The sequence below is a fragment of the Chryseobacterium culicis genome, assembly GCF_900108365.1.
GTDB classification, from domain to species: Bacteria; Bacteroidota; Bacteroidia; order Flavobacteriales; family Weeksellaceae; genus Chryseobacterium; species Chryseobacterium culicis.
Genome location: NZ_FNWQ01000001.1, coordinates 519,043 through 576,713 on the forward strand (window position 1 = coordinate 519,043; position 57,671 = coordinate 576,713).

Annotated in this window: 52 protein-coding genes and 1 tRNA gene (2 of these 53 only partly in view); 35 read left to right on the forward strand and 18 right to left on the reverse strand. The window is 37.4% G+C overall.

Annotated features, from left to right (window positions below; all coding sequences use genetic code 11):
* Together BLW74_RS02280 and BLW74_RS02285 are read right to left on the reverse strand one after the other, a co-directional pair.
* Positions 1–785, reverse strand: the 5' portion of a protein-coding gene (locus tag BLW74_RS02280; RefSeq protein WP_089689838.1) for an ATP-binding protein. The gene continues 577 nt to the left of window position 1, outside the view; 785 of the gene's 1,362 nt are visible here — the first part of the coding sequence; its start codon is at positions 783–785; its stop codon lies beyond the left edge, outside the window.
* A gap of 28 nt (positions 786–813) precedes the next feature.
* Complete coding sequence (locus BLW74_RS02285) at positions 814–1,518, reverse strand: response regulator transcription factor (protein WP_089689839.1); 705 nt, start codon at positions 1,516–1,518, stop codon at positions 814–816.
* 101 nt (positions 1,519–1,619) lie between these two features.
* On the opposite strand from BLW74_RS02285, the gene BLW74_RS02290 reads away from it, so the two are divergent.
* On the forward strand, positions 1,620–2,294 hold the full coding sequence (locus BLW74_RS02290) for a YiiX/YebB-like N1pC/P60 family cysteine hydrolase (RefSeq protein WP_089689840.1): 675 nt from the start codon (positions 1,620–1,622) through the stop codon (positions 2,292–2,294).
* Between the two features lie 158 nt (positions 2,295–2,452).
* The gene (locus BLW74_RS02295; RefSeq protein WP_089690624.1) at positions 2,453–2,764 is read left to right on the forward strand and encodes an NIL domain-containing protein; all 312 of its coding nucleotides are present in this window, start codon (positions 2,453–2,455) and stop codon (positions 2,762–2,764) included.
* 379 nt (positions 2,765–3,143) lie between these two features.
* Here the strand turns inward: BLW74_RS02295 and murA are convergent, their stop codons facing one another.
* Positions 3,144–4,451, reverse strand: a complete 1,308-nt coding sequence (murA, locus tag BLW74_RS02300) for a UDP-N-acetylglucosamine 1-carboxyvinyltransferase (protein WP_089689841.1) — start codon at positions 4,449–4,451, stop codon at positions 3,144–3,146.
* Entirely contained in the window at positions 4,451–5,119 is a 669-nt protein-coding gene (locus tag BLW74_RS02305) for a DUF4290 domain-containing protein (protein WP_089689842.1), read from the reverse strand. The genes murA and BLW74_RS02305 overlap by 1 nt, the downstream gene beginning before the upstream one ends.
* Positions 5,120–5,306: 187 nt before the next feature.
* Here BLW74_RS02305 and BLW74_RS02310 point away from each other — a divergent pair, with 187 nt between their 5' ends.
* On the forward strand, positions 5,307–6,746 hold the full coding sequence (locus BLW74_RS02310) for an alpha-amylase (protein WP_089689843.1): 1,440 nt from the start codon (positions 5,307–5,309) through the stop codon (positions 6,744–6,746).
* Between the two features lie 210 nt (positions 6,747–6,956).
* On the opposite strand, the gene BLW74_RS02315 is transcribed toward BLW74_RS02310, so the two are convergent.
* Positions 6,957–7,367, reverse strand: coding sequence for a thiol-disulfide oxidoreductase DCC family protein (locus BLW74_RS02315; protein WP_089689844.1), 411 nt, complete (start codon positions 7,365–7,367; stop codon positions 6,957–6,959).
* A 4-nt stretch (positions 7,368–7,371) separates the two neighbouring features.
* On the reverse strand, positions 7,372–7,980 hold the full coding sequence (locus tag BLW74_RS02320; protein WP_317041015.1) for a heme-binding domain-containing protein: 609 nt from the start codon (positions 7,978–7,980) through the stop codon (positions 7,372–7,374).
* Positions 7,981–8,283: 303 nt separating this feature from the next.
* Between BLW74_RS02320 and katG the strand changes: the two genes are divergently transcribed.
* The gene (katG, locus tag BLW74_RS02325) at positions 8,284–10,563 is read left to right on the forward strand and encodes a catalase/peroxidase HPI (RefSeq protein ID WP_089689845.1); all 2,280 of its coding nucleotides are present in this window, start codon (positions 8,284–8,286) and stop codon (positions 10,561–10,563) included.
* Between the two features lie 125 nt (positions 10,564–10,688).
* On the opposite strand, the gene BLW74_RS02330 is transcribed toward katG, so the two are convergent.
* Positions 10,689–10,759 (reverse strand) — tRNA-Gln (locus BLW74_RS02330).
* 375 nt (positions 10,760–11,134) lie between these two features.
* Between BLW74_RS02330 and der the strand changes: the two genes are divergently transcribed.
* Positions 11,135–12,445 carry a ribosome biogenesis GTPase Der gene (der, locus tag BLW74_RS02335; RefSeq protein ID WP_089689846.1) on the forward strand — a complete coding sequence of 437 codons (1,311 nt, stop codon included), beginning with the start codon at positions 11,135–11,137 and terminating at the stop codon, positions 12,443–12,445.
* A gap of 161 nt (positions 12,446–12,606) precedes the next feature.
* Positions 12,607–13,257 carry a uracil phosphoribosyltransferase gene (upp, locus tag BLW74_RS02340; RefSeq protein WP_089689847.1) on the forward strand — a complete coding sequence of 217 codons (651 nt, stop codon included), beginning with the start codon at positions 12,607–12,609 and terminating at the stop codon, positions 13,255–13,257.
* Position 13,258: 1 nt separating this feature from the next.
* On the opposite strand, the gene BLW74_RS02345 is transcribed toward upp, so the two are convergent.
* The 3 genes from BLW74_RS02345 to BLW74_RS02355 all read right to left on the reverse strand — a co-directional run bounded on the left by BLW74_RS02345 (position 13,259) and on the right by BLW74_RS02355 (position 16,402).
* A complete protein-coding gene (locus BLW74_RS02345; protein ID WP_089689848.1) occupies positions 13,259–13,945 on the reverse strand; it encodes an alpha/beta fold hydrolase in 687 nt (228 codons plus the stop codon).
* Between the two features lie 150 nt (positions 13,946–14,095).
* The gene (locus BLW74_RS02350; RefSeq protein WP_089689849.1) at positions 14,096–14,749 is read right to left on the reverse strand and encodes a ComF family protein; all 654 of its coding nucleotides are present in this window, start codon (positions 14,747–14,749) and stop codon (positions 14,096–14,098) included.
* Positions 14,750–14,920: 171 nt separating this feature from the next.
* Complete coding sequence (locus BLW74_RS02355) at positions 14,921–16,402, reverse strand: helix-turn-helix domain-containing protein (RefSeq protein WP_089689850.1); 1,482 nt, start codon at positions 16,400–16,402, stop codon at positions 14,921–14,923.
* A 126-nt stretch (positions 16,403–16,528) separates the two neighbouring features.
* On the opposite strand from BLW74_RS02355, the gene aceB reads away from it, so the two are divergent.
* The 9 genes from aceB (at position 16,529) to BLW74_RS02400 (ending at position 26,075) form a co-directional block, all read left to right on the forward strand.
* On the forward strand, positions 16,529–18,106 hold the full coding sequence (gene aceB / locus BLW74_RS02360) for a malate synthase A (RefSeq protein WP_089689851.1): 1,578 nt from the start codon (positions 16,529–16,531) through the stop codon (positions 18,104–18,106).
* Between the two features lie 123 nt (positions 18,107–18,229).
* Positions 18,230–19,510 carry an isocitrate lyase gene (gene aceA, locus BLW74_RS02365; protein WP_089689852.1) on the forward strand — a complete coding sequence of 427 codons (1,281 nt, stop codon included), beginning with the start codon at positions 18,230–18,232 and terminating at the stop codon, positions 19,508–19,510.
* Positions 19,511–19,689: 179 nt separating this feature from the next.
* Positions 19,690–20,262, forward strand: a complete 573-nt coding sequence (locus tag BLW74_RS02370; protein WP_089689853.1) for an OmpH/Skp family outer membrane protein — start codon at positions 19,690–19,692, stop codon at positions 20,260–20,262.
* Positions 20,263–20,397: 135 nt separating this feature from the next.
* The gene (locus BLW74_RS02375; protein ID WP_089689854.1) at positions 20,398–20,787 is read left to right on the forward strand and encodes an acyl-CoA thioesterase; all 390 of its coding nucleotides are present in this window, start codon (positions 20,398–20,400) and stop codon (positions 20,785–20,787) included.
* Between the two features lie 566 nt (positions 20,788–21,353).
* Entirely contained in the window at positions 21,354–22,796 is a 1,443-nt protein-coding gene (locus BLW74_RS02380; RefSeq protein ID WP_089689855.1) for a serine hydrolase, read from the forward strand.
* A 72-nt stretch (positions 22,797–22,868) separates the two neighbouring features.
* Positions 22,869–23,312 (forward strand): 6-pyruvoyl trahydropterin synthase family protein, encoded by a 444-nt coding sequence (locus tag BLW74_RS02385; RefSeq protein ID WP_089689856.1) that lies wholly within the window; start codon positions 22,869–22,871, stop codon positions 23,310–23,312.
* A gap of 26 nt (positions 23,313–23,338) precedes the next feature.
* Positions 23,339–24,109: a UDP-2,3-diacylglucosamine diphosphatase gene (locus tag BLW74_RS02390; RefSeq protein ID WP_089689857.1), complete on the forward strand. Its 771-nt coding sequence runs from the start codon at positions 23,339–23,341 to the stop codon at positions 24,107–24,109.
* A 195-nt stretch (positions 24,110–24,304) separates the two neighbouring features.
* Positions 24,305–25,297: a LuxE/PaaK family acyltransferase gene (locus tag BLW74_RS02395; protein WP_089689858.1), complete on the forward strand. Its 993-nt coding sequence runs from the start codon at positions 24,305–24,307 to the stop codon at positions 25,295–25,297.
* A gap of 232 nt (positions 25,298–25,529) precedes the next feature.
* Positions 25,530–26,075 carry a hypothetical protein gene (locus BLW74_RS02400; protein WP_089689859.1) on the forward strand — a complete coding sequence of 182 codons (546 nt, stop codon included), beginning with the start codon at positions 25,530–25,532 and terminating at the stop codon, positions 26,073–26,075.
* A gap of 267 nt (positions 26,076–26,342) precedes the next feature.
* On the opposite strand, the gene aqpZ is transcribed toward BLW74_RS02400, so the two are convergent.
* The gene (gene aqpZ, locus BLW74_RS02405) at positions 26,343–27,059 is read right to left on the reverse strand and encodes an aquaporin Z (RefSeq protein ID WP_089690627.1); all 717 of its coding nucleotides are present in this window, start codon (positions 27,057–27,059) and stop codon (positions 26,343–26,345) included.
* Positions 27,060–27,279: 220 nt separating this feature from the next.
* Here aqpZ and BLW74_RS02410 point away from each other — a divergent pair, with 220 nt between their 5' ends.
* The 15 genes from BLW74_RS02410 (at position 27,280) to BLW74_RS02480 (ending at position 47,141) form a co-directional block, all read left to right on the forward strand.
* On the forward strand, positions 27,280–27,900 hold the full coding sequence (locus BLW74_RS02410) for a DUF5715 family protein (protein WP_089689860.1): 621 nt from the start codon (positions 27,280–27,282) through the stop codon (positions 27,898–27,900).
* A gap of 64 nt (positions 27,901–27,964) precedes the next feature.
* Positions 27,965–28,744, forward strand: coding sequence for a hypothetical protein (locus BLW74_RS02415; RefSeq protein ID WP_227413157.1), 780 nt, complete (start codon positions 27,965–27,967; stop codon positions 28,742–28,744).
* Between the two features lie 17 nt (positions 28,745–28,761).
* Positions 28,762–29,385 carry a hypothetical protein gene (locus BLW74_RS02420; protein ID WP_089689862.1) on the forward strand — a complete coding sequence of 208 codons (624 nt, stop codon included), beginning with the start codon at positions 28,762–28,764 and terminating at the stop codon, positions 29,383–29,385.
* A gap of 65 nt (positions 29,386–29,450) precedes the next feature.
* A complete protein-coding gene (locus BLW74_RS02425; RefSeq protein WP_228424742.1) occupies positions 29,451–30,167 on the forward strand; it encodes a sensor histidine kinase in 717 nt (238 codons plus the stop codon).
* A complete protein-coding gene (locus BLW74_RS02430) occupies positions 30,136–30,813 on the forward strand; it encodes a response regulator transcription factor (RefSeq protein ID WP_089689863.1) in 678 nt (225 codons plus the stop codon). The genes BLW74_RS02425 and BLW74_RS02430 overlap by 32 nt, the downstream gene beginning before the upstream one ends.
* A gap of 152 nt (positions 30,814–30,965) precedes the next feature.
* Positions 30,966–32,306: a phospholipase effector Tle1 domain-containing protein gene (locus BLW74_RS02435; protein ID WP_089690630.1), complete on the forward strand. Its 1,341-nt coding sequence runs from the start codon at positions 30,966–30,968 to the stop codon at positions 32,304–32,306.
* 286 nt (positions 32,307–32,592) lie between these two features.
* A complete protein-coding gene (locus BLW74_RS02440) occupies positions 32,593–32,841 on the forward strand; it encodes a hypothetical protein (protein ID WP_089689864.1) in 249 nt (82 codons plus the stop codon).
* A gap of 129 nt (positions 32,842–32,970) precedes the next feature.
* The gene (locus BLW74_RS02445; protein ID WP_089689865.1) at positions 32,971–34,896 is read left to right on the forward strand and encodes an ABC-F family ATP-binding cassette domain-containing protein; all 1,926 of its coding nucleotides are present in this window, start codon (positions 32,971–32,973) and stop codon (positions 34,894–34,896) included.
* Positions 34,897–35,044: 148 nt separating this feature from the next.
* On the forward strand, positions 35,045–35,401 hold the full coding sequence (locus tag BLW74_RS02450; protein ID WP_228424744.1) for a hypothetical protein: 357 nt from the start codon (positions 35,045–35,047) through the stop codon (positions 35,399–35,401).
* Between the two features lie 258 nt (positions 35,402–35,659).
* On the forward strand, positions 35,660–38,053 hold the full coding sequence (locus BLW74_RS02455) for a TonB-dependent receptor (RefSeq protein WP_089689866.1): 2,394 nt from the start codon (positions 35,660–35,662) through the stop codon (positions 38,051–38,053).
* An 18-nt stretch (positions 38,054–38,071) separates the two neighbouring features.
* Positions 38,072–38,656 (forward strand): hypothetical protein, encoded by a 585-nt coding sequence (locus BLW74_RS02460; RefSeq protein ID WP_089689867.1) that lies wholly within the window; start codon positions 38,072–38,074, stop codon positions 38,654–38,656.
* 139 nt (positions 38,657–38,795) lie between these two features.
* Positions 38,796–40,130, forward strand: a complete 1,335-nt coding sequence (locus BLW74_RS02465) for a trigger factor (protein ID WP_089689868.1) — start codon at positions 38,796–38,798, stop codon at positions 40,128–40,130.
* A 178-nt stretch (positions 40,131–40,308) separates the two neighbouring features.
* Positions 40,309–40,995: a hypothetical protein gene (locus BLW74_RS02470; RefSeq protein WP_089689869.1), complete on the forward strand. Its 687-nt coding sequence runs from the start codon at positions 40,309–40,311 to the stop codon at positions 40,993–40,995.
* Between the two features lie 152 nt (positions 40,996–41,147).
* A complete protein-coding gene (locus tag BLW74_RS02475) occupies positions 41,148–44,012 on the forward strand; it encodes a M16 family metallopeptidase (RefSeq protein ID WP_089689870.1) in 2,865 nt (954 codons plus the stop codon).
* A 300-nt stretch (positions 44,013–44,312) separates the two neighbouring features.
* Complete coding sequence (locus BLW74_RS02480) at positions 44,313–47,141, forward strand: M16 family metallopeptidase (RefSeq protein ID WP_089689871.1); 2,829 nt, start codon at positions 44,313–44,315, stop codon at positions 47,139–47,141.
* Between the two features lie 82 nt (positions 47,142–47,223).
* On the opposite strand, the gene BLW74_RS02485 is transcribed toward BLW74_RS02480, so the two are convergent.
* Together BLW74_RS02485 and BLW74_RS02490 are read right to left on the reverse strand one after the other, a co-directional pair.
* On the reverse strand, positions 47,224–47,808 hold the full coding sequence (locus BLW74_RS02485; RefSeq protein WP_089689872.1) for a DUF3109 family protein: 585 nt from the start codon (positions 47,806–47,808) through the stop codon (positions 47,224–47,226).
* A 6-nt stretch (positions 47,809–47,814) separates the two neighbouring features.
* Entirely contained in the window at positions 47,815–48,720 is a 906-nt protein-coding gene (locus BLW74_RS02490; protein ID WP_089689873.1) for a DUF6427 family protein, read from the reverse strand.
* A 42-nt stretch (positions 48,721–48,762) separates the two neighbouring features.
* Between BLW74_RS02490 and BLW74_RS02495 the strand changes: the two genes are divergently transcribed.
* Positions 48,763–48,996, forward strand: coding sequence for a DUF6341 family protein (locus BLW74_RS02495; protein ID WP_089689874.1), 234 nt, complete (start codon positions 48,763–48,765; stop codon positions 48,994–48,996).
* A gap of 83 nt (positions 48,997–49,079) precedes the next feature.
* On the opposite strand, the gene BLW74_RS02500 is transcribed toward BLW74_RS02495, so the two are convergent.
* Positions 49,080–49,517, reverse strand: a complete 438-nt coding sequence (locus BLW74_RS02500) for a universal stress protein (protein WP_089689875.1) — start codon at positions 49,515–49,517, stop codon at positions 49,080–49,082.
* A gap of 652 nt (positions 49,518–50,169) precedes the next feature.
* On the opposite strand from BLW74_RS02500, the gene BLW74_RS02505 reads away from it, so the two are divergent.
* On the forward strand, positions 50,170–51,432 hold the full coding sequence (locus BLW74_RS02505) for a hypothetical protein (protein WP_139265682.1): 1,263 nt from the start codon (positions 50,170–50,172) through the stop codon (positions 51,430–51,432).
* 241 nt (positions 51,433–51,673) lie between these two features.
* Here BLW74_RS02505 and BLW74_RS02510 read toward each other — a convergent pair whose 3' ends face one another.
* From BLW74_RS02510 to BLW74_RS02525, 4 genes are all read right to left on the reverse strand, one after another.
* Positions 51,674–52,279: a fumarylacetoacetate hydrolase family protein gene (locus BLW74_RS02510; protein ID WP_089689877.1), complete on the reverse strand. Its 606-nt coding sequence runs from the start codon at positions 52,277–52,279 to the stop codon at positions 51,674–51,676.
* A 56-nt stretch (positions 52,280–52,335) separates the two neighbouring features.
* Positions 52,336–52,758 (reverse strand): putative signal transducing protein, encoded by a 423-nt coding sequence (locus BLW74_RS02515; RefSeq protein WP_227413160.1) that lies wholly within the window; start codon positions 52,756–52,758, stop codon positions 52,336–52,338.
* A 2-nt stretch (positions 52,759–52,760) separates the two neighbouring features.
* Positions 52,761–53,525: a 3'-5' exonuclease gene (locus BLW74_RS02520; protein ID WP_089690634.1), complete on the reverse strand. Its 765-nt coding sequence runs from the start codon at positions 53,523–53,525 to the stop codon at positions 52,761–52,763.
* 70 nt (positions 53,526–53,595) lie between these two features.
* Complete coding sequence (locus BLW74_RS02525; RefSeq protein ID WP_089689878.1) at positions 53,596–54,309, reverse strand: CDP-alcohol phosphatidyltransferase family protein; 714 nt, start codon at positions 54,307–54,309, stop codon at positions 53,596–53,598.
* Between the two features lie 89 nt (positions 54,310–54,398).
* Between BLW74_RS02525 and BLW74_RS02530 the strand changes: the two genes are divergently transcribed.
* From BLW74_RS02530 to BLW74_RS02540, 3 genes are all read left to right on the forward strand, one after another.
* Positions 54,399–56,327: an LTA synthase family protein gene (locus BLW74_RS02530; RefSeq protein WP_089689879.1), complete on the forward strand. Its 1,929-nt coding sequence runs from the start codon at positions 54,399–54,401 to the stop codon at positions 56,325–56,327.
* A gap of 148 nt (positions 56,328–56,475) precedes the next feature.
* The gene (locus tag BLW74_RS02535) at positions 56,476–56,895 is read left to right on the forward strand and encodes a DUF2147 domain-containing protein (protein WP_089690636.1); all 420 of its coding nucleotides are present in this window, start codon (positions 56,476–56,478) and stop codon (positions 56,893–56,895) included.
* A gap of 241 nt (positions 56,896–57,136) precedes the next feature.
* Positions 57,137–57,671, forward strand: partial view of a pyruvate dehydrogenase complex E1 component subunit beta gene (locus BLW74_RS02540; protein WP_089689880.1) — the 5' portion only. Its footprint extends 446 nt past the window's final position; the window shows 535 of its 981 coding nt (coding positions 1–535); its start codon is at positions 57,137–57,139; its stop codon lies beyond the right edge, outside the window.

Below are 57,671 nucleotides of genomic sequence, written 5' to 3' on the forward strand. Positions count from 1 at the left end.
TCTTTTTCCGAAGCCAGCTCCAGCTCAGCGATAATGGCCGCTAAAGGTGTCCTTAGTTCGTGCGAAATATTGGAGACAAAATGTTTTTGCGAATCAAAAGAATTTTCCAGCCGCTCCAGCATTCCGTTGAAATTTCGGGCCAGTTCATTAAGCTCATCTTTTTGCTTCGTTGTCTTCAGGCGCAATTGTAATTTTCCTGCTGTGATTTTTTTAATCTGATCAACCATTTCACTAAGAGGGCTCAATGCTTTTTTAGAGAGAAATATTCCGGCCAGATAAATTAAAATCAGAATAATGAAGAATGAAACAATACTGATGGTAAGAAGATGGGTAAGGTAATCATATCCATACTGATCATAGGCAGCGGCAGTTACTGCGTACATTTTCCCCTCGTAATGATACACCATCCCGATCACCTGCAAATCATTTAAAAAGAAATCAATTTTCTTTCTTTCAAATATCTCAGCAAGCATTTGCGGAGTTTCCTTTACGTAATCTACTTTGGCATCATCGTGATAAATCAGTTGTTTATTGCTGTCATAAATCGCAACCTGAACTTCATTTAAAGTTCGGGTATTGTTTTTATAAAGCTTATGCATTTCCTGTTCAGGAAGTGAGCTGCGAAAGTATAAATCTGCTTTGGCAATTGCTTCGTTCTGAAGTTCGCTGTAAAAAGACTGTACTCTAGCTTCCCTGGACGAATAATAGATCGAAACGCTGTAAATGCCTAGTAACATTGCGGTAATTAGGGTAAAAAGCAGCGTAAGTCGGGTTCTTATTTTCATCCGGGTATTTTTGAGTTCTTCGTAATGATTACTGTATAATGCCTGATTCGTAGTCTTTTTTCAGGATGAATCCCATACCGGCTTTTGTGTGAATCAGTTTGGTATCAAAATCTTTATCAATTTTCTTTCGGAGATAATTGATATAGACATCAATAAAGTTGGTTCCGGTGTCAAAGTGTGTTTCCCATACTTTTTCTGCAATTTCACTTCTGGAAAGTACTCTTTCGGAATTTTCCAGCATGAATTTTAAGAGGTTGAATTCCTTCGGAGTAAGTTTTATGGGAGTAAGGTCACGGCTCACGGTTTTCTGTTCCAGATTCATTTCAATGCCTTCGTATTTAAGAACAAAAACTTTCTGGTGCAGCTGTTGGGAAAAGCGTTTCATAAGAACCTTGACCCTTGCTACCAGCTCCCGCATTTCAAAGGGTTTGGTAAGATAATCATCGGCTCCCGCATCAAAACCTTCCAGTTTATCATCAGTGGTTCCCAATGCAGTAAGCATGATAACCGGGAGATTGGGTTTTAATGATTTAATTTCATTACAGAATTCAAGGCCGTCTTTTTTGGGTAAAATAATATCGGTCACCACAAGATCAAACGGGTTGCGCAGAGCCAGTTTCAAACCTGTGATTCCGTCATAGGCCACGGTTACCTCAAATTCAGCTTCCTGAAACCCCTTTGCAATCAATTTTGAAAGCCTGTCGTCGTCTTCAACTAATAAAATATGTGGCATAAGAATGTTGGAAATGTTTGGTTTGATGTGAAGAATAGATCAATAATCCCACAAATGTAATGATTTCTATTTTGTAATTTTGGCACTGAAAATAGAATAGGATGTCCGAATGTAAAATATTTTTTAGCAGAAGAATCAAAGAAATTATTGTGGTAGGCATTTTGTCCACATTAATCATTTTATTGGTTCAGTGTAACCGTGCTGTCTCAGGTAATGTACAGCTTAAAAACGGAGATCTCCTTTTTGTTACCGCAAAAGAATCCGGACTTTCCGGAGCCATCAACAATGTAACTCAAAAACAAAAAGCAGCATCATTTGATCACATCGGAATTCTTGAAAAAGAAGGTAACCGGATGTTTGTGCTGCATGCTGCACCTAAGGGCGGTTCCCAGAGACAGAATTTGAATGATTTTGTAAAAGATCAAAAGAAAGAAGGGCAGGAGGTAATTGTTTACCGTTTAAAGCCGGAATATCAGAAAGCGATTCCCGGAGCAGTCCGAAAGGCAAACTCTATGCTCGGTCAGCCTTACAATTTCAATTATATTCTGGATGAGCATTCTTATTATTGTTCAGATTTTGTAGAAAGGGCTTTTCGGGCAGAAAATATTTTTAAACTGGAACCAATGACATTTATTGATCCGAAAACAGGAAAGCCGAATGTATTCTGGGAAGAATTTTACAGGAAGAAAAATCTTAAGATCCCTGAAGGAGAGCTGGGTTGTAACCCTAATGGACTGGCCGGCTCTGACAAACTGGAAAGAGTAGGGAATTTTTAAAAATGAGAGAGAAGCTGAACAGGCTTCTTTTTTTTATGTTAAATTTTTAAAAATATTAGTCTACTAATTTGGTGGACTAATATTTTTTTATATTTTTGTCACAGATTTACATGCAGAGTGCAATATAATCTACCATGTTTAACCAAAAATGTTTAGCAATGATTACACCTAATCCCGGCCTGCAGGTTGTGCAAAATAAAATAAGCCTGCCTAAAAAAGAGTTGTTACTGGAAATAGAGTTGAATGGCAAAATGAAATTTGAACATTTAATGAATACCATCTATAACCAACTAGGTATCTGTCATAGAGTGTTATCTGCTAATGTAGAGTATGTGAACGGATACAGTTTTGGTTCAGTACAGTTATATATTAATGTCAGTTCAGAAGATTTCCACCAGCTTGAAATCTATCTGAATAAAAATAAACTTATCAATACAACGGTAGAATATACCTGCAGAACATATTTTTAAGTGAGATTCATATAGTTTTAATTACTCAAAGTGTCCGGTCCTTGTGCCGGGCACTTTTTATTTTTGTACTACAACAGATTATAAACAAATTAAAAATACCAATCATTAACCGGGACAAAATTCCCCTCCTCTGAAAGGGTGGCAAAAAATCAAAGAATTTTTGAAGGGGTGGTTAAAAGAAATGGGTAAACAAAAAAGCGTTCAGATTATTCTGAACGCTTTTTAATAAAATTACTGACTTATTCCTTTTATTAATCCTAAGAATCATTAATAAAGGTTTTCTTATTGGTAACAGCTCGAATGCCAACTGAAATTTTCAGGTGTTGTCAGGCTGAGCCTGTCGAAGCCATTACTAAGAGAATAAGGTCAATAAGCAATTTTAAATTCTTTCAATGTCAGCACCAATTGCTCTTAGCCTTCCATCAATATTTTCATATCCTCTGTCGATCTGTTCAATGTTGTGGATAATAGATTTTCCTTCAGCAGAAAGTGCTGCAATAAGAAGTGCATTTCCGGCTCTGATATCCGGAGAAACCATGGTTGTTCCTCGTAACGGCGCTTCCTGGTTCAAACCGATTACCGTAGCTCTGTGTGGATCGCACAAAATGATCTGAGCACCCATGTCAATTAATTTATCCACAAAGAATAATCTGGATTCAAACATTTTCTGATGAACCAGAATACTTCCTTTTGCCTGAGTAGCCACTACTAAAATGATAGACAATAAATCCGGCGTAAATCCTGGCCATGGCGCATCCGAAATCGTAAGGATAGAACCGTCAATAAATTTCTGAATTTTATAATGTTCCTGAGCAGGAATATAGATATCATCACCGCTTTGCTCAAGCTGAATTCCTAATTTTCTGAATGTATTCGGGATTACGCCAAGCTGATTCCAGTTTACATTTTTGATGGTAATTTCGGATTTTGTCATGGCTGCAAGACCAATCCATGATCCGATTTCTACCATATCCGGCAGCATGGTGTGCTCCGTTCCTCTAAGGTAATCAACTCCTTCAATCGTAAGAAGGTTAGATCCGATACCTGAAATGTTTGCTCCCATTCTGTTCAGCATTTTACATAATTGCTGAAGATATGGCTCGCAGGCGGCATTGTAAATTCTTGTTTTTCCTTTTGCTAAAGCTGCAGCCATTACAATATTGGCCGTTCCTGTTACAGAAGCTTCTTCCAGTAAAATGAATTTTCCTCTTAATTCTTTAGCTTTTAAAGAATAGAAATATTCTTCTTCATCATAATTGAATTCTGCGCCTAATTCAACAAGTCCCTGAAAGTGGGTGTCTAATCTTCTTCTTCCGATTTTGTCACCTCCCGGAGTTGGCATGTAAGCCTCACCGTAACGGGCAAGCATTGGCCCCATCAGCATAATGGATCCGCGTAATTTAGCACCGTCTTTTTTGAACTCGCTAGATTTTATATAATCAAAATTAACCTGATCTGCCTTGAAGGTATAATCTCCCTGTCCGTTTTTAGTAATTTTTACCCCAAAATCTCCCAGAATTTCTATCAGTCTGTTCACATCATGGATATCCGGAATATTTTTGATTCTTACTTCTTCATCTGTAAGGAGAACTGCACATAAAATTTGCAGAGCCTCATTTTTGGCTCCCTGTGGAGTAATTTCACCCTGCAGTCTTTTTCCTCCTCTTATTTGAAATGTTCCACTCATTATTTTCTGTTTTTATGATTGTTATTATGCCTTCTCTTATTGGGCTGGTTATTATTTTTATTATTATTGTTGTTCCTGTTGTTGTTATTGTTGTTGTTTCGGTTGTTGTTATTGCTGGTATAATAGATTTTACTTTTCTCAAGAGAATCTATTCCGGTAAGGTCCAACCTGTTTTCAGACAACTCTTTCAGGTGGCGGAAAATTACATCATCCGTCACATGTTCTTTATTATAGACATTATAAGATTTCTTCATATTGTTGGCAATCACTTCTATAAGGGCTTCTTTTTCGTCGCCCATATCCAGTTCTATTGCTTTTTCTATCAATTGAAGAATGCTTTTTCCGTAAAACTTAAAGTCACCCTGAAGTTTTGGATATTCCATTCTTTTTGGTTTTTCGGCTAACTCCTCCATGGTTGGAAAAGGATAAGGAGAATCTACATCCAGATCATGATTAGCAAGAATAAAAAGATGGTCCCAAAGTTTATGTTTATAATTTTCTTCGTCGCGGAGTTGTGGGTTTCTCTGACCCATAAAATCGATGATTGCCATAGCCATTTCGTTCCTTTCCTCTTTGGTAGGAAGTTCTTTGCAGCGCTCAACCAACTGTTGTATAATTCTGCCGTATTCCGGCATATGAAGCTGAGTTTTTTGGGTATTGTATTCCATAGTATGCAAATATATGCATTAAAAGAAAAATGAATTCGAGAAACTTTAAAATTTATGATTTTTTAATGAAAAATCTAAATGCCTTTCTTTTGTATTTGTTAGGAAAAATGAAAATATTTCCCTTTCATTTGAATTTGTTTTTAATAAAATTGTATATTGTTTAATAGAATGATAATTAATTATAACGATGAAAAAAACAAACTTTTTCCTTTCACTGCTGGCTTTAGCATTAGTAAGCTCCTGCCGTACAAGTGATGAATTGATGACAGAACCTTCCAAACAGGAAGAGGTTCATAACAAAACAGTACATGTGACCCAGCATGACGGGCGGCCTTTCAGTACAGGAAATGAATCCGGGTCACTGCAGGGTAAATTTATTGCAGGCCCGGGTGGCGGAGTTCTCATGCAGGGCTTCTACTGGGATGTTCCTGACGGCGGCAACTGGTGGAATACAGTGAAAGATAAACTGACAGCATGGTCTGATGCGGGAATCGGTGCGGTATGGTTGCCACCGGCGTCAAAAGCACAGAACGGAGCCTATTCCATGGGCTATGATCCTACAGATTATTATGATTTCGGGAATTTTAACCAGAATGGAAGTGTAGAAACCCGTTTTGGATCCAGAACTGAACTGGAAGCATTGATTACCAAAGCACATGCTGAAAATATGCAGGTATATGCAGATATTGTAATTAACCATAACAGTGGAGGACAGTCTGAAGCGAATCCTTTTACAGGAACCAATACATGGACTAACTTTTCGGGAGTGGCATCAGGGAAGTTTCCGAGAAGTTATAATGATTTTTATAAAAATTCTTACGGAAACAATGATGAAGGAGCCTTTGGTGGCTTTCCAGATTTGTGCCACGCCAATCCTTATGTGCAGGACTGGCTTTGGGGCAGAGATGATTCTGTGGCAAAATATTATAAAAACGTTATGAAGTTTGACGGCTGGAGATTTGATTACGTGAAAGGTTTTGGTCCCTGGGTGGTCAATACCTGGAATTCTAAAGTAGGAGGGTTTTCTGTGGGGGAATTATGGGATTCCAATGTCAATACGCTGGAGTGGTGGGCCAATAATGCCAACAGCTCAGTATTTGATTTCGCCGCTTATTACAAAATGGACGAAGCTTTTGATAACGGAAACTTAAACGTGCTGAATGATGATATGATGTGGAAAAGAAATCCCTACAAAGCAGTAACTTTTGTAGCCAATCATGATACAGACATTATTTATAATAAAATGCCGGCATATGCCTATATTTTAACCCATGAGGGGTATCCAACGATCTTTTACAGAGACTATGAAGAATGGTTAAATAAGGAACGGCTGAATAATCTGATCTGGATTCATAATAATAAAGCTACCGGAACCACTTCCATCCTGTATACCGACAATGATGAATATATTGCAAGACGTAACGGATATAATGGCAATCCCGGACTTGTTGTCTACATCAATACCTCCTCAAGCTGGCAGGAAAGATGGATAGAAACAAACTGGAGCAGCCAGCAGATCAAAGATTTCACAGGAAATTCAAACTGGTATCCTACCACTCAGGGAGATAAATGGGTGAAAATTCAATGTCCCCCAAATTCTTATTCTGTATGGTCGCTTAATTTATAAGTGATGAGCAATGGGGTATAAATAAGAATTGATTGAGCCGATAAGGAACTGTTAATCAATTTAATTTTAAACATTAAACAAAAACAACCCTACATCTTATTGGTCATTCCGTAGGAATCTGTGCAAACTTCATTTTTAATGCTGATGGTCAGAAACTCTTACGGAATGATATTTTATTATACATGAAGAGAAATTTTCTGCAAGATCAAATTACACCTGAATAAACTTTTTCTTTTGATGCTGATCCGGTAGAAAACATTTCTGATTAGCCAGTTTCATCCTGTTTCTGGAAATAATGTCATACACCTTGTCACTTAAAGAGGCAGGCAGAATTTTCCCAATAAAAGAAAGCTTATATATTCCTCCCAGTAAATTGGCAATTTCCAGTACAGCCCTGGATTTAATCAGGTAATATCGCCCCGGTCTCCACAGGTACATCGTATTGAAGACATTTTTTTCTAAGCCTCTGTCAGATAAAAACTGCTGCCCGAAATCAGATTGAAGAGAAGCAAACATAAATCGGTCTTTTTTATCTCTTTCCAAAATCCACTGCACCCAGAAATTACAGACTCCGCAATCCCCGTCAAAAAAAACAATATGTTTATCTTCCCAATTTTCCATCCCTTTATTTACTAAACATGATTTTTCTTTCTGTATCCTCTTTTATCTTTTTGAAATAGAGTACAAGATCTGCACGCTGTTCATCAGACAATTTGGCGTCCTGATGTCCTATATAATAAGACTCGAGAGGCATTTCTTTTTTCTCAACCATTTCTATACATTCTTCCAGTTTATGAAGCTGTCTTTTAGGCTCATATACTGCAAAAGTAGAAAAATTAAGATGTTTTCTGCCTTCGTCAATATGATTTTTTACCCACCATGAAGTTGGAGCAATACTGCTGTACCACGGATATTTTGTTTCATTGGAATGACAGTCATAGCATGACGTTCTGAGGGTATGGGCAATATTCTCCGGAGTATTTTTAATCTTCAGAAAATCCATGCCGGGCGTTGGTGCCGGATTCGTTTTATCGATCGGGAAAAACTGAATGATGATAAACGCAACAAGAATGATAACAATTATTTTTTTCATAGAGGGTGTTTCGTATTTGCTGAATATAAAGGTAGTTAATTTATTTTTAGTATCAAGCAGGATGGTGAAAGAGGGAGCAGGAAGTGCTTCGGGAATTTTTTGAAATAATGTTTTTCCGGAATTAATCAAATTGTCTTTCATCAAGCTGTTAAACTTTCTTCATTCATGTTCTTTTCACGTTTCTCTTAAAATTCTTACGTTGAGTAATTCTAAATTGGACCTTATAGTGCTGTTTTTATTCAGGTTAATTTGAAAAATTGCTAACTTAATACCACAATTATTTCTTAGCTCTATGATGTTGAAAATGTTATTTTATAGTTTTTAACTATCGTTGAAATAAAAATTAATAGATTGTATTTATCAAACAAACGTTGTAGGTTTGTCCTGTTCTTACAACAGAGAATTTAAACTGTATTAATCAATATAAAAATAAAATAAACGACAATGGAAAAAGATTTGAATGACATCAGTAAATGCCCGTTTCATAACGGAACTATGAAGAAGAATGTAGCAGGTGGAGGTACCCAGAATGCAGATTGGTGGCCAGATCAGCTCAGAGTAGATCTTCTGCGCCAGCATTCTTCCCTTTCTGATCCTATGGATAAAGATTTTGATTATGCCAAAGCGTTTGAAAGCCTTGATCTGGAAGCTGTAAAAAAGGACCTTCATGCATTAATGACAGATTCACAGGATTGGTGGCCGGCAGATTTTGGTCATTACGGACCTCTGTTTATCCGTATGGCGTGGCACAGTGCAGGAACGTACCGTGTAGGTGACGGAAGAGGCGGCGCAGGAGCGGGACAGCAGCGTTTCGCACCGTTGAACAGCTGGCCGGATAATGTAAGTCTTGATAAGGCAAGAAGACTATTGTGGCCCATCAAGCAAAAATATGGCAGAAATATTTCATGGGCAGACCTTTTGATTCTTACCGGAAACATTGCTCTTGAATCAATGGGCTTCAAAACATTCGGTTTCGCGGGAGGACGTGCTGATGTCTGGGAGCCGGATGCAGATGTATATTGGGGATCAGAAAAAACATGGCTTGGAGGCGATTTGCGTTATGCTCACGGTTCGGAAGGGGTACCGGAAGGACATTCAGCAGTTCTTCCAACTGATGACGATGCGGATGGAGATATTCATTCAAGAAATCTTGAAAAACCATTGGCAGCCGTACAAATGGGGCTTATCTATGTGAACCCTGAAGGGCCGGACGGAAATCCGGATCCTATTGCAGCTGCTAAAGATATTCGTGATACTTTCGGGCGTATGGCAATGAATGATGAAGAGACCGTTGCTTTAATTGCGGGGGGACATACTTTTGGTAAAACACATGGTGCAGGACCTGCTGATCATGTAGGCAAAGAGCCTGAAGGTGCAGGAATCGAACAACAGGGGCTTGGATGGGCAAGTACCTATAAATCAGGAAGCGGAAGAGATGCTATTTCCAGTGGTCTGGAAGTGACCTGGACAGAAACTCCGACGCAGTGGAGTAATTATTTCTTTAAAAATCTTTTCGAAAATGAATGGGAATTAACAAAAAGTCCTGCCGGAGCGCACCAATGGGTAGCAAAGGATGGAGCAGATATTATCCCGGATGCATTCGATTCTTCTAAAAAACATAAGCCTACAATGCTTACAACAGACCTTTCTTTAAGATTGGATCCTGTTTACGAAAAAATTTCAAGACATTTTTACGAAAATCCTGACGCGTTTGCGGACGCTTTTTCAAGAGCATGGTTTAAATTAACCCACAGAGATATGGGACCTCGCTCCCGTTATCTGGGACCAGATGTTCCACAGGAAGAACTGATCTGGCAAGATCCCATTCCAGAAGTAAACCACGAATTGGTGGACGAACATGATGTAGAGGCATTAAAATCAAAAGTGCTGAATTCAGGACTAAGCAATACAGAACTGATTTCTACAGCATGGGCTTCAGCTTCTACTTTCAGAGGAAGTGATAAGCGTGGAGGAGCCAATGGCGCAAGAATCAGACTTGAGCCTCAAAGAAATTGGGAAGTAAACAATCCTTCTCAATTGAATAAAGTATTACATGTGTTGGAAGCAATTCAAAAAGAATTCAACGATTCGCAAAACGGAGGTAAAAAGATTTCGCTGGCAGACCTGATTGTATTAGCAGGGAATGCAGCAGTAGAAGCCGCAGCACGAAATGCTGGTCAGGAGGTAAAAGTTCCTTTTGCACCGGGAAGGATGGATGCTTCTCAGGAACAGACTGATGTAGAATCTATGGGGTATCTTGAGCCTGCCGCTGATGGATTCCGTAATTATCTGAAAAGAAAGTACACGGTATCTACAGAATCTTTACTGATTGATAAAGCACAGCTGTTAACCCTTACAGCTCCTGAACTGACCGTATTGATAGGTGGAATGCGTGCATTGGATACCAATTTTGACGGCTCCAAACATGGAGTATTCACCAGCCGTCCCGGAGCTCTTACCAATGATTTCTTTGTGAATCTTCTGGATATGGGAACGCAATGGAAAGCCATGTCTGATGATAAGGAATTATACATAGGTACAGACCGCTCAACGGGTCAGCCAAAATGGACCGCAACACGTGCCGATCTTGTTTTCGGGTCTAATTCTGAATTAAGAGCAGTCGCAGAAGTGTACGGAAGCAGCGATGCGCAAGGAAAATTTGTTAATGACTTTGTAGCAGCGTGGACGAAGGTAATGAATCTGGACAGGTTTGATCTGGTTTAATAAATAAAATGAAAATGAATAAAGACAGCGTTTATGGCTGTCTTTTTTTGTTTATATAAGATAATATAGTTAAAAAATCATTTAAAGTATATAAAACAAAAACCATCCTAAAAAAGGATGGTTTGTAGACCCACAGGGATTCGAACCCCAGATGACTGAACCAAAATCAGTAGTGTTACCGCTACACCATGGGTCTGTTTCTCTGTCGCGAAATTATAGAATTTATTTTAAATATGAAAATCTAAATTAAAGATTAATTAACATAATAGAAGCGCAGGCAGCATTACTTATTGATATCCAAATAATTATTTTTCAATAAAATTTTTCAGGAAATTCTCCTTTTGCTCAGAAATAAGAGCATTTTAGATGAGAGTCGGTGTGTTCCGGCAAATATAATTACTATGGATTCACCACCCTCAGAGGTTTCCAGGCTTTATCCTGCAGCTTGATTGCGTAAGGGGGCATTTAAATAATAAACCTTATCTTTGCAAAAAAATTGGGCTCCAAAAGTTGGAGTAACCCATTAATAACATATCCTTGGGCAAAGCAAGAGGATTATTAAACATTTTTTATGTCAAATATTGTCGCAATCGTGGGGCGTCCCAACGTAGGGAAATCCACGCTTTTTAATCGTTTATTAGAAAGAAGAGAAGCTATTGTAGATTCAACAGCCGGTGTTACCAGAGACCGTCATTACGGAAAGTCAGACTGGAATGGAGTAGACTTTACAGTAATTGATACAGGAGGTTATGATGTAGGTACGGATGATATCTTTGAAGAGGAAATCCGTAAGCAGGTACAATTAGCGGTGGATGAGGCAACTTCCATTATCTTTATGATGAATGTGGAAGAAGGCCTTACCGATACAGATTACGAAATTTACAGACTTCTTAGAAGATCCAACAAACCAATTTATATCGTTATAAATAAAGTAGATTCTGCAAAGGAAGAACTTCCGGCAACAGAATTTTACCAGCTGGGAATAGATAAATATTACACACTTTCTTCAGCAACAGGTTCCGGAACAGGAGACCTATTGGATGATATCGTTAAAGATTTTCCTACTACAGAATATAAGGATCCTTTCGAAGGGCTTCCTAAAATCACGATCGCGGGGCGTCCAAATGTTGGAAAATCTACAATGACCAATGCTTTGTTGGATGTGGAACGAAATATTGTAACAGATATTGCAGGAACTACAAGAGACAGTATCCAGACCTTATATAACAAATTCGGACACGAGTTTGTATTGGTGGATACAGCCGGGATGAGAAGAAAATCTAAGGTTAATGAAGATCTTGAATTCTATTCCGTAATGAGATCTATCCGTTCTATTGAATATTCTGATGTGGTTATCATTATGGTGGATGCTACCCAGGGATGGGAGTCTCAGGATATGAACATCTTCGGTTTGGCTCAGAAAAACAGAAAAGGAATTGTAATTCTCGTGAATAAATGGGATTTGATTGAAGACAAGCAGACCAACACAATGCGTGATTTTGAAAAATCAATTAAAGATAAAATCGGTCAGTTCCAGGATATTCCAATCCTGTTCGTTTCGGCTTTAACAAAACAGAGAATTCTAAAAGCGGTAGAGGTAGCTATGGAGGTTTATGAAGACCGTAAGAAGAAAATCAAAACTTCAAAACTGAATGAAGTGATGCTTCCGATCTTCGAAAATACGCCACCACCGGCATTGAAAGGAAAATATATTAAAATCAAATACTGTGTTCAGCTTCCTACGCCATCACCACAGTTTGTATTTTTCTGTAACCTTCCGCAATATGTGAAAGAACCTTATAAAAGATTTACTGAAAATCAGTTGAGAAAACAATTCGGGTTTACCGGAGTTCCGATTGAGGTTTATTTCAGACAAAAATAATAAGAACAAATGTTCACGGAAAACTCCGGCAAGCAAAGCTTGCCGGAGTTTTTTATTCAATTAAAGCCGATTTTCACGGTAAGCCTCATATTTCAATTCGTTTTTTAGTTGTAATTTTGCAGGAATTACTATCAATTAACTGAAATAAAAATACAATTTTCATGCTTACTATTTTATCGCAAAACTTTTCTCTTGTTAATGAATGGATCAACGAACTCAGAAACGTTGACATTCAGCACGACCGAATGAGATTCAGAAGAAATATGGAAAGAATCGGAGAGATTGCCGCTTTTGAAATAAGTAAAGGGCTGGAGTATAGAGAAGTTGAAATCCAAACTCCCTTAGATACGATAAAAAGCAGAGAAATTGCTGTACAGCCCGTTATTACAACTATTTTAAGAGCGGGTGTTCCCTTGTTTGAAGGAATTCTGAATTACCTTGACAGAGCAGACTGTGGTTTTGTAGCAGCTTACAGAAAGCATGACGCCAATGATTATTTCTCAATCAAGCAGGATTATCTGACTTGTCCGAGCATCGAAGGCAGACCTCTTATCGTTGCAGATCCTATGCTGGCAACCGGAGCTTCTCTTATTGAAGCAATCAAAGACTTACTGACGAACGGAAATCCAACCCAGCTTCATATTGTGGCAGCTATTGCATCCAAACAAGGCGTGGAAACGATTCAAAATGCTTATCCTGAAGCTCACATCTGGGTAGGAGCTATGGACGAGCATCTGACCTCAAAAGGCTATATCACACCGGGGCTTGGAGACGCCGGAGACCTTAGCTATGGAGAAAAACTTCAAAGATAAATTAGGAAAGATTCCAGAAATCTTTTATCAAGCGTAATAATAAATCAGGCTGTACTTTATCCATAGGATGCTTTGTATCCGGAAGTACGGCCAATTTTGCATTAGGAAGACTTCTGTAAACTCTTATACTTTCTTCCAGAGTTACCATATGATCTTTATCTCCCACCATAATTTGAGTTGGAATATTGATAGTGGCCAAATTATTTTCGAGAGGAGGATTTTTGCCTAAGTCAATCATTAAATCAGCAATTGCAGGAAGAAGCTGTTTCCATTTTGCTCCATGCTGTGATTCCAGCAGCTGGGCATACACCGAAATTTTCTCTATAATCACATCTGGATTAAGCATTTTACTTTCTTTCAAAGCCTGCTCCTCAGTCCAGTCGAACTTTGTTCCCAAGGTCATCACAGAATTCACGTTTTCAGGATTTTCCATGGCATAACAAAGTGCAGCATAACCTCCCATGCTATGCCCGAAGATCGAAACATCGGTTAAATTATTCACTTTACAATATTCAGATAATTCTTTCGTGTACTTTTTGATATTGATGCCTTCTGCCGGAAGTTCCCGGTCTCCGTGTCCTGAAAATAAAGGAGTATGAACTGTAAAATACGGAGATAGTGCAGTAAGATAAGGATTGAAAATATCGCTGTGGCCTAAAGCTCCATGCAGTAAAAGCAGATTGGGCATAATTATTTAGTTTCCTGAAAATTAGCAAAAAGAAATGGATATCGAAAATAAAATGGATAAATGAGCGCGGTTTGATAATTTTATGGCCGATAGCACTTTACAATATAATTCCGAACCCAAAACCCAGAAGGCTGCCCCTCGTATCTCGTCTCAAACATCCACAGCCATTACCAAAACACTCACTTTATTATTCCCGGAATTTAAAAGCTCCCATGCAACTGATGAGACAGTATTTCCTGTCGTAAAAACATCATCAATCAGAAGAATATGTTTATCCGTAATGGATTGAGTGGCAGAAAATACATTGCCGGATTCCAATCTGTGCTTTTTATCCTTTAAAGCCTGTGCTTTTGAATAATGATTTCTTTTGATTAATTCATGATCAAAAGGAATACCGTAAAATGATGATAAAGTTTCTGTAAATAAATGCAGCTGATTATATCCACGCTCTTTCAGCTTTTTCGGGTGAAGAGGAACGCTTGCCAATAAATCCGGTTTTTCATTTCCGAAATCCAGTCGTTCTGTGGTCCAGTCTGCGAGAGTTTTTCCCGCTTTCTCTCGGCTTCTGTATTTCAGCTCGTGAATGATTTTCCGGCTCAAACCTTCTTCTTCAAACTGCAGTAAAGAAAATGCATTCTCAATTGGAAAGAAAAGGCCGCATTTTTCCTTAATCGGATTATTTTCAAAATAATTATAGTGGGTAAAACGAATTTGGCTAAAACAGAGATCACAAACTAATAATGCGGGATCAATGATTCTGTTGCAATGGATGCAGCGATTCGGAAATAATAAATCTAATATCATGAGTGTGTTTTTACTAAGATATAAAAATAATCATCAATTTTTGCTGGGCAACTGAATAGTCTATTGAGTGAAGGTTCTCGTAACAAACCTAAAAAAGACTCAGAGATCTCGAATTCCACACCTGAATCCTGCAGTTAAAATTCACAAGCAAAGCGCATTAGCAATTCACCTTTAAATATCTTCGAAACTCTTCCTGATCTTCTCCACAGCATTCTTCATGCTCAGATTAAAATGTTCTTTCTCCAGCCTTACCGGCGGAGCCTGTCTCACTTCGCAATCAGCAATGCTGCAGGATTCACAGGTAACACCTACATTGATGGTTTTTAACGAAGAAGACTTTATAAAACTTATTTTTTTGATGGTTTGTGAGTTCAGTAAGATACCAAGACAGTAGCTTCTGTTGCTTCCGTCCGAAAAAGGATTCTTTTGTGATGTTGAGATCACCAGATAGCTTATTCCCTGATCTTTATAATGAGAAATTTGCGCATCTGTCAGCGTTTCATTTTCCTTTAAATGATCAAGGTTTTTCACAGCAATCCATCTTCTGCAGTAGTGTTCGTTGGTTGCGTTGGCATGAGGAGCCTGCTGATGGTTCAGATGAAGCTCTTTTAAGATCTGGATTTTGTCCGAATTTTTCTTTTTTACCAGACATAAATAAAACAGATCTTTGATTCCCATTTCAGCTGACAGAATATTGGTAAGACGGTAATAAAAAGTTTCCGGCGAATGGGTGAAACTGTTGATAAGGCCCTCGAAACTTTGAGGTTCCCATGTATTTTGCTGAAAGAATTCCGATGCTTTTTCAATAAGAGGTTCCTTCGAAATTAAAAGGGCTCCTGCAAAATAAGAGGCATAAAAGTTATTCAGAATTTCCTCAAAGCTTCCGAAGTCAAGCCACGAATAAGTATTGGGGCGATTTTTTAATTCCAGAACATTGAATCCGATTTCCTTCGCAAGAATAAAAGTCTTCTGATCCTTTTCCAGCTTTTGGTTCAGCAGTACTAATTTTTTCTCAGAAATAAAAAGAGACCGGAGGTTATCCAGTGTTCCGAATTTTTCAAAATCTTCAGACTGAATGGTGTAGCTGAACTTTTCTGTCAGAATGTTTTCCAGAATATCAGATTTTAAATTTTTCCCGGTCGGTAACTTATTTTCCCGGGTAAACTGGCTTACTTTTTCCTCAATCTCCGGAAAATAATTATCATACAATTCCTGAAATGACCGTAAGACAGCAAAGTAAAATCTTTCTTTTCCAAGATTATAATTCTGAGAAATTTCAATCAGTGCATTGATAAAGGCAGTTACCTTTTTCGGGGCATCACTTATGATGCTGATGAGGTTGTTTTTATTAATTCCGAACAATTCCAGCGGAACTTCTTTAAAGAAATCAGAATGAAGAATTTCATTGAAAGGAGCGAGACTCTTATCCAGTTTAGTAGAAACCAGATCATCAAAAGTGCAGTTCAGGGCTTCAGAAAGCTGAATGATTTTATCATGTTTGGGATATTTTTTTCCATTCTCAATTTCGTTGAGGTAAGATTTTGATAATCCTGTCTTTACAGCAAGATCCTGCAGAGACCAGCTTTTCTTTTGTCTCTGCTGCTTCAGTTTCAGCCCGAAAACTGTTTTGATATAGTCGCTTTCTGAATTCATTACCCAAATATAAATAATAAGATGCGATTATTCGCATAATGATTTTTAAAATATTTTAGCGAACGTTCGCTATTTGTGAATATTTTTATTTATGTTTGTACTATCAAATCACAAAATCAACAGGTTATGGAAACAAGGACACAATTAGAAATAAAGTCACAGAAGCAGTTTGAGGAAGTATTTACTCCGGATTTGGTGGATTTTCTCATTGCTCTTCATCAGAACTTCAATCCTGCAAGAATTGAACTTTTAGAGGAAAGAAAAAAAATACAGCATAGTTTTGATCATGGAAATCTTCCTGAGTTTCTAATGGAAACAGAAAACATCCGAAACGGAAATTGGGTATGTTCTCCGCTTCCTGAAGATTTGCAGGACAGAAGAGTAGAAATCACAGGACCTGTTGATCGTAAAATGATCATCAATGCTTTAAACTCTGGAGCCTCTGCTTTTATGGCTGATTTTGAGGACAGCAGCTCGCCGGTATGGGAAAACTGTATTCAGGGACAGATTCATCTTACGAATGCTGTTAACGGGACTATTGATTTTATTAACGAAAAAGGAAAAGCCTATACCCTTAATGAAAAAACAGCTGTTTTGCAGGTCCGGCCGCGTGGTCTTCATCTTCCGGAAAAGCATATTGAAATCAATGGAGAGAAAGCTTCCGGTTCACTGACTGATTTTGGAATATATTTTTTCAGAAATGCCAAACAGCTTCTTGAAAAAGGCAGTGGACCCTATTTTTATCTTCCCAAACTGGAACATTTTAAAGAAGCCCGCTGGTGGAACGAGGTTTTTGTTTTTTCCCAAAACTATCTGGGAATTCCGGAGGGAACCATTAAAGCGACTGTTCTGATAGAAACCATTACCGCTTCATTTCAGATTGATGAAATTTTATTTGAGTTAAAAGAACACAGTGCAGGACTGAATTGCGGAAGATGGGATTATATTTTCTCGTACATTAAAAAACTCAGAAATTTACCTGAATTTATTGTTCCGGACAGAGATCAGGTGACCATGACTTCCCCTTTTATGAGCGCTTATTCGAAACGAGTAATAGAAATATGCCATAAAAGAAATGTACACGCAATTGGTGGAATGGCAGCGCAGATTCCGGTAAAAGATGATGATAAAGCTAATAATGCTGCTTTTGAAAAAGTAAGAAATGATAAAGAGCGGGAGGTGAAAAATGGTCATGACGGAACGTGGGTAGCCCATCCGGCATTGGTAGCGGTAGCAAAAGAAATTTTTGACCAGTATATGCCTTCCCAAAATCAGATTGATAAAAAATTTGAATACCATATTACAGAAAATCAGCTGCTGGAAATCCCGAAAGGAGAGATTACCGAAAAAGGAGTCCGGAAAAATATCAACGTAGGAATTCTTTACCTTGAAAGCTGGCTGATGGGAACAGGTGCTGCTGCCATCTATCATCTTATGGAAGATGCTGCTACAGCAGAAATTTCAAGAACCCAGATCTGGCAGTGGCTGAAAAATGAAGCCGTACTCAGCGATGACAGAACTTTAACCCGCAGTATGGTACTGCAGTGGGAAAAAGAAGAAATGGATAATATTGAAAAGTATGTAGGTGAAACCCGTTTCAAGAATGGAAAATTCAATCTTGCCAAAGAACTTTTCAATGAGCTTATTTTCTGTGAAAAATTTGAGGAATTTCTGACCCTTAAAGCATATCCTTTTATTGAGTGAAAATGTTGGTTGCTGGTTTTATAGTTGCTGGTTGAGAATCCAATTATCAATTAACACTAATAATATAACCAGCATCTGGCAACAAAATTACTTTCAAACCTAATCAAACAAAATCCAAATATTATGAAAACAAGACAAGAACAAATCCAGGACCTGGAGCAGGACTGGCTGACAAATCCACGCTGGAGCGGTGTAAAAAGACCATACACAGCAGAAGAAGTTTTAAAACTCCGCGGATCTTATACCATAGAATATACCATTGCTACAGAGATGGCTAAAAAATTCTGGGATAAGCTGAATACTCAGGATTATGTGGCAGGGCTTGGCGCACTGACCGGTAATCAGGCTGTGCAGGAAGTAGACGCCGGACTTGAAGCTATTTACCTTTCCGGCTGGCAGGTAGCTGCTGATGCCAATTTATCAGGGGAAATGTATCCGGACCAGTCATTATACCCTGCCAATTCAGTGCCTTCTGTAGTAAAAAAAATAAATAATGCACTGTTAAGAGCAGATCAGGTACAGTCTGTGAGCGGAACAGGAAATAAAGAATATCTGGTACCGATCATTGCAGATGCGGAAGCTGGTTTCGGAGGTAATCTGAATGCTTTTGAACTGATGAAACAGATGATAGAAGCGGGAGCAGCCGCCGTACATTTTGAAGATCAGCTTTCATCAGCCAAAAAATGCGGACACTTAGGAGGGAAAGTATTAGTACCCACTCAGGAAGCCGTGAATAAACTCATTGCTGCCCGTCTGGCTGCTGATGTATTGGGCGTTCCAAGTCTTATTATTGCAAGAACAGATGCGGATGCGGCAGATCTGCTGACCTCCGATATTGATGACAGGGATAAAAAATTTGTAACGGGAGAAAGAACTTCCGAAGGATTTTATGTAGTGAAAAACGGAGTAGAGCAGGGCATCGACAGAGGTTTGTCTTATGCACCCTACGCAGATCTGATCTGGATGGAAACCTCAAATCCTGATCTCGGGCAGGCCAGAAGTTTTGCAGAAGGAATTCATGCCCAATTCCCGGGTAAAATGCTGGCTTATAACTGTTCTCCATCATTTAACTGGGCGGCAAGGCTGAGCGTAGAGGAAATGTCTACGTTCAGAGAAGAGCTGGCTAAAATGGGCTATAAGTTCCAGTTTATTACCCTTGCGGGATTCCATGCTTTGAATACAGCAATGTTTGAATTGGCTTTAGCGTATAAAGAAAGAGGAATGGCCGGATATTCCGAACTGCAGGAACGCGAATTTGCATTGCAGCAGAAAGGATTCAGAGCGGTGAAGCATCAGTCTTTTGTAGGAACAGGATATTTTGATGAAGTACAGAATATTGTTACCAATGGTTCCTCAGCTACTGTAGCAATGAAGGATTCTACAGAAACAGCACAATTTCATTAGTCATTTTTTCCATATTTTTTGATGTTAAACCTTCTCAACTGGTGGGAAGGTTTTTCTTTGTTTAATATCTTTTAGACCTATTTTTTACTTTACATAAGCTCAAAATAATAAAGGAAAAATATCAGATCGTAAGTATTGAAATTTGAATTATATTTGGGGACGAAAAAATAGTATTAAACATGAATTTAATTAAAGTAATTTTTATTACATTAGGATTAACACTTACTGCTAATATCGCAAAGGCTCAACAGAAGATTGGAAGTGTAAACACAGAGGACATCTTTGCAAGTTTATCAGAAGTAAAAACTATAGGAACGACCATTGATAATCTGACTAAAAGCAAGCAGACAGAAATTGAAAAGCTGATCAACGATTATCAGACTAAGCTGAAAGCAGCTCAGGATAAAGAAAAGACTTTAAGTGAAGCCAATAAAGAAGCAGTCACTAAAGAATTAATTGCAGCACAAACAGAATTACAGACTTTAGGGAAGAAGATAGAAGAAACCAGAGCACAGGCTGCTAAAGATATCTCGGCTAAACAAAATGAACTGCTTAGCCCGCTTCAGAAAAAAGTAAGAGACGCTATTTACGCTGTAGCGAAAGAGAGAAGTCTAAACTATGTATTTGATACAGCAGCACAGGAATCTAATAACCTTCTGTATACAGACGGAAGTGAAGATATCACTAATATGGTAAAAAGCAAGTTAGGTGGTACGGCAGCTCCTGCTAAAGCAGCTGGAAAATCTAAATAAGAATTTCAATACACAAAAAAAAACGGAATCATAGAGTATCTGATTCCGTTTTTTTGTATCTGAATGCTTGAATTGTTTCTGAGAGAGTAAGAAAGTTCTGTTTAAAATGATAAATTTGAGTAAACTTTCAGGAGAATGAATTTAATGTACGAAAAACAGATCCAGGTAACGGAAGAACATATTGATCAGAATAACCACGTGAATAATGTACAATATGTTCACTGGGTGGAAGAAGTAGCCGCGGAACACTGGGATCTTTTAAAACAGAAAACAGAATATGTAAATGATGCCTGGATGCTTCTTGATCATCATATCCGATACAAAAAGCAAGTCTATCTGAACGACATCATCACGGTTAGAACCTATCCAATAGCTCCGGAAGGAGCCAAACAGCCAAGAAAAGTAGAATTTTATTGCAAAGATGAGCTTGTGGTAGATTCAAGCACACTTTGGATTCTCTTCGATACGGAAACCAAAAAGATTAAGCGCCTGGAAGCTGATTGGCTGGAGAAGTTTTCTGAATAATAAAAGAAAAAATCAAAGTAGGAGTAATACTTTGATTTTTTTATTTTTGATCAGGAACACTTAACAAAAAACTAAATAACATGAAAACTCTTGTATACAGTGGCTTTACTATTGTGGCTTCATTTTTTTAGATTGCATTCATGAAAATAACCGTTTACAGTTTTTAGCTTAACGAGTAAGGATGTAAGAAATATATAATATAAATATAATCATAAGGCTATGGAAATGCTTTATACTCAGCATTCTGTTTTCGCTGAAGATCAGATTTATAGGGTATGGCCCTGTCACCCCTGAAACAGAAAAATTTACATTACATAACCTATAAAGCTCAATGAATGTTTCGATGGAATGATTTTTATAAAAAATAGCAATGCCGCAGAGCATCTCTCAGCCGGGTAAACAGTAACGGAATGGCTGTTTATTTTATTGGAAATCAGTATAGAAAGGATTATCAGAATAAAAAAACAGACTCCGGAATGCATCTGTTTCCGTTTTTATCTCAGAATTAGATGTTATAATTGAGCTTCGATAGCTGTCTTAATAAGAAACCATCAACCCATTGGAAAATGAAAAAAACAGTTTCAGCTATTTTATTTTTAAGCTTATCGTTTCCGGGCTGCGGCCAGACGTTAGAACAGGCGAAGGATATTGATAACTATATTAAAAAAGTGATCAGGATAAACGAAATACCCGGCATGGCCGTAGGAATCGTGACCAACAATAAAGTGACTTTCCAGAAATATTATGGAAAAGCAACTTTGGAAAGTGACAAAAAAGTAGATTCCAACTCCATGTTCAGAGTATATTCTACTACAAAACTGATGTCCAATGTCGGGCTCTTTCAGCTTATTGAGCAGGAAAAAATTTCTCTGGACGATAAAATTTCAAAATATATAGACAATCTACCGGCAGAATGGCAGAATGTAAAGGTGAAAAACCTTTTATCACACTCTTCTGGGCTTCCGGACTGGATTAACTTCAGCGATATTGCGACAGATGCTGCAAATGACGAGGTGATTAACCGCCTGTCAAAAGAAAAAATGGAATTTGAAACAGGAAGTGATTATAGATACAACCAGACAAACTACATGCTGATTGCAATGATCATTGAAAAAATAACCGGAGAAAAATTCGAAGATTATATTCTGAATAATCAGTTTTCAGATTCCAGAAACAAGGTAATATTTTCATCCAACTCAATTGAAAAAATCCCTGACAGGATTGTAAAGTACATCTATAATAAAGAAAAACACCAATACGAAAAATCTACATTTGTAGAGGGAAGAAGAGCACACTCTGCTAATGGTTTGGCCATCACATTACCCGCTTTTCTGCAGTGGAGTATTCATCTTAGTAATCATGATTTCCTGAAACCCACCACTCAGCAGTTGATGTGGAAACCTTTTGAATACAAAAATAAGGAGATTACCTTCACCCACGGTTGGGATATGGATACCTTTAATAATGTCAAATCCTATAACTTTTCCGGTGGAAATGTAAGTGCTTACAGAATTTTTCCGGATCAGAATATGGCTATTGTGGTGATGTACAGCGGATATAAAGAATTTCCTGTTTTTTACCCCATGATCAATCAGATAGCGGGTATCATGGATCAGAAGCTGCTGAATCCATATATGGTGGCAGAAGAATATACAAAATCAGAACCTTTCGTTTATCCCAGCCTTAAAAAAGAAATTTATGGCTACCGCATTGAAAAGGATAATATAATTTTTTCATACCAGTTTCCAGCAAATAAAAGCACAGCATATATAAGAAATATTTCAGTTGCAGGCTCATTTAATAACTGGAATCCCAATGACAAGGCCTATGATATGACCCTGAAAAAGGACAATACTTTTGAGTTAATACTGCCAAAATCTCACTTCGAAAAAGGAAAAAATTATCAGTTTAAATTTGTCATGAACAAAAAAGACTGGCTTTCTGTACCTTACAATACCATCAATGTGGATGGATCCGGAGATCATAATGTAACGTTTAAAATTGATTAAATACCGTATTTAAAATCACCCTAATAGAAACAGTCTTTTCGCTATTAAGCGGTTTTGTCATATCTTTGTACTATGATACGTATTACAAAAATTTTTACATTCGAAACCGCTCACGTGCTTTACAACTACGATGGGAAGTGTAAAAATATGCATGGGCATTCCTATAAACTGTTCGTGACAGTGAAAGGAAAACCGATCAATGATATTGAAAATCCTAAAAATGGAATGGTGGTAGATTTCGGAGATATTAAAAGTATCGTAAAATCTGAAATCGTAGATGTGTGGGACCATGCGGTTCTGGTAAATGCATTGTCTCCACACAAAGAATTGGGAGATGATCTTGAGCAGAAAGGACATAAAGTAATCTATTGCAGCTTCCAGCCAACCTGTGAAAACATGTTGTATGCCATTGCGGCTAAAATCAAATCAAGACTACCTGAAGGAATTTCTTTGGCATATCTTAAACTTCATGAGACGGAAAACTCTTACGGAGAATGGTTTGCAGAAGATAATTAATAATTTTACCCCACAAAACTCAGACGGTGTTAAAAACAACAATTAATTTAGAACCTGGAAAAAAAGTATATTTCGCTTCAGATCAGCATTTTGGTGCGCCTACACCTGGTGAAAGCAAATTGCGTGAGGAGAAATTTATACGCTGGATGAACGAGATTAAAGAAGATGCCCAGGTTTTGTTTTTAATGGGTGATCTTTTTGACTTCTGGCATGAATGGAAGCATGTGGTTCCTAAAGGTTACGTTCGGGTACTGGGAAAGATCGCAGAGCTTAAAGACAGGGGAATTCACATCTATTTCTTTGTCGGGAATCATGATCTTTGGATGAAAGATTATTTGGAAGAAGAGATCGGGTGTACTGTTTTCTATCAGAAACAATATTTCGAAATGGGAGGAAAACAGTTCTTACTGGCGCATGGAGACGGTCTTGGCCCTGGCGACAAAGGATATAAAAGAATGAAAAAATTATTCACCAATCCTGTTGCTCAATGGTTTTTCAAATGGCTTCATCCGGACCTGGCAATGAAAGTGGCATTATACCTTTCCCAAAAAAATAAAATGATTTCCGGGGAAGAAGACAAAGCATTTCTGGGAGAAGATAAAGAGTTCCTGATCATTTATTCCAAAGAAAAGCTGAAGACCCAGAAGATTGATTATTTTATTTATGGCCACAGGCATCTTCCAATGGTGCTGGATCTGGAGCAGAACGCAAAATACATTAACCTTGGAGACTGGATTTCCTATTTTACCTACGGAGTTTTTGAAAAGGATTTTGAGCTGAAGACTTTCGAAAAATAAAGCAAAAAAAATTACCCCTAAAAAGAGGTAACCTTCGAACAGGCCGAAACCCATTCTTGTTTTTAATCCATATTCCGTTTTAGTAATTGCAAGAAGCCTACCAAAATAGAATTTACGGATTAAAAAAATATTAAATAATACTATATTATGTATATAATCATCTTATAATGAGATGATTGCTAGCTTAAAAAAGTTATGGAATTAAAAAATATATTCAACATAAAGACAGAACAGGATTTCCTGAACGCATCATTGAAAACATTTCGTTATCAATATGAAAATGTTGAAATATACCGGAAATTCGTTGATTTTCTGAAGGTGAATCCTGATGAGGTAGATGGTTTGGCGAAAATTCCGTTTCTTCCTATTGAGATGTTTAAAAATCATCAGATTCTGGATAAAAATGCTTCCGCAGACCTGTTTTTTCAAAGCTCAGGAACCACTCAGATGAATCTTTCCAGGCATTTCATTGCAGATCCAAAGCAGTATGAAGAAAGTATTTATAGAAGTTTTGAACAGTTTATCGGAAAGCCGGAAGATTTTATTTTCCTGGGATTACTTCCAAGCTATCTTGAAAAGCAGAATTCATCATTGATCTACATGGTAGATTATCTCATGAAAAAATCCGCAAAGCCGGAAAACGGATATTTTCTTTACAATCATTCCGAGCTTTTTGAATTACTGAACAAACTGCATGATAAAAAAGTAATTCTTTTTGGAGTTTCTTTTGCATTATTGGATTTTCTGGATTACTGCCATTCCGGGCAAAGCGGGGAGACCATCAATTTTCCCGAAAATTTAATAGTTATTGAGACCGGAGGAATGAAGGGCAGAAAAGAAGAAATGACTAAAGATGAACTCCTGAAAATATTACAGACGGGTCTTAAAACACATAAAATCTATTCAGAATATTCCATGACAGAACTGCTCTCACAGGCTTATTCACTTGGAAACAACGAATATGAATGCCCTAACTGGATGAAAATCTTGGTGCGGAATGCTGAGGATCCTTTAGCGTATGAAAAAGAAGGAAGAACAGGAGCCATCAATATCATTGATCTTGCCAATACCCATTCCTGCTCATTTATTGCTACCCAGGATTTAGGAAAGATTGTCGGAGAAAAATTTCAGGTATTGGGAAGAATAGACCATTCTGATATCAGAGGCTGCAGCCTTTTGGTAAGTTAGAAAGCGTAAGGTCAAAGAGGAATTGTGAATAGTCAATTCGCTTTAATTGTCAATTTTTTCATCATCGGAATCAAAAAAAAAACAGATTATTATTTTTGCTGAGGGAAACGTATTTGCGAACGTTATAAGGAGCTAGTAAAAAACTTTGCGGATATTGCGTTTATAATATTGACTATTAGAAGAGCGCACCATCATTAATACTTTTTACATTGTACATTTTACAATTATATCAATGATCAAAATAGAAGAACTTATACATGCTTACATCCATTCCCACTGCGATTTTGAAAAAGAAATCGTACTGACGAATTATTTTCAGGCAGATTGGGAAGCAGATATTCTGGTCATTAATTCTGAAGGCGAAAGCCACGAAATAGAGATCAAGTTTTCAAAAAGTGATTTTAAAAATGATTTCAAAAAATCTTACCTTAATAAAGATACAGGAGAGAAATTTCTGAAACACGATAAAATTTCCTGCGGAGATTATATCTGCAATTCTTTCAGCTTCTTGCTGCCTATGGGAATGATAGATGCAGCAGCTATTCCTGAACATTGCGGAATTATTGAGTTTTATCATAACGTTGATACATGGGAAACAGAATTTTATGTAATACGTCCACCCAAAAAGCTGCATGAAGACTCTTACTGGAACCTGAATGATAAAGATCTTTTTATCAGAAAAATGGCACTGAATCTGCTCCAACGCAAAATGGAAATTAAAGGAAAGCACGAAGAACTGATTTTCAAGAATCCTTTTGACATCAAAAAAATAAAGTAAACAGATTTCTTTTTTCAACGCAAAGTTTAATTTCTTATCGATAAGCTTTAAGGATGCAAAGCTGGAATCAATGAAATTGATTTTGACTAAGCTGACATATCACTAACTTCATCCACGAAGTAGTCGCAATTACTTAGTACCCTTCAATAAAAATTCATCTTTATAAAAACTTTGCGTCTACAACGAATTTCAAACAATTTACCCAGCATAGAAAATAAAAAATCCTGCCGCCTGACAGGATTTTATAATTGATTATTATTTTAAAAATTAATCTGCTATTTCTGCAGTATCTCTCTGAAGTAGGAACTTATAGATCAGTCCTCCTACAACTCCTCCTAAAATTGGAGCTACCCAGAACAGCCAAAGCTGAGACATTGCAGTTCCTCCCACGAATACCGCCTGAGAAAGTGATCTCGCAGGGTTTACGGAAGTGTTGGTGATGGGAATAGAGATCAGATGGATCAAGGTAAGAGCAAGTCCAATCGCAAGACCGGCAAATTTACCGTTTGCCCATTTATCCGTAGCACCCATAATTACGATAAGGAAGAAAGCGGTTAACAGGAACTCTGCAAGGAATGCAGCTCCCATACTGAATGCTTTTCCGTTATATACGGCTTCTCCGTAGAAGTTGGTGGCAAAATCTCCGGGTTTTGAGAATTCTACCGCTCCCGCTCCGTTAAGGATAGTGTACAGACATCCTGCTGCCACAATGGCTCCCAGACACTGAGCTACAATGTAAGGGATAAGATCTTTTGCAGGAAATCTTCCTCCAGCCAAAAGACCGAAAGAAACCGCCGGGTTAAAGTGCCCTCCTGAAATGTGTCCTACAGCATATGCCATAGTAAGAACAGTAAGACCGAAGGCTAAGGCAACGCCTAAAAGTCCGATGCCTATGTCTGGAACACCAGCTGCAAAAACAGCGCTTCCACACCCTCCGAAAACAAGCCAAAATGTGCCGAAAAATTCAGCGAAAAGTTTTTTTATCATGTTGTTTATTATTTAAATGCATCTCAAATGTAAAATTTAAATCTTAAAGTAAAAAGTAAAAACTTAAAAAATATTTCGAAAAAGAATGAACAATAATTGCAAAATCGGTAATTTGGTGTAAAGTTTGTTTGGGATTTATTTATAGAGCATTATGGTCGGCTTTGAAAGATATAACATAAATGTTTTATCTTTCATTTGTAATTTAAAAGGATGGTGAATGAGAACGTTTTTTTGTGTGGTCTTTGTACCTTTTATTTATAGTTTACATTATTCGCAGGCAGCAAAAAAAGCTTTTCCCTGTTATGATCTTTCTACTGTACTGAAGGTTGAGCCAACAGCGCTTTACAAACCTCACCTTGATGCTTCCAGAAGTTTTGGGATTCAGCTCCTGAAGGATTCCAAAACAGTGCAGAAATACATCAGCAACGGAAAATTTCATAAAATAAAAAAGTCAGGAAAAGGATATAAGGTTCAGAGGCTGGATTACAGCAGGGCTTACATGGTATCCAAAGCAAAAACTACCCTGGAGAAAATAGCCTCCAAATTCAGTAAAGACACGAAAGGAGGTACATTCACTGTTTCTTCTATTACCCGTACCCTTGAAGACCAGTGCAGGCTGAGGAGGGTCAATTCAAATGCATCACTAGGGATTAGTTCTCACAATTACGGAAACTCTTTTGATATTTCCTACATAAGATTTAATGATGTTTTGAAATACAATCCGAAGATGGAAATGGCTTTGGAGAAAGTTTTAAAGCATTATCAGGATGCTGGTAGAATATATTACATTAAAGAGAGGCAACAGAGCTGTTATCATATTACAGTGAAAAATTATTAATTAAAAATCTTTCTTGCATAGCATGTTTAGTTTCTATATTTTTATACAACTAAAAACTATGCTTATGTCAACATTAAACATTGTAGATTATATGCTGCCTGTAGAAGAATGCAGGGCGGCATCCAATGAATGGAAATCTTACTGTTCCGACTTTTCAAAACTACAAAAGCTGATCCCCACCAATTATGTTTTTAACATTTCCGGCGAACACCTTGAATGGATGAGAGGTTTCAGTGAGTATAAAGACTTTTGTTCAGCAATAGGCGTTTACAAAGAAAGACTGGTCCTTATCCTTTATCCTATGAATAATGAGGGTGTAAAAATAGATGTCAAAGAATATCCATACACTTTCCTTACCGAACTTGACAGAGATCTGAAACTTCAGGAAATTCAGGAATATACGGTGGTAAAAAACGCTGTTCTTTCCAAAGATTTAGAGAGTGCCAAGAAAGATTCCAACATGGCTTTACCGGTTTCCAACACGCCAATTCTTGAGCAGGATGTAGCTGTAACAGCTATTGAACGCTGGAGAAATGAAGGAATGGACTGGTTCTACAAAGAATGTGGAGAAAATGAAGGAATTGGAATTTTCAGGAAATTCTACGTTCCTACAGCCGATCTTTGCCTTAACGATGCGGGATTAACGGGTATCACCTGTTCCTTTGGACTTCGATACAATGATATTTATGGGAAAATGCTTGTAACCCTTATCTTCATCTCTTTCCGTGCCAATGCTAAGAATGAAGAATTGGGAGCAGAGACTATTTCAAATACATACGACTGGGCAAAACCTTGTCCTCCTATCTGCCGTATTCCGGATGTAGATGTAGGATGTGAATTTTAAAAAAGATAAACTGAGGAATGGCTGGACTTTATAAGGCAATTTTGTTCCTGAATTATGCACTGCTTCTCTCTGTTATACTGCTGGGAGCAGCGAAGTACCGCATATTAAACCCAAAAGAAAAGCAATATTTTCATTGTATTGCTTTTCTTTTTTTTATCGAACTGCTGAATCTGGCCCTGCCGTACATCTTCAGACTAAATGACACTTCTTTTCTTTATCCCCTGTATATCGCAGGAGAGTTTTTTCTGCTCACCGGTTTATTCATCAGAAAGCTGGACTGGCCAAAATCTGCCCTCTGGACTGTAGGTGTATTGGCAGCAGGTTTTATGATCTCGAAATACGGATTGGATTATCCTGCCAATGCAGATATTGCGAAAGTGGTTTCCAATATCATCATTATATGCCTTTCCGGGTTTATCCTGATCCGTGAGATTAAAAATACCACTGCGCAAAACCGTTTTCTTCTGGTGGATGCCAGTATTTTTTTCTACTATTCTGTTTCGGTATTTATATTTATTATTCAGCACCAGATTGCAGAGCTGTCGGAAAACGATTATTATACTATTCTCAGTGCCAATAATATACTTTCAAGTATTTTGTACTGTTCATTTTTATACACTTTTGCGAGATTAAAGAAGTAACTTTAAATATCAATCTGCTGATCCTTATAATTGTTACCATAGCAATTATAGTATCCTTTATTCTGTTGGCTTACAGAGCATTTATCACCAGAATTATAAAGGAAAAAAATGTACAGCACGAAGCTGAAGTGCTTCATCAGAAAAAGTTAGTGCTGGAAAACATCCGGGCACAGGAAGAAGAGAGAAAAAGAATTGCGGTAATGATTCATGATGACATCGGAAACCGTCTCAATATCCTTTCCTTATGGCTGAATAACCTGGATACCCAGGGTGATGATCTGATCAGAAAAAATATCTACGGACAGATGTCTTCCCTGATAGATGCTGCCAGAAGTATTTCTCATTCATTATATCCGGTAAATCTGGAATCGGTGGGGCTGGTTTTATATGTTGAAGAATTAATCGCCAATCTTTCCCACAAAATTAATATATCCCTGCAGGTAATGCCGGGCTATGAAAAAAAAGATCTTTTTGTAGAAGTGCAGCTGTACAGAATTATTCAGGAGTTTACTACCAATGTAATTAAGCATTCTGATGCTACGGATCTTTGGATTTATATTAAAGATTATCGTGAAAATATGGCAGTGGTGATTTCAGATAACGGACAGGGCTTTGAGTATGAAGAAGTGAAAAAAGGAATGGGAATCAAAAATATAGAATCCCGTATCAAATCTATGAACGCAATACACAAATGGAAAAAAACTTTTTCGAATAAAGGAAGTCGTTTAATTATAAAAATTCCAAAACATCATGAGTTCCCAAATCAAACTTGCACTGATTGATGATGAACAGCTGATCCTCGAAGGGGTAAAAATGTTGCTGTCCAATGAAAAAAATATATCGGTAAGCCTTACCGCAGATAATGGCCCCGATTTTATCGAAGCCCTCGGAAAACTTTCAAAAGATGAATTTCCTGATATAGCTCTTGTAGATGTTCAGATGAAACCCATGAATGGCTTTGAACTGGTAGAAATCCTGAAGGAAAAATATCCCGATCTTAAAATCATTATCCTTTCTTCCCATTATAAAACCTCTATTTTGGGTTATATGGTTAAGCTCGGTGTCTCAGCATTTCTTCCCAAAAATTCAAACAGGAAAATATTCATTGATGCCATTACGATGGTGGATAAAAATGGTGTTTTCTTCACCGCTGAAGATCATCAGATGCTTTTTACGTACATGAACAGTTCTGCCAAGAAAAATTCACTTTTTGAAACAGAAGATGAGCTTTCCGAAAGAGAAAAAGATGTTGTAAAACTGATCTGTCAGGAATTTACGAACAACGAAATAGGTGAAAAGCTTTTCATCAGCCCCAGAACGGTAGAAAGCCACAGGCAGCGTATTCTGGAAAAGATTGGTGCCAAAAATACGGTGGGAATAGTCATTTATGCCATTGTCAACAATATTTACACCCTTGAAAAAATATAATCTGATTCCGTAGAAATACGGAATTTTTTATTTAGTCATTTTCACTCTAGCTAACCTTATTTTTCTTCTGTTATTTTGGAATGTCTCTTTTAGGGATTTTTAGTTTTAAAAAAACACAAAAAGGATCTGTAATAAAAAAATTAAGCAAAAACATGAATGGCAGCAGAGTGATTTCCGTCGGGATTTTCTTTGACGGTACAGGAAATAATGGCGCAAATATTCTTTCACCGGATAAACCGCTGAACAATAATGAAAGCTATTATGGCACCTTCAGCAATATCTATAAATTATACAGTTTATTTGTTGGTGATGAAAAAATATATATCGAAGGAATAGGAACCGTAACAGGGAGCGAAGACAGTAATTTTGCAATGGCAACATGCGCAAACCCTCCCTATGGGAATGGGTATTCTTCCGATGATAAACTTCAGAAAGTCAGAGATTTTGTGCAGGATATTATTCATGAAGAAACCCAGGAGTATCATTTTTATATCTATGGATTCGGAAGAGGAGGAATGCTGGCAAGAACTTTCTGTAATCATCTTGTAACCTATTACGCTCCCGAAAAGTGTAAAATCAAATTTTTAGGAGCTTTCGATACTGTAGAGTCGAAGCCATTTAATACCTATAATTTGAGCATTCCTGTTCAGGTGGAAAATGCTTTACATATCTGTGCAGTGAATGAGAGCCGTTTTTTTTTCCCGCTTACCGGTTTTTTTCAAAATTCAAAAACAATGCAGGATCAGAAAATGGAAAATCAGTCGTCCGTTTGGAAAGAAATATTTGTGCCGGGAGATCACGCAGACGTGGGAGGAGGATATCTGGAGGGTCCGCAGTCTGTTTATATTTCTACAGATTGTATGAATGCAGATGATATACACAGCTACATATCCGATATCAGAAATACGGAAATCAATCCCGATGGAAATAAAATATGGGATGCGCTGCTTTCAGAGTACAAAATAGAAACCGCCAATGGCCTTTCACAGGCATATGTGTGCAGAGATAGAGTTTATAATGATCTTTCTAAAGTGTATGGCAAACTAATGATAGAAGAAACCAACGCAGTACAACCTGTTTTCAGTACAGAGATCTATCCTTATTTGGGAACAGATTACAATAAACATCCTTTTCTCAACCGCTTTCACCTCAAAATGAAGGAATATATAAAAGATCTTTCTGCCAATAAAAAGCCTATTTATGATTTTGCCAGATTTGCAGATTATACCCATATCTCAGCAAACTTCGGATTATACAGTCCCGGTTTCCTGAACAGGTCTCAGCACGAAATCAATATTGAAATGATCAACAACGGACTTAATGTTTCCAGCAGTACCTCTGTAGACCCAAACAGCCAGAAAAGGCTTTCTGTGGAGCTTCATTTGCCGGAAGACAGCTTTGTTGCAGATTTTCTTTACGGTACCAATGTTCCCAATAATGACATCTGGGTACGATCTGTTCTAAAAACACCGGCAGTTATTATCTCACATTAAATAAAAATCAGTGCCAACGCTTCTCAGTTTTAAATTTAGGTTAGGAGACATCTTGCGGTGTCTCCTTTTCGTTGTAATGTATTTAAAATCAATTGGGTATAATTACTGAATGCTGAATTTGGTATATTCTACTGTAGTTTTGGGTTTTTAATTCTCGTTACTTTGAGTTGTTCATTGAGCGAAGCTTCAGGCAGATATTGAACAGGGGAAATACTGAAGAGCTCCTTTCGCTTATCAGTATTTCCGGGAGTTATTATAGATAAAATCACCAAAAACAAAAATAATTATGACAGTTTCAGCATGGCTTAAAAAAGCAAATAAACTTTTAGATACTTGTGAGAACGAGATCAGTATCAAAAATGGCAGTAAAAAAATAACAATGGCTCAGGCTACCACTTTAAACGAGCTGCAGCATGAGATAGGATCACATCATGGGATCAGACAGGTAACCTACAAGGAAGCTGCGCAAAGTCTTAAAGAAATGATCGCCATGGTAGAAGCCGGGCAGAAAACCCCTCCGCTTACACCGGGATAAATAACAGGCCAGTATATTACATTTGAAAGCCGTCCGTTTGGGCGGCTTTTTTTATTTCTGGGCTATTCATTTCTTTTTCCGTATTTTTGCACCCGAAAATTCATTATTCATTACTAATTATTAATTAAGATGCTTTCGGTTCAAAGTTTAGGATTACATCATTCAGGAAATTATTTATTTCAAAATGTCAATTTTACCATCAAAAAAGATGATAAAGTTGGCCTCGTAGGAAAAAATGGAGCGGGTAAATCCACTTTATTGAAAATGCTGTCCGGAGAAATTAATTTCTACGAAGGAGAAGTTGTGACTGAAGGTAGTGTTACCATTGGCTTCCTGAAGCAGGATCTTGACTTTGTAAAAGGAAGAACCGTTTGGGCTGAAACCATGCAGGCTTTTGAGCAGATCAACGCATGGAAGGACGAGCTGGAAGAAGTGAATCACCAGATGACAGTGAGAACAGATTACGAAAGTGACTCCTATACCGATCTGATTAATAAAATGACCGAACTGAATGACCTTCTAATGAACCATGATGCCTACAATCTTGAAGGCGATATGGAAAAAGTGTTATTCGGTCTGGGATTCAAAGCAGATGATTTCCAAAAAATCACCGATGAATTTTCCGGAGGATGGAGAATGAGAATCGAACTGGCAAAATTACTTCTTCAGAAGAATGATATTATGCTTCTCGATGAGCCTACCAACCACCTGGATATGGAATCCATCATCTGGCTGGAGAACTTCCTGAAAGATTATCCCGGAGCGATTGTACTGGTAAGTCACGATAAGCAGTTTATGACAGCCGTGTGTAACCGTACTTTCGATATCAACAATAAAAAAGTTGACGACTATAAAGCCAACTATTCGAAATATCTGATCATGAGAGAAGATCGCCGTGAAAAGCTGATTCAGGCTAAAAAGAACCAGGACGCGGAGATCAAACAGATGGAAGACAATATTAATAAGTTCCGTGCAAGTGCTACCAAAGCCTCTTTCGCACAGTCGCTTATTAAAAAATTAGATAAAATAGAACGTATTGAGGTGGATAATGAAGACGTTTCCAAATTCAATATCCGTTTTGTACAGTCTATGGTTCCGGGGAAAGTGATCTTCGAAGCCATCAACCTTGGAAAATCCTACGGGCAGAAGCAGATTTTTGATAATGTGGATTTTATCGTTCAGAGAGGAGACAGAATTGCCCTTTTAGGACAGAACGGACAGGGAAAAACAACGTTGGCTAAAATTTTAGCTGGCGATATTAAAGATTATTCAGGAACATGGAATCTGGGTCATAATGTAAACATCGGATACTTTGCTCAGAATCAGGAAGAAGTTTTAACTCCTAATAAAACGGTTTTAGAAGAAGCAGAAGATGCCGCAACAGAAGAAACAAGACCAAGAGTAAGAGACCTTTTAGGATCTTTTCTTTTCCAGGGAGATGCCGTTACAAAAAAAACGAAGGTGCTTTCCGGAGGAGAAAGAAACCGTCTGGCACTTTGTAAACTGCTGCTTCGTCCTTTCAATACACTGATCATGGACGAACCTACCAATCACCTCGATATCCAGTCTAAGGAAATTATCAAGCTGGCGCTGCAGAATTTTGAAGGAACTTTAATTGTGATCTCGCACGACAGGGAATTCCTTCAGGGACTTTGTGATAAGATCTATGAATTCCGTGACGGGAAAATGAAAGAATTCCTTGGAGATATCAATGAGTATCTTGAATACAGACAGAAGGAAACCATCAGAGAGATTTCTGCAGAAAAGGCGAAACTTCACAGCGAAGTAAAGGTAGAACCTAAAAAAGTAGAAGAAAAACCTATGGCTACTAATCAATCTTCAACAATTGTAAGTAAAGAGCAGAAAAATATTCAGAATAAAATCAAGAAAGTAGAAGAAAAAATTTCCGAACTTGAAATAAAAATTGAGGAAATGGAATCTTCTTTTGCCAAAGAAAACCCTTCGGATGAAACCCTGGAAAAATACAATAAAGCTAAGGAAGAGCTGGATACAGCGCTGCAGGAGTGGGAATATCTTGGAACACAGCTGGATTAAACGAAAATGTAAATGCTTCATAAACCAAAAATTATGAAGCATTTTTTTGGTAACGAAATCAAATTCAATTCTACATATTATCAATAGTCGTTAAGTAATTTAATGAAAGTTTAAGGAAACAATTAAATTATTTTCCTAATTTTGAACCATGATTATGAAAGAAAGCAGAAACCTAAAGCGTTTTATCTCCAAGCTATTGTTTGGAGTGTATTTTCTCGCGCTGCTTTCTCAAAGCTTTCACCACCATGATTCTGTAGATTATTTTAAGGCATTTCATCTTAAAAAAACCGACAATACGGTGACGAAAGCAGTTACTAAAGAGAAAGCTGGCGACTGTCTGGCCTGCCACTTTTTGGTTACCGGACATACTTTGGCTCCTGAAGAAATCAGTTTTACCTTTGAGCATTACAGCCACCAGGTAAAACAAATCATCGCCATTCAGGAGAAAATCTGGTCACAGACCAAATTCACTTTTCAGCTCCGGGGACCGCCCGCACTTGCATAATTCACAGATTCTACAGGGTTTAAAGTTTTATACTTTAAGTTCAATGTTTACTACGTAAAGATTTAGGTTGAATGTTGTTGAAAAACAACGGATAGCGTGTAGTTGATTTTTCATTACCGGCTTATCATTTCTGACCCTAACTTCTTATTAGACATTCTGCTTTTTACATTGTACAAGTTACAGTCAACATAACCCTACCCACAAATTTTAACGAAAAATGTACCTTATTGAAAAAGGTGCTCAATCAATCTATTTACAATGAAATTGATATATTGCCTGCTGCTGATCTTTTGCGGATCAGTATTTACAAGTGCACAAAAAACGTATGCTGTAGAGGGAACCGTTCAGGATTTTCATGATAAAACACTGCTGGAAAACGCAGTGATTAAAATCGGGAACTTTACAGCCAAAACCAATAACAAAGGTTACTTTGCCTTTGACAAAATCCCTGCAGGAAAGTATACCCTCATTGCACAGCACCCTGATTGTGATGATTATACTGAAAATATAGGAGTTAATCAGGATGTTCATTTGGTTATTACACTGGAACACCATGTCAGAGACATCGAAACAGTAACGGTTCACGGAAGCCATAAGAACAATGGAAGCATGGTGGTGAAAACCCTTGACAAGGCTATGCTTTCAAGAAATGTTACCGAAAACTTAGGAAATTTATTAACCAACATTTCCGGTGTCAATGTTCTTAAAACGGGGAATAATATCGCTAAACCTATTATTCACGGGCTTTATGGAAGCAGAGTTTCCATCCTTAATGACGGGGTAAAGCTCGCGGAACAGGAATGGGGAGTAGAGCATGCACCCAATGTGGATGTTAATAATTTTGAACATATTGATGTCATCAAAGGAGCCTCTGCTTTGAAATATGGAGCCGGAGCAGTAGGAGGGGTGGTTGTTCTGCAGCCTCAGGTTTTGCCTAAGAAAGATACCATCATGGGAAATGTATCCCTTTCCGGAATTTCAAACGGAAGAGGAGCAGATCTTAATGTGAAGCTGGCAAAAACATGGGAAAATGGCTGGGCCATAAAAACCAACGGAAGCTATAAAAAACTGGGAGATCTTGAAGCTCCGGATTATGGCCTGATGAATACCGGGCTTGAAAGTTCAGGATTTAATTTCGGGGTACAGAAAATGACATTTGAAAAAGGTTTTTCCTTTGATTATTATCTGACGAAAAGCACCGTCGGGATCCTGAGAAGTTCTCACGTTGGGAACTCTGAAGACCTGCGTACCGCTCTTACCTCTCCGCAGCCCATCTATCAGAGGGATTTTAGCTATGATATTGATAACCCAAAACAGGAAATTGAGCATCATATCGCTAAAGTGTCTGCTTATAAAAGGTTTGAAAATTTCGGAAAAATAACGGCTACGTACAGCTTTCAGTACAATCATAGAAAAGAATATGATATAAGACGTACTGAAGCCTTAAGCAAAAAGCCGGCACTGGATCTGGAACTGATCACCAATGACCTGAATGTGAACCACCTGATAGAAAGAGGGAACTGGAATCTTGAAACAGGGATTAATGCAGGATATCAGAACAACTATTCCAATACGCAGACCGAAGCAAGACGTCTCGTCCCGAACTATGACAGATATTATGCAGGAATTTATTCCGTATTAAAATACAAAATTGCGCCTGAACTCGATCTTGAGCTGGGAGGCAGATACGATTACGATCATTATGATGTAACAAAATGGTATGACCTGAGTGACTGGAACAAGACTTATGCTGCAGATTATTCTGATTTCGTAGTAAGAATTAACCAGAACAGGATTCTTACCAGACCCTCTTTAACGTATAATAATATTTCCGTAAACGGAGGAGTTGTCTATCACCCTTCTGAATATTTTAATCTGAAATTTAACTACGCCAGAGTTTCGAGATCTCCAAATATTGCAGAACTTTTTGCTGATGGTCTTCACCATTCCGCAGCCATTATTGAAAGAGGAGATATGAGAATGAAAAGTGAAACAGGTAACCAGTTCAACCTGGTGGCAGATGTTAAGGCAAATGTTTTAAAAGGACTGAATATCTCAGTAAACCCGTACTTCTTTTACACTCAGAATTTTATCAATCAGATTCCTACAGGATACCAGAATACCCAGTGGGGCGGGGCTTTTGTAGTATACAGCTATCAGCAGATCAATGCAAAAATGTATGGATTGGACGTTGATGCCCAGCTGAAGATCACGGATCATCTGACCTATAAAGGAAGCGGATCTTATGTGTACGGGCAGGATACCACGCATGATGTGCCGCTTATTCTGATGATGCCTCCGAATTTTAATAATTCATTGGAATTCAACAAGAAAGAATGGAAAAACTTCTATTTTACGGTAAGTAATAATACTTATCTTAAGCAGACAAGATTTCCCATTTACAACGTTCCGATCAGATTGTTTGATTCAGACGGAAATGCTTACAATGAAGACGTAGATATTTCTACACCGCCAAGCGGATACTCGCTTTGGAACCTTCAGACAGGGGTGAATCTGTCTAAAAATTTCGCAGTTGATTTTTCAGTTCGAAATGTATTCAACAAGTCGTACAGAGATTATCTGAACAGACTTCGCTTCTTTTCCAACGAAATGGGAAGAAACTTTATTTTAACTCTTAAATACCAATTTTAATTACTTAAAATCAAAAACATGAAAAATATTTTTAAAAATACCACTCTTATCTTAGGACTTTTCTTCGCAGTTTCTTTAAGCCTAACGTCTTGTAACAGAAGCGATGATGAAGCAGACGATCTTCCTCAGGAAGAACTTTCAGATGTTCTCTTAAGAGTAACAGATGTGGCTACTGGAACTCCTGTGGTTTATGATTATCAGGTGAACAGCACTACCAATCCTAATGTTAAGCTGATTAATGGCCATACCTATAATGTAGAAGTTATTTTCAAAAATGGTAATGAAGACGCTACTCAGGAAATTAAAGATGCAAAGGACGAGCACTTCTTAGTGTACAACTTCCCTAATTCTGATATTACGCTTACCCGTACCGATGATGCAAGCTCTACAAGGGGAGACGGAAACCGTGTGGGTCTGAAAACAAAATGGGTAGTCAATACCGCTGTAAAAAATGCTTCTGCACCTAGCCAGCTGGTTCTTACATTGTTCCATGAGCCGGTAACGGTTTCTGAAACTTCTGCTGCAAGTGGAAACGGAGTCATCTACGGAACACATACAGGTGGTGAAACAGATGCACAGGCTAACTATAATATTAGTAATTAATATACTCTTTAATCTTGTTTGAACCACCGGAATTTTCCGGTGGTTTTTTATTTAACAATATTTGGCGTTATAAGTTGATTTTAAATGGGTGATTTTCATAAAAAATTCATATTTTTGCAACCTAAAATTTTAATCAATAATGAAGGTTACCGCACAAAACCATGATGACGTAAGTGCATTGCTTACAGTAACATTGGAAAAATCTGACTACAAAGAAAAAGTAGAGAAGCAGTTGATTAATTATGCTAAAAATGCGCAAGTTCCTGGATTCAGAAAAGGGAAAGTGCCTTTGAGTATGGTTAAAAAACAATATGAAGCAGGTATTGCATTCGAAGAAATCAACAGACAAGTTTCTGATGCTTTAAACAACTATGTTAATGAAAACAAATTAAGATTAGTTGGTCAGCCTGTTCCTCAGCCAGTAAACGAATTAAATTACAACGCTGATCAAATAGAAGTTGCTTTCGAAGTAGGATATGAGCCTGAATTCACTATAGATTTAGCTAAATATGAAGCTCCTCACTACAAAGTGGAAGCTTCTGAAAAAGAAATCAGCAAGAGTATTGAAAACATGCAGAAGCGTTTCGCGGAGCAGGTTCCTCAAGATAAAATCACTAAAGATTCTTACATTGCTTTAGAAGTTTCTCAGGTTGTGGAAGAAGATGCTGAAGGAGAGCACCACCACCACCCAAAAAACCTTACGATTACTGCTGAAAACAAAGAAGCTTTCAAATTGGTAAAAGGTTTGAAAATGGAAGGGTCTGTAAAAGTAACGAAAGAAACTCTTGCAGGAGATGAAGAATTAGCTAAAGAGTTAGGATTCAGCAAGGAAGAAGTTGAGCACCTGCACCACAATGAAGTAGAAGTAAAAGTAAAAGATTTCTATACATTAAACTTGGCAGAACTTAACCAGGATCTATTCGATAAAGTATACGGAGAAGGAAACATCAAGTCTGAAGAAGAGCTTAAAGAGAAAGTAAAAACTGAATTAGACGAGTACTTCCAGCAAAATGCTGATGTTCACTTTGTGAATAAAGTATTAGAGCAGGTAACTGAGAAAGAAGAAGTAAAACTTCCTGAAACATTCCTTGTGAAGTGGTTATTATTCTCTAACCAGAATATCCAGTCTGAAGCACAGGCTCAGGAAATTCTTGAAGCTGAGAAAAATCAGTTGAGATACCAGATCATCGAAGGTAAATTGATGACTGATAACGAAATCAACCTGGATTATGCTGACGTATTGGCACAGGCTGAGCAGTTGGTGAAAAACCAATTGGCGATCTACGGAATCCACCATTTAGGGGATGAGGAAATCCAGAAATATGCTGTTGAAATGTTGAAAGACCAGGAGCAGGTAAGACAGATCTCTTCTGAAGTAGCAATGGCTAAACTGAAAGATGTAATTCTTGAAAAAGCCAGCAAAAAAGAAACTAAAATTTCTCACGACGAATTTTTAGAAGAACTTAAGAAATAATTATAGTCAGATATAAATATTCAAAAACCGCCATTTTTTGGCGGTTTTTTTATTATAGATCCATCCTGCAGCATAATCAGTCTGCGCAGTTCATGCACCAATCATCAGTCATTACTCATTATTTAATTTGTATGTCCGTCAATATTCCTATATTTACCCAATAAACTTTATTATAAATATGAAAAAGATCATCATTCCGTTTTTCTGTGCTGTGCTGTTTTCAGTGCCGGCAGCGGCTCAGAAAAAAGGAGCTGCTTCTCCTAAAACAGAAGCTGTACAATCAAAACTGACTCCTAAGGAAGTTATTGATAATTATTTCAAAGCTCTGGGAGGAAAAGATAAATTAGACGCCGTAAAATCTACCATTACTGATAATACAGTTGCTGTTCAGGGAATGGAAATCCAAATGACAACTAAAAAGTTAGGAAATAAGTTCAAATCTGTACAGTCTTTCATGGGCAAAGAAATGGTTCAGTTTTTTGATGGCGAGAAAGGTTATTTTGATCAGATGGGGACTAAAACAGATATTCCTGCTGACAAGATTGCTGAATTGAAAAAAGGAAAGCCGATTGATGCTTTAGCTTTTGATGCTTCTAATTTCCAGACGGTATCTACAGAAAAACTGGATGGAAAAGATTACAACGTATTGTCTTCAGACAAAGGAAAGTTTTATTTCGATGCCGGAACCGGTCTTTTGTATAAAACCAATGCCGGAGAGGGAAATGCAACCATTAAAAGTTATATGACTGTAGACGGATTACAGTTTCCTGCGGAAGTAGATGCCGAAGGAGGAGGCCAGAAAATGACCATCAAAACTACCAAAGTGGTAATCAATTCCGGAGTTACGGATGCTGATTTTAAATAAAAAATTACTTTTTAAGAAATAAAAACCGGGAATTTTCCCGGTTTTTTAGTTTTTTAATACTTTTAACTCAAATTTAACTACAAATTTTTAAGATACTATTTCTTCACTTATAAAGAATTGATACTTTTGGCACGTAAATAAAATCAATAACCATGAAAAAAGTATTATCTTCATTTGCAGTCATTTTCCTGATGTCTGCGAATACCTTTGGACAGAATATCCCTGTGGATCCGTCCGTAAGAATCGGTACCCTTTCCAACGGAATGAAGTACTACATCAAAAAAAATACCTTACCTGAGAAAAAAGTAGATTTCCGCCTGGCCATTAATGCCGGATCTATTCTTGAAGACGAAAATCAAAGAGGACTGGCTCACTTTATGGAGCACATGAACTTCAACGGAACCAAAAATTTTCCTGATAATAAATTAGTGGATTTTTTGCAGTCTATCGGGGTAAAATTTGGCCAGCACCTGAATGCTTACACCAGTTTTGACGAAACCGTCTATATGCTCCCTGTTCCATTGGATAAACCAGGAAATCTGGATGCCGGGCTGAAAGTAATGGAAGACTGGGCATTTAATGCCACTCTTTCTGACGAGCAGATTAATAAAGAGCGAGGAGTAGTGCTTGAAGAGTTAAGATTAGGTCTGGGACCGGATAAAAGAATGATGGATAAATATCTTCCAAAGTTTTTATACAAATCTCAATATGCAGAAAGGCTTCCGATCGGGAAAAAAGAAATATTGGAAAATTTCAAACCTGATGTAGTGAGAAAATTTCATCAGGACTGGTACAGACCAGATCTCATGGCAATTGTAGTAGTGGGAGACATCAATGTAGATGAAATCGAAAAAAAGATCAAGGATAACTTCAGTAAATATAAAAATCCTTCAAAACCCAGAGAGAGAAAATCTTTTGATCTTCCGAATCACAAAGAAACATTGGTGGCTATTGAAACAGACCCCGATGCTACCAATTCGATGGTACAGTTTATTATGAAAGATACTGAGGCCTATAAACCGGATGTAACGGTAGAGCAGTATAATCAGAGCATTATAGAAAACCTTTCAACCACCATGTTGAATAACAGATTGAGAGAGCTGATCAATTCTACCAATCCGCCTTTTACTTTCGGTTCTGTATACCACGGAGGTACGTATGCGAGAAGCAAAGAAGCTTTCCAGGGATTTGCCATGGTAAAAGAAGGAAACCAGCTGAGTGCACTGAAAGTTCTTTTGGAAGAAGTGGAAAGAGCAAAAAGATTCGGATTTACCCAATCTGAACTTGACAGAGCTAAATCCCAGGTGCTTTCTAACCTTGAAAGATCTTATAACAATAAAGATAAAACAGAAAGCGGAATGCTGGTAGATGAGTATGTAAGAAACTTCCTTGAGCAGGAGCCAATCCCTGGAATTGCATGGGAATATGAAGATACCAAATCTTTCTTGCCGTCCGTTACTCTGGCACAAACCAATGAAATCATCAAGAAAATGGTGAAAGATGACAGCCGGGTGATTGTGATGACAGGTCCTAAAAAAGATAATGTAAACATGCCGACAGAAGCAATGGTTCTGAATACATTTGATGCTGTGAAAACGGCAGACCTTAAGCCTTATGAAGAAAAGGAAACCATCAAAAATCTGATAAAACCATTCAAATCTGAAGGTAAAATTGCCAAAACAGAAACCGATGCCAAGCTAGGAACAACAACGTGGACCCTAAGTAACGGAGCAAAAGTTACGTTCAAGAAAACAGATTTTAAAGATGACGAAATTGTATTCACAGCAAGAAGTTTAGGAGGTACTTCTCTTATCCCCGATGCAGATTACAACAAAACACAGTTTGCATTTTCTGCCTTAACAGAAGCTGGAGTAGGGGGAATCTCCAAGGCAGATCTTACCAATTATCTTGCCGGTAAGCAGGTTGCAGTAAATCCTATGGTGGGTACTCTTTATGAAGGGGTTTCAGGAAGAACCACCCAAAAAGATCTAGGAACGGCCATGGAACTGATATATGCTTATTTTACAAGCTTAAATTACAATCCTGCTTCATTTAATGCTTACAAAGAAAAACAGTCAGCCATGCTGAGTAACCTGTTATCAAATCCTCAGGCTTATTTCTCTAACGAGCATGCTAAATTTATGAACCAGAAAAACCCTAGATTCATCGGGGTGTTCCCAATGGAAAAAGACTGGGCCAATACAGACTATAAAAAAGCATATGATATCTACAAAGATAAATTTGCCAATGCCGGAAACTTCCAGTTTTATTTCGTAGGAAATATTGACGAAGCTAAGTTTAAGGATCAGATTCTTCAGTATATTGCCAGCCTGCCTTCATCAGGAAAAACAACTACATTCAAAGATACAGGGTACAGAACAATAACTGGAGACTACACAAAAGTATACAAAAAAGGAAAAGATCCTAAGAGCATGGTATCTATCTCCTATAGTGGAGAAGCACCTTACAATGAAAAAGAAGCTTTGGCTCTTTCTGCCCTTGGAGAAGTAGCCACCATCAAGGTAATTGAAAAATTAAGAGAAGATGAAAGCGGTATCTACGGAGGCGGCGCAAGGGGAGGAATGAACAAAATACCTTATGGCACTTACAGCTTCGGAATCAATTTCCCTTGTGGTCCGGAGAATGCAGATAAGCTGACTAAAAGCGCCATTGCAGAACTTCAGAAACTGATTGACAATGGTCCGGAACAAAAAGATCTCGATAAATACAAAGAAGGAGAATACAATGACAATAAAACAGAACTTAAAGACAACATGTTCTGGATGAATGCTATTGCTAAAAATCAGTTGGACGGAAGTGATAAATATGCTATTCTGAACTATCAGGATAAAGTAAAAGCACTTACGGTAAAAGATCTTCAGGACGTTGCTAAAAAATACCTTACAAAAGGAAGAATTACAGCAACACTAATGCCGGAAGACGGCTGGGAAAAAGCTAAAAATGATGAGCCTAAAAAAGCTGAGACCACAACTGCAAAAGCAGGTGCTGTTAATTGATTTTTTTTACTTAAAATAAGAAAAACCGTTGTAGTTTACAGCGGTTTTTTTTGTTGATATGAATAATTTAATGCTGAAGTAGCCATAATTTCTGGCTAAATGAAGAAAATGTCTTATTTTTAATTAGTCTATTTTAAATAATTAGCGAATGTTTTTAATTAAAATTTAATTTTATCAACATAAAAGAAACAATTTATTTTCAATTTGTAATATTTAAATTTTTTAACGCGAATTTAACCGTTTGGCAGAAGCCGGCTGAGCACAGATTTGATATTTTTACCTGTCAAAAAATTAATGTAGATGAAAAAAGTATTATCTTCGTTTTCAGTCGTCTTTCTGATGGCTGCAAATGTTTTCGGGCAGAACATCCCTGTGGATCCTTCTGTAAAAATAGGTACCCTTTCCAACGGAATGAAGTACTACATCAAAAAAAACGCTCTGCCTGAAAAAAAGGTAGAATTCCGTCTGGCAGTCAATGCCGGATCTATTCTTGAAGACGAAAATCAAAGAGGACTGGCCCACTTTATGGAGCATATGAACTTCAATGGAACCAAACATTTTCCTGATAATAAATTAGTGGATTTTTTGCAGTCTATAGGAATAAAGTTCGGGCAGCATCTTAATGCGTACACTGGCTTTGACGAAACCGTTTATATGCTTCCTGTTCCGTTGGATAAGCCCGGGAATCTGGATGCCGGGCTGAAAGTAATAGAAGACTGGGCATTTAACGCCACTCTTTCTGACGAGCAGATCAATAAAGAACGAGGAGTTGTGATGGAAGAACTAAGATTAGGTCTTGGACCCGATAAAAGAATGATGGATAAATATCTTCCAAAACTTTTATATAAATCTCAATATGCTGACAGACTTCCGATCGGAAAAAAAGAGGTCATTGAAAATTGTAAACCTGATGTCATCAGAAAATTCTATAAGGACTGGTACAGACCGGATCTCATGGCGATTGTAGTAGTGGGAGATATCAATGTAGAGGAAATTGAAAAAAAAATCAAGGATAACTTCAGTAAATATAAAAACCCCTCCAATCCCAGAGAAAGAAAATCATTTGATCTTCCTAATCATAAAGAAGCACAGGTAGCTATTGAAACAGATCCTGATGCTACGGGTTCCGCAGTACTTTTTGCTATTAAAGACTCTGAGCTTTACCAGCCTGATCTAACTGTTCAGCAGTATGACGAAAGTATTGTGGAAGGGCTAATGAATATGATGTTGAACAGCAGATTGGCTGAATTGGTCAACGCTGCCAATCCCCCTTTTACTTATGGTTCCGTATACCATGGAGGAACCTATGTAAGAACAAAAGAAGCATTTCAGGCATCAGCCACTACTAAAGACGGTGACCAGCTGAATGCACTTAAAGTTCTTTTGGAAGAAGTGGAAAGAGCAAAAAGATTTGGATTTACCCAATCTGAACTGGACAGAGCCAAAGAACAGATGCTTTCTTCTTATGAATGGGCGTACAATAACAGAGAGAAGAACCAAAGCGGTGAACTGATTGATGGATACGTAAGCAATTTTCTAAGACAGGAACCCATTCCCGGAATTACCTGGGGATATGAACATATTAAAAAAGTTCTTCCAGCCATAAGCTTGACACAGACCAATGAACTCATCAAAAAGCTGGTAAAAGATGACAGCAGGGTGATTGTTCTTACAGGCCCCCAAAAAGATACGATTAAAATGCCGACAGAAGCCATGGTTTTGAACACTTTTAATTCGGTAAAAATGGCAGATCTGAAGCCTTATGAGGAAAAAAGTAAAGTTGAGAGCTTAGTAAAACCATTCAGATCAGAAGGTAAAATTACCGCTGCAGAAACAGATGCTAAGCTGGGCACAACCACCTGGACCTTAAGCAACGGAGCTAAAGTGACCTTCAAAAAGACAGACTTTAAAGATGATGAAATTGTATTTTCGGCAATAAGCCTGGGAGGTGTATCTGTCATTCCCGATGACGATTATAATAAAACAAAATTCGCTTTCGATGCTTTGCTGGAAGCTGGATTAGCAGGACTTTCCAAAACCGATCTCTCTCATTATCTTGCAGGGAAACAAGTGAGTGTAAGCTCTTATATCGGAGGGCCGGCAGAGGGGATTTCAGGAACAAGCTCAAAAAAAGATTTAAAAACAGCGATGGAGCTGATCTATGCTTGTTTTACAGACCTTAATTACAATCCTGAGGCATTCAACACTTATAAATCCAAGAAGTCTGCTATGCTTTCCAATGTAAATTCTGATCCTCAATATTATTTTTCCAATGAATATTCAAAGTTTATCAATCAGAAAAATCCAAGATTTACCAGTCTTGAACCTACTGAAAAGGATTGGGCAAATACCGATTATAAGAAAGCCTATGAGATCTACAAACAAAAATTTGCCAATGCAGGTAATTTTCATTTCTATTTTGTTGGAAATATAAATGAAGAACAGCTTAAGAAAGAGGTACTGCAGTATATTGCATCACTTCCTTCAACAGGAAAATCATCAGCATTTAAAGATACAGGTTACAGACCTCTGACAGGAGAATTTACAAAGATTTATAAAAAAGGAAAAGAGCCGAAGAGTCTCGTGGCAATATCCTACAGTGGAGAAGCTCCTTACAGTCAGAAAGAGGGCATAGCACTTTCTGCTCTTGGTGAAGTTGCTACCATTAAAATTCTTGAAAAACTAAGGGAAGAAGAAAGTGGAATCTACGGTGGTGGTGCAAGCGGAAGCTTTAGTAAAATTCCATATAGCGCTTATGATTTTACGGTCAATTTCCCTTGCGGTCCTGAAAATGTAGATAAGCTGATAAAAAGTACAATGGCTGAAATACAAAAATTTATAGATAAGGGCCCTGAGCAAAAAGACCTTGATAAATACAAAGAAGGAGAATATAATGAATATACTACAAGCCTTAAAGACAATGGCTTCTGGTTACAGGGAATTTCTCAGAATCAGCTGGATGGCAGTGATCAATATGACATCCTGAATTTCTTTGATAAACTACAGGCACTTACGGTAAAAGATCTTCAGGAGGTTGCTAAAAAATATCTTACAAAAGAAAAACAGATAGCCATCCTGATGCCGGAAGACGGCTGGGAAAAAGCTAAAAATGATATGTCCGAAAAATAGAAAACAAAAGGCATTATCTTTTATTTACATAAAAACCGCAGAGTACTCTGCGGTTTTTGTTATTAATTCAAATTCTTACCGGTTAAGAACCATATTCTTTTTTCCATTCTTCAGCAGCTTCGCTCAGAACAGTATAAAATTCTTCACCGTACTTTCGCGTCAATGGAGTCTTTAAAAACTTATAAACAGGAACCTGAAGCTCTTTTCCAAGCGTACAGGCATCGCTGCATACATTCCATTCATGATAATTCAAAGCAGTAAATGCAGAATATTCCGTCACACGAATTGGGTAAAGGTGGCATGAAATAGGTTTCTGCCAGTCTACAGCACCATCTTCATATGCTTTTTCAATCCCGCATTTGGTAATTCCTTTTTCGTCAAACGTTACATAAGCACATTCGCGGTTCTCCACCATAGGAGTAACATACATTCCGTCGTGCGGATCAGTAGTCCATGTTCCCTGTTCTTCCAGGGCTTTGATTCCTTCCTGAGTAAGGTAAGGCTTTATCTGATCAAAAATACTGTCCAATATCTCCAGCTCGTTTTTATCCAACGGAGCTCCTACATCTCCTTCCACACAACATGCACCCTTACATTTCGAAAGGTTGCAAACAAATTCTTCGGAAAAAATTTCCTCAGAAATCAATTTATCGTCTATCTGAATCATAATTTTTTAAAATAAATCAAAAACTGTACCCGCTTTAAAGGCCAGTAAACTAACAATAATAAGCCATAAGCTGGCCTCCTGCATCCAATATTTGGGTAAGAATCTCAACATTCTGCTCAGAATAATGCTTGAAGGAAATGCCAGAAGCAGCAGATATTCATAGCTCTTATTCATGTAAAGAATGATGGAAATTAGCTGAGCTACAGAAAAGACCAGCAGAAAGGTGTACTTATATCTGCTTATCGGGCTTTTCTTATTGTAATTTTTAAAATGGTCATACACTGCATATATAAGCATCAGTACCACAGGGATCAGTGGTAAAAGCTCCGTATAATCCGTTACTGGTTTCATCTTTCCAAAAGGAAAGTAATCCAGATTCCAAGAGGTAAACTGAACGAAATACATCACAGAAAAATAACTGAAGGTAATCAGAACAATCCCCAGCAGGAATCTGAAAATATTCAGTCCGATCTTGGCAGACGTTGCAATCACGTGAATGATCACAAAAACAGCCATAGGCCACGTAGTAGGAAGGAAAATAAAGTTGAGCGCCACAATAGCTCCTACCAGTACATATGATTTCTTCCGGATATCTTCATCTGCGCTCGTCAGAAGGAGAATTAAAAACGAATTGGTAAGCAGTGAAACCGCAATTCCTATATCCAGATTTCCGGGATAAAGCCCAAAAATGAAAAAAGTGTATAAGAATAATGGCAGATGCGTCTGATAATTAAGGGCAATACTGTGAAAACAAAAATATCCCAAGGCAATTCCCAGAAAAGTTATTCCGGCAACTATAGCTTCGTAAGTGTTGAAATTCAGTATGTTAAATATTACGACTACTAAAAGAAGAAAACCAATATAAACAGGAATTGAAAAAATATTGCTTTCTTTTGAAAGTAATTTAAACATTTTTTATAAATTTGTACAAAGTTAATTTAAAAAAGGAAAATAATGACGTCTTTCTTTCTATTCTTAAGCAAAGTTTTCAAATGGTCTTTCGGTTTCTTTGATGCTTTCGGTAATGTTTTAAACTGGATTCTGTTTTTAGTTTGCTGTGTACTGTTCACTTATTGGTGCTATGTACTGGTGGTTACACTTGGTGGCGACAAAGATAAAGACTATTATTCTCCAACGGAAGGTAAGCATCCTTACTACGATCCGAATATCTACAAAAAAGAAGGTTAATTAATTGGTTATATAGTAAAAAACCGATCAAACAATAGGTTTGATCGGTTTTTTTATTACTAACGATTAAAATTTTCTTTTTCTTAGTCGTGAATTGGAAGTACCAGCACAGGAATATTTGAGCTTTTTGTGATTCCTTTTGTTAAGCTTCCCACAAATACATCATAAATTCCGCTTCTGCCATGTGATCCCATCACAATGTAATCCGCATTTTTTGCCTTTGCATGCTCCAGAATAATATCTTTGGCAAGTCCTTGTTTTAAAAGGTGCTCGCAATCAATATCATGACTGATGATTCTCTGCTCAATTTTATTGAGCTGCACCAGTTCCTCTCTTATCTCATTGGCTTCTACTTCAGGAAAATATTGAAATCCCATATCACCAATGGCAAAACCAATATCTGAAGGTGCCACGTGGATCAGGTAAATTCTGCCGTTAAGCTGTTTTGCAAATTTTATGGCACCGTCTACCAGTTGGTCTGTCTTGTCCCCAAAATCTACGGGTAATACAATGTTTATCATAACCTCTCATTTTGTTACCTAAAGATAAGAAAAATTTGTCATATTCTATGTTAAATAACTTATAATATTAATATGAAAACCGCACAGATACTAAGATTATCATGATATAGCGATGATATCTCCATTACGATTTTATATTGAAAAGCAAAGAATAATTATCAGATTGCTGAATGGGTAAAGTCTGATAATAAGCCAGTTAAACATCCGGTTATACAAGCTTGTAGTTGTTTATAAAATACATTAGATACTCATTTATATTGTAATTTTTTACTATTTTATCAATACTACTTTAACCTTTTACTTTTCATTTCTCAAGTTACAGGGTACCCGATGTTTTACAAAACTAATTCCTTTTTGATCAATTTTTGGAGAGTGAATCTTCAATTAGGGTATTACTTACATATTATATTGCCTTTTTTTAACTCTATTTTGAGAGGAGAAAATGCTGTCTTGAAAAAAATCTATATTTTATAAATCATTGTTTTTGAGTGTTTTAATTATCGTTTTGCAGGGTGAAAAAGATTGTTGTATCTAAGTAGGGGCAATTGTTTTGTCTTCGGGACCTGATTGGTTTAAAATTGCACCAACACTTTAAAAATTATTTATATAATAATCTGAGCGATTATAATTAAAAGATGAAAAAATGAGAAAAATGAAATTATTTTTACCATTCAGTTTTTTTTCAGTAGCTGTATTTGGGCAGGTCGGAATCAATACCACAAACCCTCAGGGTATCTTTAATGTTGACAGTGGAAAAGATAACCCTGTTAGCGGAGTTCCTACGACAGCACAGCAGGCTAATGATTTTGCCATAACCTCTACAGGAAGCGTCGGAATTGGTACGGTAGCACCTGATGCATCAGCTATTTTAGATGTAACCTCTACAAATAAAGGAATATTAGCTCCCCGAATTTCTTTATCTTCAGCAACAGATGTAACTACCATTGCTAATCCTGCGGTAGGATTACTGGTATTCAACCTCGGTACCCAGCCGGGTCTTAATTATAAAGGATATGTTTTCTGGAACGGAACTGAATGGAGAGCCCTTGATAACTCTTTTCTGACAGCAGGAACTTTAGGTGCTATTGACTGTGACGGAGCTGCACTTTCCCCTAATAGTTATACTGCCGGAGTTCCCTATACTGGTACCATGAGTGTTTCTTACACCGGAGGAAACGGAGGTACTTTTGGTGCCCAGACAATAGGACCTGTTAATGGGCTTACCGCTACATTAGCATCAGGCAATTTCAACAATGGGACAGGAACACTGAATTATACAGTGTCCGGTACCCCTACGGTTTCCAGCCCGGCAACTACTACTTTTCCCATAAATATAGGAGGGCAAAGCTGCAGTGCAACAGTGGGAGCAGGAAACTCAATTTCTATTGGAGAGGAAATCTACTGGTCTGGACAAGCCCCTGGTAATATAGGAGCAGGAGGGACCAATACAACTGCAAACGTTGCCACCAATTATCTAAGTAATTATGCAGCAAATGTACCAGTAGTAGATGGGATGAAATTTGATTTCTATTTTATTGACACTGTTGGAGGTCCGGGATCTATTTCTGGAATCCCTCGTTTGGTGAACGTGTCAGGTGGTAATATAAAAGTTAATTTTGCGGCGATGTCAAGTGCTGAAAATTATGGTTCAAATAATATCATATTGGGACCCGGCAATTTCATTAACCTTGATAACGGTATTTATAACAGCAACGGATTGAATATGACTACAAGCAGCACCCCTGCAAGTTATACCAATCCTGCAACGAACCATACAGAAATAGAAACTGTAAATCTTTGGGTAAATAACCATTGGTACAGAGCAACTTATTATCCGGTCATAGATAACAATAATACAACTTCTGCAACTGACGATATCAGAAAAATAGCGATTTCTGTGCAGAGACTTAAATAACATTTTTCATAAGACCTTTGCTATATTCAAAGGTGTTTCAGAAACTGATTTCAAAAATGATTATTGGATTGAGAATTACTTTCATTTGACTTCATAACATAAGATCATACTCTTTTTTTTACAATTTTAATACTTACTACAAATGAAAGATGGAAGCCATATGCAAATATGGCTTCATTATTTTTTTTCAGGATTTAAAATCCTAAGTTCTATATGAAAAATATAAAATATCTGTGGTGAATTACATGATACGGATGTCAAGAATTTTTTCACCTTCCAGATAAGCTTCCAGAATATCATTTTCTTCTACTTTTCCAACTCCTTTTGGAGTTCCTGTAAAGATTAGATCACCTACTCTTAAGGTAAAATACTGAGAAGCAAAGGCAATGATATCATCAAAATCGAACATCATATCTTTTGTATTGCCATCCTGAACTTTATCCTTATTTTTTAACAGGGAGAACTGAAGACGATCAAGATTGTAATTCTCTTTTTTGAAGAAGCCGCTTACCACAGCGGAGCCGTCAAAACCTTTGGCAAGCTCCCATGGCAGTCCCTTTGATTTCAGCTCACTCTGAAGATCCCTGGCAGTAAAATCTATTCCCAGGCCTATTTCTTCATAATGTTTTCCGGCAGATTCTTTCTGAATATATTTTCCTCCTTTGGAAATTTTTACGACTACTTCCAGCTCGTAGTGAATATCATTTGAAAATTCAGGAATGTAAAAATCATTTCCTTTTAAAACGGCTGTGTCCGGTTTCATAAAGATAACCGGATTCTCAGGAATTTCATTTCCTAATTCTTTTGCATGCTCACTGTAGTTTCTTCCTATGCAGATGATTTTCATAATTCTTTACTATTTTTGAACCTGATGTATTACTTACAGTACTATCAGGCGTTATTTTAACGCTTAAATTCATTACCACAATAATAGCAGTGGTACAGGTTAGCAGGAATTTTTACGGGCAGTCCAAGAACAAGGACGCTGATCCCAAAGATCCCACCAAGCTTTTCATCCTGGTAAATATGATTGGAACCGCATTTCGGGCAGACAAAATCAAATTCAGGATCAGAAATTGTATATTCTACTTCCAGGGAATATTGCTCATTGTCCTTATAATCCTGAAGAATCTGTTTGGCTTTTTCCACATCTTCTTCAAAAACCTGAAGCTGTATACCGCCTACAGCCTGCGAAAGAAGCCAGTCCGACTGAATCAGCTGCTCATTTGCAATAAAACTGTTAATATCATTTTCAGCCAATATCTGTTTATCCCTGTTAGCTTCAAGGGCAGTTTCATAAAATTTAAACCGAACCAGATCAGACATATTTAAAACCTGCTTGAAAGTTGAATTTTTGTAAAAATCTTCTTGGTATACAACGGAAAGTCAGCGTTCTGAAGCCATCCGAAATATCCTAAATCTTTTTGAAATACCGCTTTTACACCTTGTCCTTTGTATTTTCCAAAATTGAAAATTTCCTCCATTTTTTCATTATATCCTATGAATCCGGCAAGATCAGCATTCTTGTTATGGAATGTAAACTCACTTAACGGAGCAATTTCATTCGGGATATCATCATATTTACCAACCTGGGCATCCAGTACCTCAAAAGTAGCCATTACATCAGCTTCTGCAGAGTGTGCATTTTCCAATGTTTTACCACAATAGAACTGATATGCCGCACCCAAATTTCTAGGTTCTTTTTTATGGAAAATTGTCTGAGCGTCTACCAGTCTGAATTTACTCAGATCAAAATCCATTCCTACCCGTAAAAGTTCTTCTGCCAAAAGAGGAACATCAAACCGGTTGGAATTAAACCCTCCCAGATCACTTCCGCTAATCATCTCCATTACTTTAGAAGCAATATCCCTGAAAGTAGGAGCGTCTTTTACATCTTCATCATAAATTCCGTGGATTTCACTGCTTTCTTTAGGTATAAGCATCTCCGGGTTTACCCGCCAGGTCTTGCTTTCTCTTGAGGCGTCCGGGTTTACTTTTAAGATACAGATTTCAACAATTCTGTCTTTTCCGATATTCGTTCCTGTAGTTTCCAGGTCAAAAATGCAAAGCGGTTTATGGAGTTTTAAATTCATGTTGATTAATAATTTGAAATGTGTTTTAATTAAATGAAGCTGTATAAACTTCATGTTAATTGTTGATTTTCTATTTTAACTGTCCCTGAAAAATAAGGGACACTATGATATAATAAATAACAAGCATAGGGATCCCTACTATCTGGAATATCGAAAGAATAACTATTCCTCCTGCCAGTAATACAATTTTAGGATAGTTGTCTTTTAATTGCTTGGATTTGAATTTCATCGCCATCATCTTAATCGGGCTGATCAGAAGCCATGAGGTAAGAAGAGTCAATAGAACCAATAGCAGCTCATTATTAAATAAAAACCCGAAAGTTCCTGTTTCTTTAAAAGCATAATAAAGTCCAAATAGTAAAACGGTGTTTGTAGGCGTATTCAATCCTTTGAAATAATAACGCTGTTCTTCGTCAAGATTAAAGATGGCAAGCCTCAGGCAGGAAAATACAGTAACAATTAATCCCAGATACTTAATCTCAAACGGAAAATGAATTCCAAGAAGCTCAGTGCCAAATGGCTCAAGTGCTTTATACAGAGTAAGTCCAGGGATGACTCCGAAGCTCACCATGTCAGCAAGAGAATCCAGCTGAAGTCCCAGATTGGAGTTCGATTTCAGGGCTCTGGCTACAAAGCCGTCAAAAAAATCGAAAACAGAAGAGAGAATAAGGCAGATTGCTGTAGTCTGATAATCTCCTGAAATTAGATGTATTGCACCTATGCAGCCTGCAAATAAGTTAGCCAGGGTTAGGGCATTGGCCAGATTATTCTTTATAAAATTCATAGCCACAAAATTACAGTTTTTAGAAATTGTAACTCAAAATAATCTGAACTAAAAAATGCACTAAAGTGATTTTGATGTAAATTTGCCCCATGAAATTTTTAAAAGAATCGAGAAAACAGGAACTTCTGGCACTGGTTTACAGAATTTTCTTAGCTTACGTTTTTTATCAGATTGCCAGACTTTTATTCTGGTATTTTAATAAAGATCTGATTAAAGTTGACTCTGTTTCAGATTATATAAAGCTGGCTTTCCACGGTACGGCTTTCGATACCACGGCTATTTTATACGTGAATACCTTATTTATACTTCTTAGTTTACTGCCTTTGGTTATTAATACAAAAAAGGTTTTTCAGCAAATTCTGTTTTGGATCTATTTCATTACCAACGGGATTGCTTATGCTATGAATTTCGGAGATTTCATCTATTATAAATTTGCGCAGGCAAGGCTTACTTCGGCAGTATTCCAGGTAGCAGAACACGAGTCTAATGTTTCTAAAACCCTAATGATCTCTGTGGGAGAACATCCTTTTGTACTGATTTGGTATGTGGTTCTGATGACCTTGTGGGTGTTTCTTTATAAAAGAGTTAAGGTACAGGAATCAAAACCTTTGAAGCTGATTCCCTATTTTCTGATTTCCATTATTACTTTGTGTATCACAACGGTACTGGTTGTGGGAGGAATACGGGGGGATTTCAAGCACAGCACCAGACCTATTAATATGGTGGATGCTACCCGTTTTGTAACCAATCCGCTTCAGGGAAATATAGTGCTTAACAGTACCTTCTCTTTTTTCAGGACTTTAAATACCAATAACTTTAAAGAAGTTCATTTCGTAGATGAAAAATATATTGAAGAAAATGTACATCCATATAAAGTCTACGACAGAAAAGTAGAGAACCGTCCCAATATCGTTATTTTCATTGTGGAATCTTTCAGCAGAGAATATTCCGGTGCTTTTAATAAAGATAAAAATATTAAAGATTACGTCTCTTACACACCATTCATGGATAGTCTGGCCGCTCAAAGTCTTATATTTCCTAATACTTTTGCGAACGGAAGACAATCTATCCATGGGATGAGCAGTGTATTGGCAGGAATTCCTAGTCTTACTGATGCATTTACAGGATCTCCCTATTCCAACCAAAAAATACAGTCTATTGTTTCCGTGTGTAACGATCTGGGATATGACACCTCTTTTTACCATGGAGCTCCGAATGGTTCTATGGGATTCCTTGGATTTGGAAATATTTTAGGATTTAAACATTATTTCGGAAAAACAGAATATAACCATGATGAAGATTTTGATGGCATGTGGGCCATTTGGGATGAACCTTTCTTACAGTATTTTGCAAAAAATGTAGGAAAAAAACAACCTTTTATGGCAACCGTATTTACTGCTTCATCACATCACCCTTTTAAAATTCCTGAAAAATATAACGGGAAATTTAAAAAAGGGAAAATACAGATGCACGAACCTATACAGTATACGGATTATGCTATTAAAAAATATTTTGAAACCGCTAAAAAACAGCCGTGGTATAATAATACGATCTTTGTTTTCACAGGAGATCATACCAATCAGATATATTATCCGGAATATGAAAAAGCCATGAACCATTATGCTGTTCCACTGGTCTTGTACTCCCCGAATCCTGCCTATCAGTTAAAAGGTGTCAGCCAGGAAATAGCACAGCAGGCAGATATCTATCCTACATTGGCAGACCTTATCGGGTATAATAAACCAATAAGAAGCTGGGGAAGAAGTCTGGTGAGTGATAAAAAGTATCCGTTTCTTGTAGTAAATTCCGATGGAAGTACAGATCAGTTTATGATAGGAAACTATATTTACCGTTTTGACGGCAAAGAGATTATCGGAGTTTATGATAAATCAGATCTGAACCTGGAGAAAAACATCATGAATGACGTTAAAAACCCAGAAGTGGAAGCCGGAAAGAAAACCGCAAAAGCATGGTATCAGGATTATATGGACAGAGTGATTAACAGAAAACTGTATTAACCGAAAAGGTAAAACTGCACATTTGTTTTTGCTTTTTTTTACCTCTTTATGCTTTGTATAACAAAAGTTTTTGTTTGTTTAAAATTAATTTATATTTTTATCAATACGTATAGTAAAAATATTGTATAAAATTAAAACTATCAGAAATATGAAAAAATTATTGTTAACGTTTGCACTTTCTTTTTGCGGTGTGCTTACATTCGCACAGATAGAAGGTAAGTGGAAAACGATAGATGATGAGACCAAACAGGCAAAATCTATTGTTGAAGTGTATAAGAAGTCAGACGGGAAATACTACGGAAAGGTTTCTCAGTTATTGATAAAACCTGCTGATGCAAACTGTACAGCATGTAAAGATGATAGAAAAGGAAAGCCAATTTTAGGATTGGAAATCATCAGGGGATTGAAAAAAGACGGCGATGAGTTTACCGGAGGAACAATTACAGACCCTAAGACCGGAAAAACATACAAATGTACCATTACAAGAAGCGGCGATAAGCTGAACGTAAGAGGGTATCTGGGATTATCTTTATTAGGAAGAACCCAGGTCTGGGAGAAAGCTAATTAATATAAGTTTAAATAGAATTTTAAATGGCATTTCAGAAATGAGATGCCATTTTTTATAGAGATAAGAATTCAGAAAAGTCTTTTTCATAGCCCCGGAAAAGCAGCAAAGAGCGTGATAAGAATGAAGAAAATACCTGGTAATTAAGAGTAATATTATAACTTCATCACTCAAATGTGGAGCCTTTTTATGATGTGTATAATAAAAAAACACTATTTTTGTAGTCTAAATTTTTCGAATAAATATGGCAGAATATACTTTTCGTGAGGTAATTGCACAGGCAATGAGCGAGGAAATGCGTAAAGACGAATCCATCTTTTTAATGGGGGAAGAAGTTGCAGAATACAATGGTGCATACAAAGCTTCCAAAGGAATGTTGGATGAGTTTGGTCCTAAAAGAGTAATCGATACCCCAATTGCAGAGCTTGGTTTTACAGGAATTGCCGTGGGTGCTGCGATGAACGGTAACAGACCAATTGTAGAGTATATGACATTCAATTTCTCATTGGTAGGAATTGATCAGATTATCAATAATGCTGCGAAAATCCGTCAGATGAGCGGAGGGCAGTGGAATTGTCCAATTGTTTTCCGTGGTCCTACAGCTTCTGCAGGTCAGTTAGGAGCTACCCACTCTCAGGCTTTCGAGAACTGGTTTGCAAACATTCCTGGTCTTAAAGTAGTGGTTCCTTCCAATCCTTACGATGCAAAAGGATTGTTGAAAACTGCAATTCAGGATAATGATCCGGTTATTTTCATGGAATCTGAGCAGATGTATGGAG

Bases quoted from the DNA above. Each gene is read 5' to 3' on its own strand.
- BLW74_RS02510 (WP_089689877.1), bottom strand. From the start codon at position 52,279: ATGAAAATCATCTGCATAGGAAGAAACTACAGTGAGCATGCAAAAGAA.
- BLW74_RS02410 (WP_089689860.1), top strand. From the start codon at position 27,280: ATGAGAACGTTTTTTTGTGTGGTCTTTGTACCTTTTATTTATAGTTTA.
- BLW74_RS02535 (WP_089690636.1), top strand. From the start codon at position 56,476: ATGAAAAAATTATTGTTAACGTTTGCACTTTCTTTTTGCGGTGTGCTT.
- BLW74_RS02385 (WP_089689856.1), top strand. From the start codon at position 22,869: ATGATACGTATTACAAAAATTTTTACATTCGAAACCGCTCACGTGCTT.
- BLW74_RS02505 (WP_139265682.1), top strand. From the start codon at position 50,170: ATGAAATTATTTTTACCATTCAGTTTTTTTTCAGTAGCTGTATTTGGG.
- BLW74_RS02515 (WP_227413160.1), bottom strand. From the start codon at position 52,758: ATGTCTGATCTGGTTCGGTTTAAATTTTATGAAACTGCCCTTGAAGCT.
- BLW74_RS02290 (WP_089689840.1), top strand. From the start codon at position 1,620: ATGTCCGAATGTAAAATATTTTTTAGCAGAAGAATCAAAGAAATTATT.
- BLW74_RS02500 (WP_089689875.1), bottom strand. From the start codon at position 49,517: ATGATAAACATTGTATTACCCGTAGATTTTGGGGACAAGACAGACCAA.
- BLW74_RS02470 (WP_089689869.1), top strand. From the start codon at position 40,309: ATGAAAAAGATCATCATTCCGTTTTTCTGTGCTGTGCTGTTTTCAGTG.
- BLW74_RS02480 (WP_089689871.1), top strand. From the start codon at position 44,313: ATGAAAAAAGTATTATCTTCGTTTTCAGTCGTCTTTCTGATGGCTGCA.
- BLW74_RS02420 (WP_089689862.1), top strand. From the start codon at position 28,762: ATGGCTGGACTTTATAAGGCAATTTTGTTCCTGAATTATGCACTGCTT.
- BLW74_RS02285 (WP_089689839.1), bottom strand. From the start codon at position 1,518: ATGCCACATATTTTATTAGTTGAAGACGACGACAGGCTTTCAAAATTG.
- BLW74_RS02485 (WP_089689872.1), bottom strand. From the start codon at position 47,808: ATGATTCAGATAGACGATAAATTGATTTCTGAGGAAATTTTTTCCGAA.
- BLW74_RS02305 (WP_089689842.1), bottom strand. From the start codon at position 5,119: ATGGAATACAATACCCAAAAAACTCAGCTTCATATGCCGGAATACGGC.
- BLW74_RS02380 (WP_089689855.1), top strand. From the start codon at position 21,354: ATGAAAAAAACAGTTTCAGCTATTTTATTTTTAAGCTTATCGTTTCCG.
- BLW74_RS02440 (WP_089689864.1), top strand. From the start codon at position 32,593: ATGACAGTTTCAGCATGGCTTAAAAAAGCAAATAAACTTTTAGATACT.
- BLW74_RS02530 (WP_089689879.1), top strand. From the start codon at position 54,399: ATGAAATTTTTAAAAGAATCGAGAAAACAGGAACTTCTGGCACTGGTT.
- BLW74_RS02370 (WP_089689853.1), top strand. From the start codon at position 19,690: ATGAATTTAATTAAAGTAATTTTTATTACATTAGGATTAACACTTACT.
- BLW74_RS02345 (WP_089689848.1), bottom strand. From the start codon at position 13,945: ATGCCCAATCTGCTTTTACTGCATGGAGCTTTAGGCCACAGCGATATT.
- BLW74_RS02310 (WP_089689843.1), top strand. From the start codon at position 5,307: ATGAAAAAAACAAACTTTTTCCTTTCACTGCTGGCTTTAGCATTAGTA.
- BLW74_RS02455 (WP_089689866.1), top strand. From the start codon at position 35,660: ATGAAATTGATATATTGCCTGCTGCTGATCTTTTGCGGATCAGTATTT.
- BLW74_RS02400 (WP_089689859.1), top strand. From the start codon at position 25,530: ATGATCAAAATAGAAGAACTTATACATGCTTACATCCATTCCCACTGC.
- BLW74_RS02415 (WP_227413157.1), top strand. From the start codon at position 27,965: ATGTCAACATTAAACATTGTAGATTATATGCTGCCTGTAGAAGAATGC.
- BLW74_RS02350 (WP_089689849.1), bottom strand. From the start codon at position 14,749: ATGATATTAGATTTATTATTTCCGAATCGCTGCATCCATTGCAACAGA.
- BLW74_RS02475 (WP_089689870.1), top strand. From the start codon at position 41,148: ATGAAAAAAGTATTATCTTCATTTGCAGTCATTTTCCTGATGTCTGCG.
- BLW74_RS02445 (WP_089689865.1), top strand. From the start codon at position 32,971: ATGCTTTCGGTTCAAAGTTTAGGATTACATCATTCAGGAAATTATTTA.
- BLW74_RS02435 (WP_089690630.1), top strand. From the start codon at position 30,966: ATGAATGGCAGCAGAGTGATTTCCGTCGGGATTTTCTTTGACGGTACA.
- BLW74_RS02520 (WP_089690634.1), bottom strand. From the start codon at position 53,525: ATGAATTTAAAACTCCATAAACCGCTTTGCATTTTTGACCTGGAAACT.
- aceA (WP_089689852.1), top strand. From the start codon at position 18,230: ATGAAAACAAGACAAGAACAAATCCAGGACCTGGAGCAGGACTGGCTG.
- BLW74_RS02355 (WP_089689850.1), bottom strand. From the start codon at position 16,402: ATGAATTCAGAAAGCGACTATATCAAAACAGTTTTCGGGCTGAAACTG.
- BLW74_RS02315 (WP_089689844.1), bottom strand. From the start codon at position 7,367: ATGGAAAATTGGGAAGATAAACATATTGTTTTTTTTGACGGGGATTGC.
- BLW74_RS02430 (WP_089689863.1), top strand. From the start codon at position 30,136: ATGAGTTCCCAAATCAAACTTGCACTGATTGATGATGAACAGCTGATC.
- BLW74_RS02295 (WP_089690624.1), top strand. From the start codon at position 2,453: ATGATTACACCTAATCCCGGCCTGCAGGTTGTGCAAAATAAAATAAGC.
- BLW74_RS02450 (WP_228424744.1), top strand. From the start codon at position 35,045: ATGATTATGAAAGAAAGCAGAAACCTAAAGCGTTTTATCTCCAAGCTA.
- murA (WP_089689841.1), bottom strand. From the start codon at position 4,451: ATGAGTGGAACATTTCAAATAAGAGGAGGAAAAAGACTGCAGGGTGAA.
- katG (WP_089689845.1), top strand. From the start codon at position 8,284: ATGGAAAAAGATTTGAATGACATCAGTAAATGCCCGTTTCATAACGGA.
- BLW74_RS02395 (WP_089689858.1), top strand. From the start codon at position 24,305: ATGGAATTAAAAAATATATTCAACATAAAGACAGAACAGGATTTCCTG.
- BLW74_RS02460 (WP_089689867.1), top strand. From the start codon at position 38,072: ATGAAAAATATTTTTAAAAATACCACTCTTATCTTAGGACTTTTCTTC.
- der (WP_089689846.1), top strand. From the start codon at position 11,135: ATGTCAAATATTGTCGCAATCGTGGGGCGTCCCAACGTAGGGAAATCC.
- BLW74_RS02320 (WP_317041015.1), bottom strand. From the start codon at position 7,980: ATGAAAGACAATTTGATTAATTCCGGAAAAACATTATTTCAAAAAATT.
- upp (WP_089689847.1), top strand. From the start codon at position 12,607: ATGCTTACTATTTTATCGCAAAACTTTTCTCTTGTTAATGAATGGATC.
- BLW74_RS02375 (WP_089689854.1), top strand. From the start codon at position 20,398: ATGAATTTAATGTACGAAAAACAGATCCAGGTAACGGAAGAACATATT.
- aceB (WP_089689851.1), top strand. From the start codon at position 16,529: ATGGAAACAAGGACACAATTAGAAATAAAGTCACAGAAGCAGTTTGAG.
- BLW74_RS02495 (WP_089689874.1), top strand. From the start codon at position 48,763: ATGACGTCTTTCTTTCTATTCTTAAGCAAAGTTTTCAAATGGTCTTTC.
- BLW74_RS02490 (WP_089689873.1), bottom strand. From the start codon at position 48,720: ATGTTTAAATTACTTTCAAAAGAAAGCAATATTTTTTCAATTCCTGTT.
- BLW74_RS02525 (WP_089689878.1), bottom strand. From the start codon at position 54,309: ATGAATTTTATAAAGAATAATCTGGCCAATGCCCTAACCCTGGCTAAC.
- BLW74_RS02465 (WP_089689868.1), top strand. From the start codon at position 38,796: ATGAAGGTTACCGCACAAAACCATGATGACGTAAGTGCATTGCTTACA.